Source organism: Christiangramia portivictoriae DSM 23547 (assembly GCF_000423045.1).
GTDB classification, from domain to species: Bacteria; Bacteroidota; Bacteroidia; order Flavobacteriales; family Flavobacteriaceae; genus Christiangramia; species Christiangramia portivictoriae.
Genome location: NZ_KE383971.1, coordinates 586,440 through 644,110 on the forward strand (window position 1 = coordinate 586,440; position 57,671 = coordinate 644,110).

45 protein-coding genes (1 of these 45 only partly in view) are annotated in these 57,671 nt (G+C 41.6%); 36 read left to right on the forward strand and 9 right to left on the reverse strand.

All coding sequences use genetic code 11. From position 1 onward, the window contains the following. Positions 1-693 carry the 3' portion of a hydroxypyruvate isomerase family protein gene (locus G529_RS0111170; protein ID WP_026915609.1) on the forward strand. The gene continues 195 nt to the left of window position 1, outside the view, so only the last 693 of its 888 coding nucleotides appear in the window; the start codon falls outside the window, past its left edge; the stop codon is at positions 691-693. An 11-nt stretch (positions 694-704) separates the two neighbouring features. Continuing rightward, positions 705-3,272, forward strand: coding sequence for a glycoside hydrolase 5 family protein (locus tag G529_RS15770; protein ID WP_035695952.1), 2,568 nt, complete (start codon positions 705-707; stop codon positions 3,270-3,272). Between the two features lie 70 nt (positions 3,273-3,342). Here G529_RS15770 and G529_RS0111180 read toward each other — a convergent pair whose 3' ends face one another. The 5 genes from G529_RS0111180 to G529_RS0111200 all read right to left on the reverse strand — a co-directional run bounded on the left by G529_RS0111180 (position 3,343) and on the right by G529_RS0111200 (position 13,523). Beyond that, complete coding sequence (locus G529_RS0111180; RefSeq protein WP_026915610.1) at positions 3,343-5,898, reverse strand: adenosylcobalamin-dependent ribonucleoside-diphosphate reductase; 2,556 nt, start codon at positions 5,896-5,898, stop codon at positions 3,343-3,345. 365 nt (positions 5,899-6,263) lie between these two features. Beyond that, on the reverse strand, positions 6,264-7,718 hold the full coding sequence (locus G529_RS0111185; protein ID WP_084509786.1) for an alpha-amylase: 1,455 nt from the start codon (positions 7,716-7,718) through the stop codon (positions 6,264-6,266). Between the two features lie 64 nt (positions 7,719-7,782). Continuing rightward, positions 7,783-8,910, reverse strand: a complete 1,128-nt coding sequence (locus G529_RS0111190) for a SusE domain-containing protein (protein ID WP_245566913.1) — start codon at positions 8,908-8,910, stop codon at positions 7,783-7,785. 48 nt (positions 8,911-8,958) lie between these two features. Next, positions 8,959-10,569, reverse strand: coding sequence for a RagB/SusD family nutrient uptake outer membrane protein (locus G529_RS0111195; protein WP_026915613.1), 1,611 nt, complete (start codon positions 10,567-10,569; stop codon positions 8,959-8,961). 26 nt (positions 10,570-10,595) lie between these two features. After that, on the reverse strand, positions 10,596-13,523 hold the full coding sequence (locus G529_RS0111200; protein ID WP_026915614.1) for a SusC/RagA family TonB-linked outer membrane protein: 2,928 nt from the start codon (positions 13,521-13,523) through the stop codon (positions 10,596-10,598). Positions 13,524-13,745: 222 nt separating this feature from the next. On the opposite strand from G529_RS0111200, the gene G529_RS0111205 reads away from it, so the two are divergent. From G529_RS0111205 to argH, 34 genes are all read left to right on the forward strand, one after another. Beyond that, positions 13,746-14,774: a LacI family DNA-binding transcriptional regulator gene (locus tag G529_RS0111205; RefSeq protein ID WP_026915615.1), complete on the forward strand. Its 1,029-nt coding sequence runs from the start codon at positions 13,746-13,748 to the stop codon at positions 14,772-14,774. A 128-nt stretch (positions 14,775-14,902) separates the two neighbouring features. Further along, positions 14,903-16,336 carry an MFS transporter gene (locus G529_RS0111210; protein WP_026915616.1) on the forward strand — a complete coding sequence of 478 codons (1,434 nt, stop codon included), beginning with the start codon at positions 14,903-14,905 and terminating at the stop codon, positions 16,334-16,336. Next, complete coding sequence (pgmB, locus tag G529_RS0111215; RefSeq protein ID WP_026915617.1) at positions 16,323-17,000, forward strand: beta-phosphoglucomutase; 678 nt, start codon at positions 16,323-16,325, stop codon at positions 16,998-17,000. The genes G529_RS0111210 and pgmB overlap by 14 nt, the downstream gene beginning before the upstream one ends. Before the next feature lie 2 nt (positions 17,001-17,002). Next, positions 17,003-19,309, forward strand: a complete 2,307-nt coding sequence (locus G529_RS0111220; RefSeq protein WP_026915618.1) for a glycoside hydrolase family 65 protein — start codon at positions 17,003-17,005, stop codon at positions 19,307-19,309. Between the two features lie 48 nt (positions 19,310-19,357). Next, entirely contained in the window at positions 19,358-21,226 is a 1,869-nt protein-coding gene (locus G529_RS0111225) for a glycoside hydrolase family 13 protein (RefSeq protein ID WP_026915619.1), read from the forward strand. 4 nt (positions 21,227-21,230) lie between these two features. After that, the gene (locus G529_RS0111230; RefSeq protein ID WP_026915620.1) at positions 21,231-22,676 is read left to right on the forward strand and encodes an alpha-amylase family glycosyl hydrolase; all 1,446 of its coding nucleotides are present in this window, start codon (positions 21,231-21,233) and stop codon (positions 22,674-22,676) included. Between the two features lie 125 nt (positions 22,677-22,801). Further along, the gene (gene pfkA, locus G529_RS0111235; protein ID WP_026915621.1) at positions 22,802-23,788 is read left to right on the forward strand and encodes a 6-phosphofructokinase; all 987 of its coding nucleotides are present in this window, start codon (positions 22,802-22,804) and stop codon (positions 23,786-23,788) included. Positions 23,789-23,804: 16 nt separating this feature from the next. Further along, positions 23,805-24,803 carry a type I glyceraldehyde-3-phosphate dehydrogenase gene (gene gap / locus G529_RS0111240; protein WP_026915622.1) on the forward strand — a complete coding sequence of 333 codons (999 nt, stop codon included), beginning with the start codon at positions 23,805-23,807 and terminating at the stop codon, positions 24,801-24,803. A 78-nt stretch (positions 24,804-24,881) separates the two neighbouring features. Then, complete coding sequence (locus G529_RS0111245) at positions 24,882-25,739, forward strand: BadF/BadG/BcrA/BcrD ATPase family protein (RefSeq protein ID WP_026915623.1); 858 nt, start codon at positions 24,882-24,884, stop codon at positions 25,737-25,739. Positions 25,740-25,891: 152 nt separating this feature from the next. Beyond that, a complete protein-coding gene (locus G529_RS0111250; RefSeq protein ID WP_026915624.1) occupies positions 25,892-27,430 on the forward strand; it encodes a YifB family Mg chelatase-like AAA ATPase in 1,539 nt (512 codons plus the stop codon). Positions 27,431-27,543: 113 nt separating this feature from the next. Continuing rightward, on the forward strand, positions 27,544-28,704 hold the full coding sequence (locus G529_RS0111255; protein ID WP_026915625.1) for a DUF2891 domain-containing protein: 1,161 nt from the start codon (positions 27,544-27,546) through the stop codon (positions 28,702-28,704). Further along, positions 28,701-29,921 carry an Nramp family divalent metal transporter gene (locus tag G529_RS0111260; protein WP_026915626.1) on the forward strand — a complete coding sequence of 407 codons (1,221 nt, stop codon included), beginning with the start codon at positions 28,701-28,703 and terminating at the stop codon, positions 29,919-29,921. The genes G529_RS0111255 and G529_RS0111260 overlap by 4 nt, the downstream gene beginning before the upstream one ends. Further along, positions 29,918-30,658 carry a 5-oxoprolinase subunit PxpA gene (gene pxpA / locus G529_RS0111265; RefSeq protein WP_026915627.1) on the forward strand — a complete coding sequence of 247 codons (741 nt, stop codon included), beginning with the start codon at positions 29,918-29,920 and terminating at the stop codon, positions 30,656-30,658. Before G529_RS0111260 ends, pxpA begins: the two co-directional genes overlap by 4 nt. Positions 30,659-30,660: 2 nt before the next feature. Further along, on the forward strand, positions 30,661-31,392 hold the full coding sequence (gene pxpB, locus G529_RS0111270) for a 5-oxoprolinase subunit PxpB (protein WP_026915628.1): 732 nt from the start codon (positions 30,661-30,663) through the stop codon (positions 31,390-31,392). Further along, on the forward strand, positions 31,385-32,239 hold the full coding sequence (locus G529_RS0111275) for a 5-oxoprolinase subunit C family protein (protein ID WP_026915629.1): 855 nt from the start codon (positions 31,385-31,387) through the stop codon (positions 32,237-32,239). The genes pxpB and G529_RS0111275 overlap by 8 nt, the downstream gene beginning before the upstream one ends. Before the next feature lie 249 nt (positions 32,240-32,488). Further along, positions 32,489-32,881 carry a hypothetical protein gene (locus G529_RS0111280; RefSeq protein ID WP_026915630.1) on the forward strand — a complete coding sequence of 131 codons (393 nt, stop codon included), beginning with the start codon at positions 32,489-32,491 and terminating at the stop codon, positions 32,879-32,881. An 8-nt stretch (positions 32,882-32,889) separates the two neighbouring features. Further along, positions 32,890-33,627, forward strand: coding sequence for a hypothetical protein (locus G529_RS0111285; protein ID WP_026915631.1), 738 nt, complete (start codon positions 32,890-32,892; stop codon positions 33,625-33,627). Positions 33,628-33,687: 60 nt separating this feature from the next. Beyond that, on the forward strand, positions 33,688-34,476 hold the full coding sequence (locus G529_RS0111290) for a sensor histidine kinase (protein WP_026915632.1): 789 nt from the start codon (positions 33,688-33,690) through the stop codon (positions 34,474-34,476). Beyond that, on the forward strand, positions 34,469-35,101 hold the full coding sequence (locus G529_RS0111295) for a response regulator transcription factor (protein ID WP_035696050.1): 633 nt from the start codon (positions 34,469-34,471) through the stop codon (positions 35,099-35,101). Before G529_RS0111290 ends, G529_RS0111295 begins: the two co-directional genes overlap by 8 nt. A 90-nt stretch (positions 35,102-35,191) precedes the next feature. Further along, the gene (locus tag G529_RS0111300; RefSeq protein WP_026915634.1) at positions 35,192-36,715 is read left to right on the forward strand and encodes a bifunctional GNAT family N-acetyltransferase/carbon-nitrogen hydrolase family protein; all 1,524 of its coding nucleotides are present in this window, start codon (positions 35,192-35,194) and stop codon (positions 36,713-36,715) included. A gap of 358 nt (positions 36,716-37,073) precedes the next feature. Beyond that, complete coding sequence (gene ilvD, locus G529_RS0111305; RefSeq protein ID WP_026915635.1) at positions 37,074-38,747, forward strand: dihydroxy-acid dehydratase; 1,674 nt, start codon at positions 37,074-37,076, stop codon at positions 38,745-38,747. Positions 38,748-38,758: 11 nt separating this feature from the next. Continuing rightward, positions 38,759-40,492: a biosynthetic-type acetolactate synthase large subunit gene (gene ilvB / locus G529_RS0111310; protein ID WP_026915636.1), complete on the forward strand. Its 1,734-nt coding sequence runs from the start codon at positions 38,759-38,761 to the stop codon at positions 40,490-40,492. Continuing rightward, the gene (gene ilvN, locus G529_RS0111315; RefSeq protein ID WP_026915637.1) at positions 40,492-41,031 is read left to right on the forward strand and encodes an acetolactate synthase small subunit; all 540 of its coding nucleotides are present in this window, start codon (positions 40,492-40,494) and stop codon (positions 41,029-41,031) included. Before ilvB ends, ilvN begins: the two co-directional genes overlap by 1 nt. Next, positions 41,028-42,497, forward strand: a complete 1,470-nt coding sequence (gene ilvC, locus G529_RS0111320) for a ketol-acid reductoisomerase (protein WP_026915638.1) — start codon at positions 41,028-41,030, stop codon at positions 42,495-42,497. The genes ilvN and ilvC overlap by 4 nt, the downstream gene beginning before the upstream one ends. Continuing rightward, on the forward strand, positions 42,497-43,771 hold the full coding sequence (gene ilvA, locus G529_RS0111325; protein ID WP_026915639.1) for a threonine ammonia-lyase IlvA: 1,275 nt from the start codon (positions 42,497-42,499) through the stop codon (positions 43,769-43,771). The genes ilvC and ilvA overlap by 1 nt, the downstream gene beginning before the upstream one ends. A 335-nt stretch (positions 43,772-44,106) precedes the next feature. Next, positions 44,107-44,739 (forward strand): GNAT family N-acetyltransferase, encoded by a 633-nt coding sequence (locus G529_RS0111330; protein WP_026915640.1) that lies wholly within the window; start codon positions 44,107-44,109, stop codon positions 44,737-44,739. A gap of 63 nt (positions 44,740-44,802) precedes the next feature. Further along, positions 44,803-45,990 (forward strand): argininosuccinate synthase, encoded by a 1,188-nt coding sequence (gene argG, locus G529_RS0111335; protein ID WP_026915641.1) that lies wholly within the window; start codon positions 44,803-44,805, stop codon positions 45,988-45,990. After that, the gene (gene argC / locus G529_RS0111340; RefSeq protein ID WP_026915642.1) at positions 45,987-46,952 is read left to right on the forward strand and encodes an N-acetyl-gamma-glutamyl-phosphate reductase; all 966 of its coding nucleotides are present in this window, start codon (positions 45,987-45,989) and stop codon (positions 46,950-46,952) included. The genes argG and argC overlap by 4 nt, the downstream gene beginning before the upstream one ends. Positions 46,953-47,007: 55 nt before the next feature. Further along, positions 47,008-47,799 carry a pyrroline-5-carboxylate reductase gene (gene proC, locus G529_RS0111345; RefSeq protein ID WP_026915643.1) on the forward strand — a complete coding sequence of 264 codons (792 nt, stop codon included), beginning with the start codon at positions 47,008-47,010 and terminating at the stop codon, positions 47,797-47,799. A gap of 4 nt (positions 47,800-47,803) precedes the next feature. Next, positions 47,804-48,958 carry an aspartate aminotransferase family protein gene (locus G529_RS0111350; protein WP_026915644.1) on the forward strand — a complete coding sequence of 385 codons (1,155 nt, stop codon included), beginning with the start codon at positions 47,804-47,806 and terminating at the stop codon, positions 48,956-48,958. Between the two features lie 57 nt (positions 48,959-49,015). After that, positions 49,016-49,963 carry an N-acetylornithine carbamoyltransferase gene (locus G529_RS0111355; RefSeq protein WP_026915645.1) on the forward strand — a complete coding sequence of 316 codons (948 nt, stop codon included), beginning with the start codon at positions 49,016-49,018 and terminating at the stop codon, positions 49,961-49,963. Next, complete coding sequence (gene argB / locus G529_RS0111360; protein ID WP_026915646.1) at positions 49,951-50,751, forward strand: acetylglutamate kinase; 801 nt, start codon at positions 49,951-49,953, stop codon at positions 50,749-50,751. The genes G529_RS0111355 and argB overlap by 13 nt, the downstream gene beginning before the upstream one ends. Next, on the forward strand, positions 50,751-51,821 hold the full coding sequence (locus G529_RS0111365) for a M20 family metallo-hydrolase (protein WP_026915647.1): 1,071 nt from the start codon (positions 50,751-50,753) through the stop codon (positions 51,819-51,821). Before argB ends, G529_RS0111365 begins: the two co-directional genes overlap by 1 nt. 162 nt (positions 51,822-51,983) lie before the next feature. Then, positions 51,984-53,261 carry an argininosuccinate lyase gene (gene argH, locus G529_RS0111370; protein WP_026915648.1) on the forward strand — a complete coding sequence of 426 codons (1,278 nt, stop codon included), beginning with the start codon at positions 51,984-51,986 and terminating at the stop codon, positions 53,259-53,261. A gap of 64 nt (positions 53,262-53,325) precedes the next feature. Here the strand turns inward: argH and leuB are convergent, their stop codons facing one another. Genes leuB through G529_RS15775 form a run of 4 tightly spaced genes read right to left on the reverse strand, consistent with a single transcriptional unit; the run spans position 53,326 to position 57,629 of the window. Next, positions 53,326-54,441, reverse strand: a complete 1,116-nt coding sequence (gene leuB / locus G529_RS0111375; RefSeq protein ID WP_026915649.1) for a 3-isopropylmalate dehydrogenase — start codon at positions 54,439-54,441, stop codon at positions 53,326-53,328. A 9-nt stretch (positions 54,442-54,450) separates the two neighbouring features. Then, positions 54,451-55,068, reverse strand: a complete 618-nt coding sequence (gene leuD, locus G529_RS0111380) for a 3-isopropylmalate dehydratase small subunit (protein ID WP_026915650.1) — start codon at positions 55,066-55,068, stop codon at positions 54,451-54,453. Continuing rightward, positions 55,068-56,450 carry a 3-isopropylmalate dehydratase large subunit gene (gene leuC / locus G529_RS0111385; RefSeq protein ID WP_026915651.1) on the reverse strand — a complete coding sequence of 461 codons (1,383 nt, stop codon included), beginning with the start codon at positions 56,448-56,450 and terminating at the stop codon, positions 55,068-55,070. The genes leuD and leuC overlap by 1 nt, the downstream gene beginning before the upstream one ends. Positions 56,451-56,456: 6 nt before the next feature. Then, on the reverse strand, positions 56,457-57,629 hold the full coding sequence (locus G529_RS15775) for a 2-isopropylmalate synthase (RefSeq protein ID WP_051201418.1): 1,173 nt from the start codon (positions 57,627-57,629) through the stop codon (positions 56,457-56,459). Positions 57,630-57,671: the final 42 nt, after the last annotated feature.

Genomic DNA, 57,671 nt, shown 5'->3' on the forward strand with positions numbered 1-57,671 from the left:
GCCTGCAAAAAATTAGGCATTACTGCCATCGATCTTTTAAAGCCTTCAGAATGGAAAATTGTTCAGGCAGAAGGACTGGCATGCTCCATGGCTACAGATGATTTTATAAGCTTAACCAATGGTTTCAACGATCTGGCAAACCATAAAACTTTACAATCGTCTTATATAGATCTTATCAATAAAGCTGCGGAACATTATATTGAGAATGTCATCTGTTTTTCTGGGAGTCGGCGTGGGATGGATGATGAAACAGGCTGGAACAACTGTGTGAAAGGGCTGCAACCTTTACTGGAACATGCTGAAAGTCGTAATGTTACGTTGGTCATGGAATTGCTGAATAGCAAGGTGGATCATCCCGATTATATGGCCGATCATACAGCCTGGGGAGCTGAACTTGCCAGAAGATTAGACCGTCCTAATTTTAAATTGCTCTTTGATATCTATCATATGCAAATCATGGAAGGTGATATTATTCGAAACATACAGGAATTTCATCCCTATATCAATCATTACCATACAGCCGGAAATCCAGGGAGGAACGAGATCAATAATTCTCAGGAATTAAATTATCCCGCGATTATCCAGGCCATTCAGGACACTAGTTTTAATGGTTTTATTGCTCAGGAGTTTATTCCAACTTATGACGATAAGCTTGCTGCCCTGGAAGAGGCCATCGGGATCTGTAGCATTTAAAACATTTTTTGATGAAACGACTCTGCAAGTTTGCCATAGTTCTAATGCTACTTATTGCTCCTGTGTTTTCAGTTTCTTCCCAGGATAACACCTATGTGGATGATGAGGGAATCATTCGCTGGGAACCTTCCGGAGAAGAAGTTACCGGTTTTGGCGTTAATTACTCAGCTCCATTTGCTCATGCTTACCGATCTGCTGAAAAGCTTGGTCTTGATATAAAAGCTGAAATCGATAAGGATCTTTACCATTTTTCAAGGCTAAATTTCGACCTGTACCGTCTTCACGTATGGGATACAGAAATTAGCGATACAGAAGGCAATTTACTGGAAAATATACATCTGGATGCGTTTGATTATTTATTGGGCGAACTTAAGAAGCGCGAGATCAATTTTGTGATCACTCCCATCGCTTACTGGGGCAACGGCTGGCCAGAACCTGACGAAGAGACGCCAGGATTTTCCAGAAAGTATGGTAAAGAAGGCAGTCTAACTCATCCAGAGGCGATCGCTGCGCAGGAAAATTATCTCACGCAATTCATGAACCACGTAAATCCTTATACAGGGATTGCCTATAAAAATGATCCAAACCTTATCGCGGTGGAGATCAGCAATGAGCCCCATCATCGAGGCAGTCCTGAGCAGGTAAAAGATTTTATCAATAAGCTCGCAAAAGCGATTCAGGATTCGGGTTCTAAGAAACCTATATTTTACAATGTAACGCATAGCGTTCATCTCGCAGACACCTATTTTGGATCTGAAATACAGGGTGGTACTTTTCAATGGTATCCAACCGGGCTTGGCTTTCAGAAAGAGATCCCGGGAAATCTGCTTCCTAATGTGAACGATTATAACATTCCTTTCGAAAATATCATTGAAGATAATCATGCAGCTAAACTGGTGTACGAGTTTGATGCGGCAGATGTAGACAAGTCATACATCTACCCGGCTATGGCTCGCAGTTTTCGCGAGGCAGGTATACAAATTGGGACGCATTTTGCTTATGATCCATCATTTCTGGCCTATGCGAATACCGAGTACAACACGCATTACATGAACCTCAATTATACTCCGCATAAAGCGCTGGGGCTAATGATCGCCGGGGAAATATTTCATCATACCAAACTGGGAGAAGACCAGGGCAACTATCCCGATAACCTGAAATTCGGGGACTTTTTGATTCAGTATGAAAATGATCTCGCGGTTTATAATGCTTCGGAAACGTTTATTTACACGAATTCCAATGCTGAAAAGCCCAAAGCTATTTCAGAATTAAAGGAAATCGCAGGTCACGGTTCTTCTGAAGTGATCGATTATGAAGGAAAAGGAGCTTACTTTTTGGATAAACTGGAAGAAGGAGTCTGGCGTCTGGAAGTAATGCCCGACCCATTTATTATCCAGGATCCCTTCGGAAATAACAGTCTTGAGAGAACACTTGCCGTGATCAAATACCAATCTAACCGAATGAAGATTGATCTTCCAGACCTGGCTGAAAATTTCGAGTTTCGCATGATCAATGTTGCAAAAGCTGAAGTCCAGGAGGCTGAAGCTGGTACGATTTCAGTTTCTCCTGGCACCTATCTACTAAATCAGAAAGGGCAGAATTACGATATCAGAAATTATAAAGGAGACTTTCGTCTGGACCTAGCTGCGTTTGAAGCAGTGGGGGAGTCGGTTGACCGCAGCTATATCCTGCATGAAGCGGCGAACGCCGCCGAGGAGAACCAGCGCCTGACGATTCGTGCAGAGATCGTTTCCAAAGAACCTGTCACCAATGCTGAAATCTGGTTCCAAAACGGAAACATCTATGAGGTCACACAATTGCAGGCAGAAAGTCAATACCATTATTCTGCAGAAGTACCGCAAAATTTGATAGTTCCAGGAATACTGAATTACCGTATTATTTTGGAAACAGCGCGGGGAAAACGAACATTTCCAGGCAATGTATCGGGTAGTCCGGAGAATTGGGACTTCTATTCAGAAGATGTTTATTCTACCCGCATATATAATCAAGATTCCGCTATCTCACTTTTTGATGCTTCTGAAGATAGTGAGATGGTCGTTCATGCATGGAAACCTGGGAATCAGATGGTTCCTCTAAATTCAGTTGAAGATGAATTTCAGGTAAGACTGGATCAGTTATTTTCAGAAGATATAGAGAACAAAAATGCTGCTCCCATTTACGATTATTCATTTCGCTTTAATTTTCAGAAGAAATTGGGAGCAAGGCTTCCAGGAGCTGAGAAAGAACTTATTGTAACCGCGCGCAATTTGCGTTCAGGTAAGGAGAAACTTCAGGTTGCGCTGTTAATGAAGAATGGTGCAGCTTTCGGGAAAATCATAGATCTGGACCAGGATCTCAGGGAGATACGTATCAGGCTTGACGAACTTAAGCCCGTAAGAACAGTAACCTTACCCCGGCCTTATCCCAGTTTTCTGCCATACTATTTTGATCATAAGAATCCTGCTGTATTCGATCTTAGAGAAGTCGAAGCACTGCAGTTCTCCATTGGTCCCGGAATTGATTCTTCAAAGCTTCAGCAGCCCCACGAAATTGGGATTGTAAAGGTTAGACTTCAGTAGTGCATGTATCAAAAAAAAAAGGTCTCATAAAAATGAGACCTTTTTTCAGTTTAACACTTGTAACCAACCATTATCCACATTTAGAGGAGCCGCAATCTTTACAGGTAAGGCAACCTTCCTGGTAAATAAGATTTGAGGAATTACAGTTATTACATTTTTCCTTCTTGGCGACCGTCCCATCTGCGATAAAACGTTTAAGAGCACGTACCACCCCATTTTTCCATGTGTTGATGGATTCACTGTCCAGCTGCAGACTGTTAATCAGGTCTACAACCTTGTCGATAGACATTCCATGACGCAGCGTACTGGAGATCAATTTCGCGTAATTCCAGAATTCGGGATTAAATTTATGCGAAAGTCCTTCAATGGTCGTTTTGTACCCTCGTTTGTTTTCGTATTGGAAATCATAACGTGAAGAGCCGTCTTCGTTTCTCGCTTTGATAATGTAACCTTCGGTTACCCAGCGAGGAATTAAAATTCCTTCTTCATCATCTGCAAACCCGGTAAAGATCTCATAAGGTCTGTCATCCACAAGCCCGATGAACGCGATCCACTTATCCTTATTGTTCTGGAAACGAACCACATCGGCTGTTAGAACTTCTGGTCGTTTTAGCGGGAAGGATCCGGAAGTTTGCTCCTCGGCCTCCTCTTTTTTCTCATCGTTGGAGATCAATACCCCAGATCTGGAACCATCACGATACACAGTAACTCCTTTACAACCAGCTTCCCAGGCTTCCAGGTACAGTTTTCCAACCAGTTCCTCGGTAGCGTCATTAGGAAGATTAATGGTCACACTAATAGAGTGATCGATCCATTTTTGAACGGCTCCCTGCATTCTCACTTTGCTAAGCCAGTCTACATCATTCGAAGTCGCCTGGTAGTATGGGGAAAGTTTCACCAGTTTATCCAGTTCTTCATTGGAGTAATTTTTATCGGTATCATATCCTTTCGCCTTCATCCATTGCTTGAAACGATGGTGGAAAACAACGTATTCTTCCCAGGAATCGCCAACTTCGTCTACAAAATCAACGCGAGCTTCCTTATCGTTTGGATTTACTTTTCTTCTTCTCTTATAAACCGGTAAGAAGACCGGTTCAATTCCGGAGGTTGTTTGAGTCATCAAACTGGTTGTTCCGGTTGGGGCGATGGTTAGAAGCGCAATGTTTCTACGGCCATACTCCAGCATGTCGTAATACAGTTTTTCATCGGCTTCCTTCAATCGTAGAATAAACGGATTGTTTTTCTCTCTTTCTGAATCAAAAATTCCGAAGGCACCTCTTTCTTTCGCTGTATCTACGGAAGCTCTGTATGCTGCCACAGCAATAGTTTTGTGAATTTCTACAGAGAAATCGATTCCTTCCTTGCTACCGTATTTAATTCCTAATCCGGCAAGCATATCACCTTCCGCAGTGATTCCAATACCAGTTCTTCTACCTTCGTGTGCTTTTTTACGAATATTAAGCCATAGATTTTTTTCTACTGCTTTTACCTCGTCATTTTCCGGGTCTGCGTCGATCTTACCTATGATATTGTCGATCTTTTCCAGTTCAAGATCAATGATATCATCCATGATTCTTTGTGCCGCAGAGATATGTTTTTTGAATAGCTCGTAGTTAAAGTGCGCTTTATCTGTAAATGGCTCTTCTACATAAGAGAAAAGATTGATCGCCAGTAAACGACAGGAATCATAAGGACAAAGCGGAATCTCTCCACATGGATTTGTGGAAACTGTTTTATATCCTAGGTCTGCATAACAATCTGGCACAGATTCGTTGATCACTGTATCCCAGAAAAGAATTCCTGGTTCTGCCGACTTCCATGCGTTGTGTACGATCTTTTTCCATAGTCTGTCTGCCTCGATCTCTTTGGAAACCTTTGGTTCTGCGGAAAAGATTGGGTATTTCTGAGTATAATTGGTGTTGTTCTTTACAGCCTTCATAAACTGGTCATCGATTCTAACCGAAACATTGGCACCTGTAACTTTGCCCTGTTCCATTTTAGCGTCGATAAAATCTTCAGAATCTGGATGGTTTACTGAAACCGAAAGCATCAAAGCTCCACGTCTTCCATCCTGTGCTACTTCTCTGGTTGAGTTGGAGTAACGTTCCATAAAAGGAACGATCCCGGTTGAGGTAAGGGCCGAGTTCTTGACAGCCGATCCTTTGGGACGTATATGGGAGAGGTCATGTCCTACACCTCCGCGTCTTTTCATAAGCTGCACCTGCTCCTGGTCGATCTTCATGATCCCGCCGTAGGAATCTGAATTGCCATCATTCCCTATAACGAAACAGTTCGATAAAGAACCAACCTGGTAAGGATTCCCAATTCCAGCCATAGGACTTCCCTGTGGAACGATATATTTAAAATCCTTGATAAGATCGAAAACTTCGTCCTCGGTCATTGGATTTGGATACTTTTTCTCTACTCTGGCGATTTCGCTAGCGATACGTCTGTGCATATCGTTTGGAGTGAGTTCATAAATATTCCCGTCAGAATCTTTAAGGGCGTACTTATTTACCCAAACTCTGGCGGCAAGATCGTCGCCTTTGAAGTATTTTAATGAAGCTTCGAAGGCCTGTTCCTGAGTATATGTCTTCGGAACAACTGGATTTTCCTGTACAGGCATAAAAATGAGATTTTTAGGTTAGAAATGTTCTAATCGACTGGTATAAAACTAGGCATAATTTCCGGACAATTAACAAAGCATTTAGAAAAAGTTTTCAAACAAAAACAGTTAACCAGCTGATTATTAACAAACTAAAAATTTACTAACAATAAAAAGTTGACAAATAATGAAAACATTCAATTTTAAATTTTGAATATTAATACCACTGAGAATCAGTACAAAAAATAGCGGAGTGGCCATGAAAATAAGCCTGAGAGAGCTCATTTAAGATGCAATTTCGAACGAAACTGAGTAAAAAAAGAGGCCTCACAAAACTGTGAGGCCTTCTTTGAATTAACACCTATGAAAATTCAAAATAAAATTGTTTATTCTGTAATAGACCAGATTGAATATCCATTTGCAGGAGCTTCAATGGTCACCGCTCCATTTTCATCGGAGGTAGGGAAATATGATGAATTCGAACTATAATCCTGTAACCTAACATTACTCCAGTTCGAACTTACTGTTCTTCGTTTAGTGCCATTATTGATGCTAATATAGAGAATTAATCCAGGATTTGTACCAGACCCATTTCTTTTCATCACATATTCATCCTGGTCTGCATACAAGATCTCTGTATCACCGGTTGCAAGACTATTATGGATGGCAATTAACCTTTTTAGTTCATCTTTAAATTCTTCATTTTCGTAATCTGAATAGAAGATGGTAGGATAACCAGGGTGCGTTAAAATATAAGCATAAGCTTTCATTTTGTTCGAGCTCATGATATAATTGTCCTCGTTGGAATCTTTTTCAGTATCATGATTCGCGGTAAAAGTAACCGCATCTTCCGGGTTCGTCTTCCAAAGCATATCACTTTCAAGAATACTTAGGTTTTCAAACCTGTCCAGACTTTCCTCCAGTTTGTAGAAGGTAGAAAAATCGAATGCCGGAGATCCTGAAGTTTCGATCCAGTCACGGAGCACATCTGGATTACCATCAAAATTTTCTCCTACAGAGAATCCTCCAACCGCTTCATTCCATTCTTTAACCACCCAAGGTTCGAAACCTTTAACGTAGTCAAATCGCCAGCCGTCAAATCCCATAACGTTTTTGTAATATTTCGCTACTGAATTTTCATCTTTCCATAACCAGTCCTGTACTCTTTCCCTATGGTGATCAAGATTGGTCTCTTCATAGAACAAACTTCCCGGATCGTACTGGCTTACGCTATTTGGATAAAAATCTTCGTACGTTCTATTGAACATCCCTGAAGCATTTCCATTTTCTTCATTAAATAGCGTATACGTATCATAGTCTCTGTAAGGATTGTATTGTAATCCTCCGCCAGAATTGTGATTTAGTACTATATCTGCAATGACTTCAATATCGTTGCTATGGGCTGTAGCGATTAAATTCTCCAATTCTGTTCTTGAACCAAATCTTGTTTCTACCGTTCCATGCTGATCATAATCACCAAAATCGAAATAATCTGAAACGTCATATCCCATTGAATAACCACCAGACTGGCCTTTGGCTGGTGACGGTATCCAGATTCTGTCCACACCGGCTTCAGACCATTCCGGTACTTTTTCTGAAAGATTGTCCCACCATGCAAATCGTGGTTCTACATCCCAGTAGAATGCCTGCATCATCACTCTGTTGCCATTGTCCAGAGAGGCCAGGTCCAGTGCCTGAGGCTCAGATGGAGCAGGAATTTCTGGGTTTCCGGTAATATCATCTGTCGCATCCACGACGTCATCTGAATCGTCACTGGAACATGCACCCATAAAGAGGGCACTCCCAAGCAGCAGGCTGCATAAAAATTTATTCGTATTCATCATTAGTTCAGTTTAAAGAAACAAAAGGGGCTAATTGAATTAGCCCCGATATCATATTGTTTGATTATTCTCCTGCAGGAATAAGAATATATCTTGCAGTAAGGTCATTAAACCAGATGTCATAAACACCTGCAGAAACAGGGATGTTTGGATCATTTGCATTTGCTCCCTGACCGCTTATAGGCGTACTTGCACCCCAGCTTACGTCCCAGGCATTATTTGCTCTGAACTTCAATTCACCGTCGAACAGCTCCACATCATTCATGTACCAGATGTGAGAATCAAAGTCTGATTGAGTCATGTCCATATCGTCGTTCCAGCCTTCATCTGTACCTGTAGTGGCAGTACCAATAATTCCCACCATATCATACATGGTCGCTGCGGAAGCATCCATAGCTTCAAAAGTATAGGTCATATCCTCTGTATTCAGGGACAGCGTGTAATAAGCATCGTCGTCTACTCCAAATGCCGCGGGATCTGATGCATCTCCAGGATTAACTCCTAAAGTTCCATCTGTACCACCCCATTGTGGTTGCCATGCACCAAGCATTTCAAGTAATTTAAAACCTTCCACACCATCTCCACCAGCAAATCTTCCAGTAAAGTTGAAAATGTTGTCATTTTCTGGATCTCTGAACATAGGTGTGTTGTTATTGTTGTTGTTCCATCCGGCAGCTGTAGCGTCTCCTACAAAGAAAAGATTCATTTTTGAAGGATTTTCCTCTTCCTCGATCACAGCTTCAGGAAGTACAACTCTAAGAGACATTACTTCAGAAGTTTCGTTAAGTCCGTTGCTTCCATCGGTTCCGGCATAAGCGCGAACTCTGAAGTAGATATCTCCTGAATTTGGCATCTCGGTCTCAGGATCGTTATCCAAACCTGCTTCCGTAGCCAAAGACATTAACTGGCTAACAGTAACTCCAAGGTTGTTTTCTCCGGTTGTTCCAATGATATTGAAAGAAGAAAAGTCTGCGTCAGATGAACCCTGAAGTTCATAGGTTACAGTTGTTGGAGCATCAAAATCAACTTCACTCCATACAAATCGCTCTGCGATATTATTGGCAGTTTCAGAAGTGAGGGTATAAGATTCAGCAGTTGAACTCAGGAACACGATCCCTTCTGGATCAGGTTGAGCTGTAAAAACCACATCATCATCGTGTTCACAGGAGGTGAATCCTACGAATGCGATCATTATTAATAAGAAAATTGAAAACTTTTTCATTGTTGTAATAGTATTTTATTAGTATCCTGGATTTTGTGTCAAATTCGTGTTTACTCCCAGATCTGAAGCCGGGATTGGCATTAGGTCTCTGAAAGCTTCGGTAGTTGTTCCCTGTGGGACACCACCTTTAAACGGCCATACTCCTGCATCAGAGAATTGTCCAAATCTTATAAGATCTGTTCTTCTGTGTGCTTCCCAGTAAAGCTCTCTCGCTCTTTCTTCCAATAAGAAATTCAGGCTAAGGTCTGATGTTGAGATATTGTTGCTGTCATCATTAAAAGCTCTTTCTCTCAATTCATTGATATAACCCACGGCCGTAGATTCGCTTCCTCCACCGCCTCTAACTACAGCTTCAGCATACATAAGGTAAGCATCGGCAAGACGGAACATTGGGAAATCTGTATCTGGAAAATCTCCTGTAGGATCTGATCCTGCATTTCCATCTACGTCTACGTTCTTGTATTTCGCAACCGCATATCCATCTGTAAAGTTTGAAATATTGGTGATCTCTTTTGATTGACCTTCAGTATAGAAAATAGCTCTTTCATCTGCAATGTTCTCAATATCATCATCTTCATTCTCAAGGAAATCGTTGATAAGGGCAGAAGTGGTTCTTAGTCCGGCCCATCCACCATTGATTCCAAAGTTATCAGGATCCATAGACCCGCCAACTGCTGCATGTATGATAAAGGTCATCCCACCGTAAGCCTGAGTGTTGATTCCGTCGAAAGTGATTGGAAAAATGATCTCATTCTGCGCTCCATTCATGTTGTTATCTGCAAGAAAAAGCTTCTGATAATCATCAACTAAGGTAAATCCTGAGTTGATCACCTTTTCAGTATAGGTAATAACGTCTGAAGATCTGTCTGATCCAGTGTACTTTTCAGCATTCTGGTACAGTTTAGCCAGCAACATCCAGGCTGCAGCCTGATCTGCACGACCGTATTCATTAGCACCTGCAGCTGTTAGTTCGCTCTCTATCGCTAAAAGTTCACTTTCGATATAAGTGAAAAGCTCTGCTGAGTTTGTTTGCTGCGGAAGAAAGGCTCCAACAGGATCTTCTTCAGTTACAAATGGTGGATTACCATATAGATCAAGTGCATGCCAGTAGCTTAATGCTCTCAGGAATCTTGCTTCAGCACGATACACCTGGATATCAGCCTGAATTGCAGCATCCACACCGCGACCTTCGATGACTGAAGTTTCCGTTTGTCTCAAGAACTCATTGGACTGTGCGATCTGGTACATAATTCTGGAATACATTGTACGAATAAATTCGTTTCCAGAGGTCCAGTTCTGGTTATGAAGGTCTTTAATAGTCCCATCATTCCATCCAATCACGGCTTCATCTGTAGTTAGTTCCTGCATCATCCAGTATAAACGCATATACTGAGAGAAACCTTCATCCAGACCTGAAAGATCGGCATCACCGGCAGGTCCATCCTGGCCACTAATCGCAAATCCTGCATATAGTTTAGCCAGAAACTGTTTGTAAGCTGCGGGATCTTCAAAAGCTGAAGCTGCAGTTTCCCTGTTATCCTCAGGAGTAAGTTCCAGATCGCTTTCGCATGACCATAGAACCGCCATTCCGAAGAGAATAAGGAAAGTAGATTTTAATTTATTAAACATAATTCTAGTAATTTTTCTATTATTCATTAAAAAGCAAAGTTCAGTCCAAGTACGAATCTTCTTGATCTTGGGTAGAAGTTATTATCAATTCCACCAAAAACTTCTGGATCAAGGCCGTCATAATCTGTGATCGTAAGTACATTTGTCGCCGTTAAAGAAGCTCTGAAATCAACTTTTTCACCCGGGATCGTGTATCCAATACTTACGTTATCAAGTTTTACGAAATCTGCTGCCTGCAGGTAGTAATCTGAGAAGAACTGACTGTTTATAAAACCAGACTCCAGTACGTTCGAATTAAAGTTCGAGTAATAATCTGAAGGTGTGTTTGTTCCTGCTTCTACAAATCCATTTGCAGACTGCGTGTTGTTATAAATATAGTTTCCAAAACTTCCTCTAAAAGTAAAGCTGAAGTCAAAGTCTTTGTAGTTCATGGTATTGGTAAGACCCATATAATAATCTGGGGTTGCCTTTTTGTAAGGCTGTCTATCTGCTTCTGTGATCTGGTTATCACCATTCACATCAACATAAGCACCTTCAATTGGCTGCCCGGCATCATTATAAACCTGTCTGAATACAAAGAAGGTAGTAGGATCAAATCCTTCTTTCCAAAGCTGGATGTTGTTTCCAGTTCCACCACTAATTCCTCCCTGTGGGATAAAGAAGTTTGGATCGTCCCCTAAAGAAAGCTCTGTAATTTCCAGTTCCTGGAAGGAAATGTTGTAACCCAAAGTCCAGTTAAAATCTTCAGACCTGGCGATGTCTCCGCTAATTCCAACCTCAATACCTTTACTTACAGTTGTACCAACATTGGTTAACAGTTGATCTGAAAGGTTTGCTCCTGCAGGTACTGGCACGGTCGCAATAAGGTCTTTAGTTTCTCTGTAGTAACCATCCACAGAACCACTCAGTCTATTATCGAATAAACCAAAATCGATACCTGCGTTATAGTTGATCAGGCTTTCCCACTTAAGATCCTCATCATACTCTTCTGGACGGATCGTACCAACAAACTGATTTCCAAACTGGTAACTGGCACCACCCTGGCTAGGCGTATACAATCCTAAATATCCATAGTTTCGGCCAATTTCATAGTTTCCTGTTTCACCGTATCCACCACGCAGTTTCAACTCGTTAAGTACTCTTGAATCCTGAAGAAATTCTTCGTTATGGATCTTCCAGCCAATAGAAGCTGCCGGGAAGTAACCCCAACGATTGTCTGGAGAAACTCTTGACGAACCATCGGCACGAATACTACCAGAGATCAGGTATTTGTTATTAATGTCAAAACTAGCTCTCGCGAAGTAAGACTCTAAAGAGTTCCTGTTAATATCTCTTGGAAGCGCTCTGATCTGATCCTGCTCCGTTCCAAAAACATTGCTGGTAGAATAGAATTCCTGATAAGAATGACCGGCAGTCACATCGACATCGGTTTCAAAGAAACCAAGTTCAGTCTTGTAATTTAAATAAGTATCAAGAAGCAGGTTACGGTTTATATTGCTGTAATCTTCGAATTGATCGATGTTAGACGTGTTCGATGCTGCAAATACCGGAGTGAATTTATCACCATCAGCTTCAGCGTAATCGAAACCAGCACTTACTACTGCTTTAAGACCTGTTAAGAAAGGAACTTTATATTCAGCATTCAGATTCGTAATAGAACGTCTGGTCTGGTTTCTGTCTGTATTTTGCTCTAGAAGAGCGATAGGGTTTCTGGTCGCAAGATTCTGTTGCGTGATCTCTCCACCTGAAAGTCGGTTAAATTCAAAGAAACCTCCAAATGGAAGGCTCTCATCGTAAATAGGCTGAGTAGGATCGAAAGCTACAGCAGAACCAATGGCACCGCCGTTCGAAAACTTATTCTTATCCAAAGAGTTCTTTGATGTAAGAGTCAGTTTCAACGAGTTGTCAAAAAGGTCCTGGTTTAAAGAGATATTAAAAGCATTACGCTCATAATAATCTTTTCTGATAACACCAGTTTCAGCAGTATGGTTAAAGTTCAAACGATAGTAGAAATTCCCGATACCCTGAGTAGCTGTAAAGTTATGAATAGCTCCAACTGAAGTTTCGTAGATCTCATCCTGCCAGTCTGTATTGGCATTTCCTAATAAAGAAGGATCTGTACCCGGAGTATTGTTGATCAGGTTTCTAAATTCATCTGCATTTAGTACGTCTACTTTGTCCATAACATTCCCGATGGAAGTTTTCAGATCATAGGTAAACTGAAATGGAGAGTCCTTCTTACCTTTCTTTGTAGTAATAAGAATTACCCCGTTAGAAGCTCTCGAACCATAAATAGACGTAGCCGCAGCATCCTTAAGTATAGTGAAATCCTCAATTTCATTTGGGTTAATAGAGTTAAGCGCGTTTCTTGAACCGGCAACTCCACGTTGATCCAAAGGTACACCATCAACTACGATCAAAGGATCGTTAGAAGCCGAGAGTGAAGAACCACCACGTATTCTGATCGTTCCTCCCTGTCCTGGAGCTCCACCACCCGGGGTGATCTGTACTCCGGCAGATTTACCGGCAATTAGTTGTTCTGGTGCAACGACAGCACCCTGGTTAAAAGATTCAGTAGAAATCTTTTCTACAGCCCCGGTCGCATCCTGCTCTGAGGTAGCTCCGTAACCAATTAAAACAACTTCATCCAGCGACGCCGCATCTTCATCCAGCGTGATATCTATGGTAGACTGTCCCTCGTAAGGTACCTGTTGCGTGACGAAACCTAAAAATGAAAAAACAAGTATATCTTCGTCTGATATGTTTGAGATGGTATAATTACCATCAAAATCGGTCGTAGTACCATTAGTGGTACCCTGAACAATGACGTTCACACCGGGAACCGGAAGGCCTGTGGCAGTCTCTGTCACATTTCCGCTAACGGTGTTTTGTGCAAAAAAGCTCATTGGCAGCATGAACAGCAGAAACAATGTGCTTTTAATTAAATTCCTCATAAAATTATTATTGGTTTTTGATAAAAATTAACCTTATACTTTTACTTCCTGAGGTTAAATGTATGTAAATTCAACTCCAATTCAGGATGAATCTCCGCTATTACTGGGACGAAAACGTTTTCGTGTTGAAAACTTTTTCTTCTTAAGAGATTCATAATCAAATAATGCTAATTTTGCGAGATCAAAAATTTATCCTGCCAAAATCAAGAATATCCTAATAGAATGAAGCCAAAACTTACCCTGAAGAAAATTGCGAAAGAGCTTGACGTATCTATCTCTACCGTTTCAAAAGCACTTCGAGACAGCTCCGAAATTGGTGAGGAAACCCGTGCCAAGATCAAGGCTTTTGCCAAACATTACAATTATAAGCCAAACAATATCGCTCTGAGTCTTAAAAACCGCAAAACCAAGACGATAGGGATTATTATTCCCGAAATTGTGCACCATTTTTTTACCACAGTGATTAGCGGAGTGGAAAAAGTGGCCAATGAAATGGGTTATAACGTTCTGGTATGCCTTTCAGACAATTCGTTCGACAAGGAGGTGCTGAATATGGAAATGCTGGCCAATGGAAGTACCGATGGTTTTATTCTTTCCCTGGCAAAAGAAACCATGCAAAAAGGCGATTATCATCACCTCGCGGAAGTGATCAACCAGGGAATGCCTTGTGTGCTATTCGACCGTGTTGCGGAAGATATTTCCTGTGATAAGGTGATCATTGATGATGTTACGGGAGGGAAAAAAGCAGTGCAACACCTTATAGATATAGGCTGCAGAAAAATTGCTCTTATTTCTACGGTGGATTATGTTAGTGTGGGAAAACTTCGTACGCATGGTTATAAGCAGGCTTTAGCTGAAAATGGAATAAGCATTAATGAAGATCTTATTCTGAAGATAGAGGAGATGGAAGATAGCGAAAAGGAAATTGAAGCATTTCTGAAAGAACGCGAGGTGGACGGAGTCTTCGCTGTAAATGAGCATTTCGCGATTTCTGCTGTAAAAACCATTCAGGATCAGGGAAAAAATGTGCCCGAGGATGTTTCGGTGATAGGTTTTACAGATGGTGAATTATCTAAAAGATTTATTCCAAGTTTAACGACGGTAAGTCAGCACGGGATGCGAATGGGCGAGGAGTCTGCCCGGCTTTTAATAGAAAAACTGGAGCGCACCCCTTCCGAAGAAGATTACTATAAAACTATTATTGTGGAAACTGGCCTGGTGGTAAGAGATTCAACAAAATCCCGGAAATAGTATATTCATTTTAAAAAAAACATATCTTTGCCATAATTGAAATTTATCAGAACTTATATTTTTACTTCCTATCTTTTATAAGTTGTGATAAGTCTTTGTGCTTATCGTAGAACAGTTAAAATCACGATATGCAAAAACCCCGTTTAAAGTTTTGGGATATCTGGAACATGAGTTTCGGATTTCTGGGTATACAATTTGGTTTCGCGCTGCAAGGCTCGACCATGTCCCGTATATTCGAAACATTAGGTGCTGAGAAGGACAATATTCCACTATTATGGATCGCTGCGCCACTGGCAGGTCTCATCGTGCAACCAATCATAGGTTATTTAAGCGATAACACCTGGCATAAGAGCCTTGGTAGAAGAAGACCATTTTTCCTACTTGGAGCCATACTCAGCTCTATCGCGCTCCTGCTCATGCCTTACTCTTCTGCAGTATGGATGGCCGCAGGTTTATTGCTCGTACTGGACGCTTCCATCAATATTTCCATGGAACCATTTCGCGCTCTGGTGGCAGACAAATTGCCAGATTCACAAAGAAGTTATGGATTTGTTATCCAGACTCTTATCATTGGAATTGGAACCTGGGTGGCCAGTAACCTCCCAAAGTTCATGAATAACGTGCTGGATATTAGCAACGAAGCCGCTCCTGGAGTAGTACCAGAATCGGTTCGGGTAGCATTTATCGTTGGAGCTGTGGTATTTATAGGATCTATCCTGGTGACCATCTTTACCACCAAAGAATATACGCCTGAACAAATGCAGAAATTTGAAGACGGCGATGTACCTGAAAAGGATCAGGGAATGTTGAAAACCATTCTGGGAACCTATGCTTTAATGCCGAAGATCATGAAGAAACTGGGTGTAGTTCAGTTTTTTTCCTGGTTTGCATTTTTTGCCATGTGGACCCTCGCAAATCCTGCGCTTACCAGTCATATCTATAACGCTCCAAAACCTCAGATAGAAGAATTCGCTCAGTTAAATAGTGAAGGAGAACTTCAATATGATGCAGAAAGAGTGATCTTATTTCAGGATGACCAGGCGAGACTGGAGTATTCAGAACAGGATAAGAACTATAATGAAGCCAGTGATGATGTAGGATCCAAAATGGGAATCTACGGACTCTCTTCCATGGCTTTTGCCTTACTGCTTACGTTCTATACTTCGAGATTTGCCATCAACCGTAAATTCGTACATATGGGAAGTTTAATTCTTGGAGGAGTTGGTTTTTTATGGATGTACTTTATTCCCGGGGAACCAGAAATGCTTTATGTATGTTTTGTTCTTATTGGCTTTGCCTGGGGAAGTATACTTTCCATGCCTTACGCCATGTTATCCAGTTCAGTCGCTTCTTCCAAAATGGGTCTCATGATGGGTGTTTTCAATATGTTCATTGTAGTACCACAAATTATCGCAGCACTGGGAGGTGTTGTATTTCTACAAAAACTTATTGGGGAAGAATCGATCCACGCCATGACTGTGGCAGGAGTATTCCTACTGTTAGCGGCATTTTCAAATTTATTAATCACAGATAGAAAAGCTATTAAATATGACCCAGCATAGAAACAGTACAAAGGCTGCTGTTATTTTCGATCTCGACGGAGTGATCGTGGATACGGCAAAATTTCATTTTCAGGCCTGGAAAAAACTTGCTAATGATCTTGGCTTTGATTTCACTGAAGAACAGAATGAGCAATTAAAAGGAGTAAGCAGGGTGGAATCATTGAAAAAGATCCTGCAATGGGGAAACATGGAACTTTCTGAAGAAGAATTCAACAGACAGATGGCCCTGAAAAATGAAAATTATCTGGGTTATGTTGAAAAAATGGATGAATCTGAAATTCTTCCAGGAGTTCCTAAGATATTAAAGTATCTGAAAGAGAATAATATTCCTTTTGCTTTAGGCTCGGCCAGTAAAAATGCACGAAGAATACTGAAGCAAATCAACTTATACGAAGAATTTGATGCGATCGTAGATGGAACCGATGTTTCCAAGGCAAAGCCAGATCCGGAAGTGTTCCTGATCGCCGCAGTGAAACTAGGTACGCAGGCACATCATTGTGTGGTATTTGAAGATTCTCTGGCCGGAGTTCAGGCGGCCAATGCCAGCAATATGACCAGTATTGGTATTGGTTCTGCCAGTGTGCTTGGCGAGGCAGATCACGTCTTTAATGACTTCACCGAGATCGACATAGAATTTATTGAAAAATTATTGAACAACGAGTAGTAATGAATCAGGATTATATAAAACCGGACGAATGGTCCATCATTGAAGAAGAATTTGACGCAGGTAGGGTGAAATCCTCAGAAAGCCTTTTCAGCATTGGAAACGGAGCCATGGGACAGCGTGCAAATTTCGAAGAACAATATTCCGGACCAAGTTTCCAGGGAAGTTACATTGGTGGGGTCTATTATCCAGACAAAACCAAAGTGGGCTGGTGGAAGAATGGATATCCGGAATATTTTGCAAAAGTGCTTAACGCACCAAACTGGATAGGAATCAACGTTTTTGTAAACGAGGAACCTTTGGATCTTTTCCATTGCAAGCAGGTAAAAAACTTTCGTCGTGAACTCAATATGAAGGAAGGAACGCTTTCCAGGAGTTTTGAAGCTGAGCTTCCAAACGGAGTTGAGGTAGAAGTAAAAGCCTTGCGTTTTGTTTCTATTGTAGAGGATGAACTTGGAGCGATCAAATTCGAAGTAACACCGCTTAATCAGGATGCTGAGATCAGGTTCGATCCTTATCTTGATGGTAGTATTACAAATACCGATGCGAACTGGGAAGAAAGATTCTGGGAAACCCAGGAAGTGAAAGAAGACTCTGAGCGTGGTTATATTGTTAGCAAAACTCTCAAAACAGGTTTCCACGTTGGTACCTTTATGCAGTCTGAAATTCTACTGAATAATGAGAAAGTTTTAACTGAAGCAACTTCTTCAGTTGGAGAAGATCGTATTTCGTTTGCTTACAGCATCAAAGCCAGAAAACAGGAAACAGCTGCGATCATCAAATATGCAGGCTATGTTTCCGATATGAATCATAAGAAGGAGCAATTGATCGATGCGGCAGGGAAAGTCCTGGATTCGGCTACTTCAAAGGGATTCGAAACTTTAAAAAAAGATCAGAAGGAAGCCTGGGCTTCGATTTGGGAAATGGCAGACATTACCATTGCTGGAGATGTAAAAGCTCAGCAGGGGATTCGATTTAATATTTTCCAACTTAATCAAACCTATTTAGGAGAAGATGACCGGTTAAATATTGGTCCGAAAGGATTTACTGGTGAAAAGTATGGAGGTAGTACCTATTGGGATACAGAAGCTTATTGTATTCCTTTTTATATGGCGACCAAAGACCAAAAGGTAGCCCGAAAATTGCTTACCTATCGCTATAATCATCTTCAAAAAGCCAAGGAGAATGCGGAAAAACTAGGATTTTCCAACGGTGCCGCTCTATATCCCATGGTGACCATGAATGGAGAAGAATCTCATAATGAATGGGAGATCACTTTTGAGGAAATTCATAGAAATGGTGCCATGATCTTTGCGATCTATAATTATGTACGTTACACCGGAGACTTCAGCTATATTCCGGAGAAAGGACTGGAAGTAATGATCGCCATTGCTAGGTTCTGGCATCAAAGATCAAACTTCAGCAAGGATAAAAACAAGTATGTGATCCTTGGGGTTACCGGTCCTAATGAATATGAGAATAACGTAAACAACAACTGGTACACGAACTATCTTGCTAAATGGTGTATCGAATACTGCCTGGAAACCATTGAAAAGGTAAAAGACGGTCACCAGGAAGATTATGCAAGAGTAATGGGGTTAACAAACCTTAATGAAGGTGAACTGTCCAAATGGAGAGAAGTGGCGGAAAACATGTATTTCCCGTATTCCGATGAGCACGGAGTGTATCTGCAACAGGATGGTTTTCTGGATAAGGAGATCATTCCGGTACAGGAACTGGAGAAAAAGCATAGGCCTATCAACCAGAAGTGGAGTTGGGACAGAATCTTACGTTCCTGTTATATCAAGCAGGCAGATGTGTTACAGGGATTTTATTTCTTTGAAGATCACTTTACCAAAGAGCAACTGGAGAAGCATTTTGACTATTATGAGCCGCTTACCGTTCATGAATCGTCGCTTTCTCCATGTGTACACAGCATACAGGCAGCCACGCTTGGCAGAATGGATCAGGCTTACCAGTTCTATGTAAGAACATCAAGGCTTGATCTGGATGATTATAACAAAGAGGTGGAAGAAGGTTGCCATATTACCAGTATGGCCGGTACCTGGATGAGTATTGTAGAAGGTTTTGGAGGCATGCGAGTGGAAAATGATCAGTTATCATTTAAACCTCAAATTCCTGAAAACTGGAATGCTTATTCTTTCAAAGTAAACTTTAGAGACCGCATTGTCAAGGTTTCAGTTTCCTCCAAAGGAACCGAGTTCTTTTTAGAAGGATCAGAATCACTGGATATTTTGGTTAATCAAAAGGAACTTACCCTGGTGCCCAACGAAAAAATTACAGCTTAAACAACGGGCTCTCTTTGCATAAAGGGAGCCTTTTTTTAATTAGATAAAATGAGAAAAATTTTAATGCTTTGCGGTCTGTTCATCGGCCTGCAGGGATTTGCGCAAATCGAGCGTGTGGAACCACCTAACTGGTGGATCGGTTTTGAGCAGGATTGCTTGCAGCTCATGCTCTACGCAAGCAATATTGGCACTGCGGAAGTGTCTTCAAATTACCAGGGAGTTGAAGTACTGGGAACCGAAACGGCAGATAGTCCAAATTATTTATTTATAAACCTGGTGATTACGGAAGCGGCCCGGCCGGGTAACATGCAACTGAATTTCAAATTTGAAGATGGTTCTTCAGAAGTCATAGATTATGAACTAAAGAAGCGGGAACAGGCTGCGGAAGATTTTGTTGGATTCGACAATTCTGATGCGATTTACCTCATTACACCAGATCGTTTTGCCAATGGCGATTATAGCAATGATGTAGACGAAAGCCTGAACGAGAAAACAATCGATCTTAAAGATGATTACGCCCGGCATGGTGGCGATATTCAAGGGATCATAGAACATCTTGATTATATTGATGAAATGGGTTTTACTGCGATCTGGTCTTCTCCATTGCTGATCAATGACATGAAATCTGGCTCTTATCACGGTTATGCCATGACCGACTTCTATAAAGTAGATCCTCGTTTTGGAACTCTGGAAGAATATAAAGAACTGGCACAAAAGGCAGACGAAAGAGGTATCAAATTGATTATGGATATGGTGGCAAATCATAGCGGGGCAGAGCACTGGTGGATGGATGATCTTCCCTTCAGTGACTGGATCAACTACAAGGAGAAATTTGAAAACAAGGAAGACCTGGTGTATTCCAATCACCGTAGAACTGTGAACCAGGATCTATATGCTTCCGAAGCAGATAAAAAAGTGATGAGCAACGGCTGGTTTGTGGAAACCATGCCAGATTTGAACCAAAAGAATCCTTACCTGGCCAAATATATCATTCAGAACAACATCTGGTGGGTGGAAACTTTAAAGCTGGGAGGCATCAGGCAGGATACCTATCCTTATCCAGACATGGAATTCATGAGTGAATGGGCCGGAGCGATCATGAAGGAATACCCGAACTTCAATATAGTAGGGGAAGAGTGGTCCAGCAATCCGTTGCTAATTCGTTTCTGGCAGGATGGAATTGAAAATGGATATGATTCTAACCTGAAGTCTACGATGGATTTTGCCATGCAAAGCAATATCGTAAAAGGATTGAATGAAGATTCTGGCTGGGACACAGGATTACAGCGTTTATATGATGGCCTGGCGAACGATTTCGCTTATGCTTCTCCTGAAAATATTATGATCTTTCCAGACAATCATGATGTGAGCAGGATTTATACTCAGCTTCATGAAGATGTGGAAAATACAAAGATGGCGCTCAGTTATATTCTCAGCCTTCCGCGTATTGCGCAGGTTTACTACGGAACTGAAATTCTTATGAACGATACTGCAAAACCAGGTGATCATGGTTTGATTAGAACCGATTTTCCTGGGGGCTGGAAAGAAAGCGACAAGAACGCTTTTACCGGGGAGGGACTTTCCGAAAAAGAAAAGGATATGCAGAAATTCCTCAAAAAGATACTCAATTACAGAAAGTCAAGTAAAGCCATTCAGGAAGGAAATCTGGTGCATTTTACACCCGAAAACAACACTTACCTGCTCTCAAGAACTGCTGGAGATGAGACCATAGTGCTTATTCTTAATAAAAATGAAGAATCCATGAACCTAGATCTTTCCAGGTTCGCAGAACTTGAACTGGAAGGAAAGCAGTTTCAGAACCTAATAACCAGTGAAAAAATGACCTGGGATAAAAGCCTGGAGCTTCCATCACGTGGGGCCTATTTTTTTACAACTAAAATGAACCATTTAAACTAATCAAATGAAGAAAATAACTTTTATACTGGCCTTAATGATTCTTTTCGTTTCGTGTAAGAACGAAACAAATCAGCCAGAGAAGACAGAAAATGAAACTGCAAAAGACTCCCTCGCACCGGTGAGTGATGATATATTGGAGTCGGCGATTATTTATGAGGCGAACATTAGACAATATTCCCCGGAAGGTACTTTTAATGCTTTTACTCAAGATATTCCGCAGCTTAAAGAATTGGGTGTAAAAGTGATCTGGCTAATGCCCATGTATCCCATTTCCATGAAAAAGAGAAAAGCGACTGATGATAAATCCATAGAGGATATCGAAGATCCTGAAGAGCGTAAGAAATATTTGGGAAGCTATTATGCGATTTCAGATTATAAAGCTGTGAATCCAAATTTTGGAACCATGGAGGATTTTGATAAGCTGGTTCAAACTGCCCACGAAAATGGCATGTACGTTATTCTGGACTGGGTGGCCAATCATACCGGCTGGGATCATGCCTGGATAGAAGAACATCCTGAATATTATACTAAAAATGATAAGGGTGAAATTACAGATCCTATCAATGATGCTACCGGAGAGCCATGGGGCTGGACAGATGTTGCCGATCTGAATTTCCATAACGAAGGTCTGAGAGCAGCGATGAAAAAGGACATGCTTTTCTGGATCGAGGAGCACGATGTTGATGGGTATCGTGCAGATGCGGCCCACTCGGTTCCTACAGATTTCTGGGAAGATATTGCTGCTGAATTGCGTGAAGTGAAGCCGGTTTTTATGCTGGCTGAAGCAGAAAGTCCCAAAGAATTATTTCACAATGCTTTTGAAATGGGCTATAACTGGGAAGGACACCATATTATGAATAGCATTGCACAGGGAGATAAAACTGCCAGCGACTGGGATGATTATATGAAAAAGGTTGATTCTACATTTCAGGAAGATGATTACCTGATGAATTTTGTAACCAATCATGATGAAAATTCGTGGGCGGGAACCGTAGAGGAGAGAATGGGGGATGCTTCTGAAGCGATGCTGGCCATGACCTATACGTTACCGGGAATGCCTTTGATCTATAGCGGACAGGAATATGACATGAACAAAAGACTGGAATTCTTCGTAAAGGATACAATTCCGAAGAAAAAAGGCAAGGTCTATCCATTACTTGAAAAACTGGGTGCGCTTAAAACTTCAAGTGTTGCATTGCACGGAGGGAAGTCGGCTGCCTCATATAATGATGTTACAACTTCTGAAGATGAAAAAGTGCTTGCGTTCAGAAGAGAAAAGAATGGAGAAACACTTTACTATGTCGCAAATATGACTGCGGAACCATTAGAGTTTTCCGCAGAAATCGAGGGTGATTTTATAGATTATATGAATGACTCAGAAATGAACATTGAGTCAGATCAAACTCTGAAGTTTAATGCCTGGGAGTACAAAATTTTGATAAATAAGTAATTAATCTCCTAATAATTTGCAAAAAGCCACAAAATTGTGGCTTTTTTTATTAGTTATCAACCGAAAACGTTTTAGTTTTTTCCGAAATTAGGTAATTGGTTTGAAAGAAGTTAGCTTTGAGGGTAATGGTTGAAAAAATTAGAAACATCGCTGTTCTAACTTCCGGAGGAGATGCTCCGGGAATGAACGCTGCTATAAGAGCAGTGGTTCGTGCCTGTTCATTTCATGATCTCGATTGTACAGGAATATTTCGTGGTTACCAGGGTCTAATCGAAGCAGACTTCGAGCCTTTGGACGCACGATCAGTTAGAAACATAATCAATAGAGGTGGAACTTTTTTGAAGTCTACCCGTTCCAGGGAATTTCAGACGAAAGAAGGTCGTCAAAAAGCTTACGACAATCTAATAGCTAACAATGTCGATGCACTTATTGTAATTGGCGGAGACGGTACCTTTACCGGTGGACAGCTATTTAGTAAAGAATTTGGATTCCCGGTAGTGGGAATTCCTGCGACCATCGATAATGACATCAATGGAACAGATTTTACCCTGGGTTACGACACTGCGTTAAATACTGTGGTAGAAGCGATCGATAAGATTCGTGATACGGCAAGCTCGCACAACAGGTTGTTCCTCGTAGAGGTTATGGGTCGTGACGCTGGCGATATCGCTTTGAATAGTGGTATTGGTGCTGGTGCCGAAGAGATTTTGATCCCCGAGGAAAACCTGGGAGTTGAAAGATTACTCGATTCACTTAGAAAAAGTAAAAAAACTGGAAAAACTTCCAGTATCATCGTGGTTGCTGAAGGTGATAAGAGCGGGAAGAATATCTTCGAACTGGCTTCCTTTATAGAAGAAAACCTTGATGAATACGAAGTAAGAGTTTCAGTGCTGGGTCATATTCAAAGAGGAGGTTCTCCAAGTTGTTTCGATCGTGTTCTGGCGAGTAAGTTGGGAGTGGGAGCCGTTGAAGCTTTGATGAATGGAAAGACCGAGATCATGGTAGGAATTCATCACCAGAAGGTTGTTCATATAGATTTATTGACGGCTATCAAAGGTGAAGCAAAAATAGATAAAGAATTACGAAGGGTGGCAGACATCACTTCGGTATAATTAAAAACCAAAGAAAATGAGTACTAAAATTGGAATTAATGGATTTGGTCGTATAGGAAGAATTGCCTTCAGAATTGCGGCACAGAGCGAAAAAGTAGAAGTTGTTGCTATTAACGATCTTCTTGATGTAGATCATTTAGCATATTTACTAAAGTACGATTCAGTTCACGGTAAATTTAATGGTACTGTTGAAGTAAAGGACGGAAGTCTTATCGTTGACGGAAATAAAATCAGAGTAACTTCAGAAAAGAATCCGGCAGACCTTAAATGGGGAGATGCAGGCGTTGACGTGGTAATGGATTGTACTGGAATCTTCACAGATCTTGATAATGCACAGGCTCACCTTGATGCTGGTGCAAGAAAAGTTGTGATCTCAGCTCCTTCTAAAACTGCTCCAATGTTCGTGATGGGTGTGAACCACCAGGAGGTAAAAGCAGATCAGAACATAGTTTCCAATGCTTCATGTACTACCAACTGTCTTGCGCCACTTGCAAAAGTGATCGATGATGAGTTTGGATTGGTAGAAGGATTAATGACTACGGTTCATGCAACTACATCTACTCAGTTTACAGTAGATTCTCCATCTAAGAAAAACTTCAGACTAGGAAGAAGTGCGATGGCAAATATCATCCCAAGTTCAACCGGAGCTGCCGTAGCAGTAACTAAAGTAATTCCTTCTCTTAAAGGAAAGCTTACCGGGATGGCTTTTAGAGTTCCAACTACAGATGTATCTGTTGTGGATCTTACCGTGAAGACAGAAAAATCTACCAGTTACGAAGAAATCAAAGCCGCTTTCAAAAAGGCTGCGGAAGGAGATTACAAAGGAGTAATCGCTTATACTGAAGAAGAAGTGGTAAGCCAGGATTACGTTTCAGATCCACATACCTGTAACTTCGATGCCGGTGCTGGTATTGAACTTAATGACAAGTTCTTTAAGCTAATCGCCTGGTATGATAACGAGTATGGATATTCTTCCAAGCTTGTAGATCTTGCAGCTCACGTAGCTTCACTATAAATTATTCTGAATAAAATCAAATAGCAGTTCGGTGGTACAGCTGGACTGCTTTCTTTTCAATTTAATCCATCTCAGAACATGATATTGATTGCCGACGGCGGGTCCACAAAATGTGACTGGATCTTACTGAACAATGAGGGCGAGCAGCTATTTAAGACCAGAAGTAAAGGTTTGAATCCTGCTGTTTTTAAAGAAGCTGTTCTTGAAGAGCGTCTTGCTGAAAACCCTGAACTTGCAGAAGTAAGAGATACGATCGAAAAAGTACATTTTTATGGTGCCGGTTGTGGTACACCAACTCCTACTGAACTGCTTAGAAGCATCATCGCGAACTATTTTACAAATGCAGATGAGGTAAAGGTGATGGAAGATACGGTTGCGGCGGTTTATGCTGCGACTACAGAGCCTGGGATCGTTTGTATTCTGGGGACTGGATCCAACAGCTGTTATTTTGATGGAGAAAATATAAGTCAGGCCGTGGCTTCTCTCGGTTATATCTTAATGGATGAAGCCAGTGGTAATTACTTCGGAAAAAGACTCATCAGGGATTATTACTATAAAAGAATGCCTCCTGAAATTGCTGAAAAATTTGAGCAGAAGTTCGACCTTAATTCAGATACCATTAAGATGAACCTTTATCGCAAGGATAATCCTAATACGTACCTGGCGCATTTCGCTGAATTTATCTTTACTAATGAACGTAATGGCTACTTCTATAAATTGCTCCACGAAGGTCTTTCAGATTTTGTTCATTCAAGAGTCATGAGCTATCCGCAGGTGACCTCTGTGCCAGTTCACTTCATAGGCTCCATAGCTTACTTCAGTCAGGATATTATCAAGGCAGTTTTACAGCCTTACGGTATCGAAGTTGGGAACATTGTGAGAAGACCTATTGATGCATTAATTGAATATTACCGCCAGAATGTATTCGGTAAATAGTACAACTCATTTTCAAAAACTAAAGAGACCCGCAAATCGCGGGTCTTTTTTTTATGAAAAATTTGGCGATACAACTTGTTGGAGATGTATCACTTATAAGTTTAAAATGTACATTTAGCGGCGTTTAACAACCCTACATTATATGTAATTTTATGCTTGTAAAAGTTTATGGAAGTGCTGTTTTTGGTGTGGATGCTACTACAATAACCATTGAGGTGAACGTAGCTTCAGGCATTGGTTATCATCTTGTAGGTTTACCAGATAATGCCGTCAAGGAATCCAGCTACCGGATCACAGCGGCCCTCCAAAATAACGGTTACAAATTACCTGGGAAAAAGATCATTGTAAACATGGCACCTGCAGACCTTAGAAAAGAAGGTTCAGCCTATGATCTGAGTTTTGCCATGGGTATCCTGGCCGCTTCTGAACAAATCAAAGCCAGTAATATTTCGGAGTATATCATCATGGGTGAGTTATCGCTGGACGGCAGTCTGCAACCCATTAAAGGAGCACTACCTATTGCTATTCAGGCCAAGAAAGAAGGTTTTAAAGGCTTTATTCTGCCTGAACAAAATGCCCGGGAAGCAGCGATCGTTTCAGGTCTGGATGTGTTCGGGGTAACGAATATCAAAGAAGTGATCGATTTTTTTCATTCAGGAAAGTTACTGGAACCAACCATAATAAATACCAGAGAAACATTTTTTCAGGATCTGGATCATCTGGAGCATGACTTCGCCGATGTAAAAGGACAGGAATCCATCAAGAGATGTATGGAGATCGCTGCCGCGGGTGGACACAACATCATTCTTATTGGGCCTCCAGGGGCAGGAAAAACGATGCTAGCCAAAAGATTACCCAGCATCCTACCACCAATGACTTTGCAGGAAGCACTGGAAACTACTAAAATTCATAGTGTAGCCGGACGCATAAAGGATAATGTAGGTTTGCTGGCCCAGAGGCCTTTCCGGAGTCCGCATCATACCATATCCGATGTAGCGCTCGTTGGCGGGGGTGGATATCCTCAGCCGGGAGAAATTTCGCTATCACACAATGGAGTTTTATTTCTGGATGAGCTTCCCGAATTTAAAAGAAGTGTTTTAGAGGTAATGCGACAACCTCTGGAAGACCGGGAGGTAACCATCTCCAGGGCAAGATTTACCGTAACTTATCCATCCAGTTTTATGCTGGTAGCCAGTATGAACCCCAGCCCGGGTGGATATTTTAACGATCCCGATGCGCCGGTGTCGTCATCTGCCTTTGAAATGCAAAGATACCTTGGCAAGATTAGCGGACCTCTTCTCGACAGGATCGATATCCATATTGAGGTGACACCAGTTCCTTTCGACAAATTAAGCGAAGAACGGAAGGGAGAATCCAGCAAATCGATACGGGAGAGAGTAACCAGGGCTAGAAGTGTTCAATCTATCAGGTTTCAGGATCTTGAACACGTGCATTACAATGCTCAGATAGGTCCAAGGCAAATCAGGGAATACTGCCAATTGGATGATGCGTCGAAAAATTTATTGAAAACTGCCATGGAAAAACTAAATCTCTCTGCCCGCGCTTATGACCGGATTTTAAAAGTATCCAGAACGATCGCAGATCTTGCCGGAAGTACGAATATCGAGGGAGAGCATATAAGTGAGGCCATTCAATACAGAAGTCTGGATCGGGAAGGATGGCTGGGCTAATATCTTGAGCTTTAATTAACGAAAGCTTTGACTGTTTTTTATATTTTTGGATAAAACCTACTAATTCAACAAGTGAATTTCGAAATATCTCGAAAAAGACGTAATTACAACCAATGAAAAAACTCCTTTTAGCTTCCGTTTGTTTGCTTATTTTCTCCTGCAAAGGAAATTCAGAAGACCCAGGCAAAAACCCGGGAAGTACCGATACTCTTATTACTGAAGATATTTTGCCAAATGTGCTCAAATCAACAGACAGGATTACGCTAAGCATTGCTGAAGCTAATAACCTGGCAGCGCTACCTCTCGGATGCTTAAATACAGAATATCCAAATAAACTTGGCCAAACGCTGGAAAACGCGGAAGCCATGGATGAGCCGCACGTGCTACATCCGGCCTTTTATGGCTGTTTTGACTGGCATTCTTCGGTGCATGCGCACTGGTCCTTGGTAAGCTTGCTCAAGCAGTTTCCAAATCTCGATAAGAATGAGGAAATCCGAGAAAAGTTAAAAACTTCCCTGTCCCAGGAGAATATTCAAGGTGAGGTAGAATATTTTAAAAGGAAAGAAAGCATGGCTTACGAGCGCACGTATGGCTGGGCATGGTTACTAAAGTTGTCTCAGGAGCTAAATTCCTGGGAAGATCCTCTCGGGCAGGAACTTGCAGCAAACCTTCAGCCATTAACAGATTTGATAACTACGCGATATATTGAATTTCTTCCGAAGTTAAATTACCCGGTAAGAGTAGGGGAGCACACCAATACTGCATTCGGACTTTCATTTGCTTATGATTACGCAGAAGCAGTGGGGAACCAGGAATTGATGGAGGCGGTCAAAAAAAGTGCTCAGAATTTTTTCCTGAATGACGATGACTGCCCGGTAGGCTGGGAGCCAGGAGGTTATGATTTTATTTCTCCCTGCCTGGCTGAAATAGATATCATGAGAAGAGTTCTGCCAAAGAGTGCATTCAATCTATGGATCGAAGATTTTATGCCTCAGCTAAAAAACGAGGATTTTGAAATGGAAGTTGGAGAGGTCTCAGACAGAACAGATGGGAAACTGGTTCATCTGGATGGTTTGAACTTTAGCAGAGCCTGGATATTCTCTGGTCTGGCAAATCAATACCCTGATAAATTTGGTCACTTAAGAAATCTCGCAAACGAGCATATTGCCTATTCTTTTCCAAATGTCTCCGGGGATGATTATGAAGGTGGTCACTGGTTGGGCACTTTCGCGATCTATGCCTTACAGAAGTCTGGAAAGCAACCGGTAAAATGAGAAACTTTTTCAGAAATCTAGGTCCCGGGATCCTTGTTTCTGCTGCCTTCATTGGACCTGGAACCGTTACAGTTTGCAGTCTTGCGGGTGTAAAGTTCGGGTACAGTTTATTATGGGCTTTGTTCATTTCCATTATTGCCTGTATTGTTTTGCAGGAAATGTCGGCAAGGCTTGGCCTGGTTACCGGCAAAGGCCTTAGTGAATCATTAAGGCAGTCTATTAGTTCTCCGGTGCTACGAATGGTAGCCTTGATCCTGATCTTTTCTGCCATTGTAATTGGAAATGCGGCCTATGAGGCCGGAAATATTTCTGGCGCAGTCATGGGAATCCAGAGCATCATGCCTATTGAAGAAGTAGCGATTTCAGGTAATACTTTCAATCTTTGGAGTTTTATAATTGGAGGCTCCGCATTTCTTCTTCTATACCTGGGGAGTTATAGAAAACTGGAAAAGGTTTTTATCGCCTTAGTCACTCTTATGAGTCTAGCTTTTATTTTGACTGCAATTCTCACCAGGCCAGATTGGCGGGCAGTATTTGGAGGCTTTGTACCAGTGTCGATAAACGATGAAATTTTAACGATCATCGCTTTGGTGGGAACTACCGTGGTTCCTTACAATCTTTTTCTGCACGCCTCTTTGGTAAGTGAGAAGTGGACTGGTAGCAATCACCTGAAAACAGTACAGAAGGAACTTGTGTTCTCAATATTTATGGGTGGCCTGGTGTCTATGGCGATTTTAATTTGTGCGGCAGCATCGGGAATTAGTTCGATCCAGGATGTTGGCGACCTGGCAGCAGGTTTAGAGCCGCTTTTTGGTAATATGGCTACCACATTTCTCGCCATTGGACTACTGGCAGCGGGAATAACATCCTCCATTACGGCACCTCTGGCAGCTGCTTATGTCGTAAAAGGTTTACTCGGCTGGGAAGGTGGAATGTCTAACTGGAAGTTTAAAGGGGTATGGATGAGTATTATTATACTTGGTATTCTATTCAGTTCACTTGGGATCAAACCAGTTGAGATCATTCAGTTCGCACAGATAGCGAACGGAGTTGTGTTGCCGGTGATCGCGATATTTCTTTTCTGGATCGTCAATCAAAAGTCGATACTGGGAAAATATAGAAATTCAGTCATTCAGAATATTGTCGGGATCCTGGTCATTGGCCTGGCCATTTTTCTTGGCATCAAATCGATTTATACAGTAATCCAAAATTTATGAAAAGAGAAACCATCCATATTAATTGCGATCTTGGTGAAGGCGGGGAAAATGACGAGCAGTTAATGCCGCTTATTTCTGCCTGTAATATCGCTTGTGGCGGTCATGCGGGTAACCTGGAAACCATGCAGAGAACAGTACGACTGGCTCTTGAAAATAACGTGGAAATTGGAGCTCATCCATCGTATCCAGACCGGGCCAACTTCGGAAGAAATCATATGGAAATGACTGCTGAAGAATTGAAACTTTCCATAGAAGGACAGGTGCTTAGCTTGAAGCAGATCGTGGAATCTGAAGGTGGAAAATTAAGTCATGTAAAACTACACGGGGCTCTTTATAATGATGCTGCACGCGATAGGAATATTTCCAAAACTGTGTTGCGAAGTCTGGAAGGTCTGGGAGGTGATTTAAGGCTATATGTGCCTCTTCACTCTCAACTCGGAGAACTGGCTTTGGGTAAATTTGAACTCTATCAGGAAGCTTTTGCAGATCGCAATTATGAAAAAAATTACGCACTTGTTTCCCGGTCAAAATCGCATGCCATCATTACAGATGAGGAACTGGTTTTTGATCATGTCTGGCGAATCTATAAGATGAATGAGATAAAATTGGAGAATGGTGAATTTTTGAAAGCTTATGCAGATACATTTTGCGTACATTCAGATACTCCCTCATCTGTGGAAATTCTGCAAAGTTTACATCGTAGATTCGCCCGTAAAAATGTATTTATAAAGGCTTGAAGATGATAAAAGGCAAGACTGTTTCGAGACTGGGGGACCGCGGAATTTTGATAGAATTTTCTCAGGATATTTCAGAAAATACCCTTAAAACTATACTCAATTTCAGAAATAGATTATTAGAATCAGAGTTTGAACAAAAGGTTGAGATAACAAATACATATAACTCGTTATTAATTAGTTATCCATTTACTATAAGAAACTTCTATAGTGAATTTTCAAAGGTTTCCAGTATTCTTGAACTGACTAATATATCAAAATCTTTTAAGAAGCGAGTTTTCAAAATCCCTGTTTGTTATGAAGCTAAATTTGCTCCAGATCTTGAAACAGTCGCCAGGCTCAGAAAGCTGAAAAAAGAGGAAATCATCGAGCTTCATAGCGGTTCACAATATCTCGTTTACTTCACCGGTTTTTTGCCAGGATTTTTATATCTGGGTGGTATGAATAAAAAAATTGCCACGGCCCGAAAAGAGACTCCGCGTAAGATGGTTGAAAGAGGCAGCGTGGGAATTGCAGAAGATCAAACAGGGATCTATCCACAGGAGAGTCCGGGTGGATGGCAGATCATTGGTAGAACACCCCTGGAACTTTTTGATATAAAACTAGAAACACCTACTCCATTCGTAGCTGGAAATTACGTGCAATTCTTTCCGGTTAGTGAATTGGAATATTTCCAAATAAAGGAAGAGGTGGAGCATGGTAAGTATGAATTTCAAATGATCGAAATGAATGGGTGAGCTACTAGTAAAACAGGCAGGATTATTTACCACGATCCAGGATCTTGGAAGATTTGGATCCAGAAAATATGGCGTCCCAGAAAGTGGTGTTGTGGACAGATATGCCTTCAGGATCTGCAATCTAATTCTTGGTAATTCGAGCAACGCCGCAGTTATGGAAATGACCTTTATGGGACCAGTTCTCAAATTCAACTCAGCGACCAATATTTGTATTGGAGGAGCAGATCTTACTCCCAAAATAAATGATCTGGAAGTAGAACTGCATACACCATTTCAGATCCAGGCTGGGGATATATTATCCTTCGGAAAAAGAAAATTTGGTCTTCGATCCTATCTTGCGATCAAGGATGGTTTTCAATCTCCGGAAGTTCTCGGGAGCCGTAGTTGGCTACATTCAATTACGGGTAAAACAAGACTTCAGAAGGGGCAGGTTTTAGGTTACCAGGCTTCAGAAGCTATGATCAATAGTTCTCATGCTGCGATTCAGGTAGATACCGATTACCTTGAGTCAAAAGAGATAGAGGCTTACGAAGGCCCGGAATTTGTCAAACTGCCAAAGCACTTGCAAGAGCTCATCTTTCAGCAAAAATTCACACTGCATGGTGATAGTAACCGTATGGCCATTCAGTTTGAGGAAACTTTTCAAAATAACCTGGAAAGCATTCATACATCACCAGTTATGCCCGGAACTGTACAGCTCACGCCTTCAGGAAAACTGATTGCGCTTATGAGAGACTGCCAGACTACAGGTGGATATCCCCGGGTTCTACAGTTATCGGAATTTGGGATACAGGTTCTAGCTCAAAAGACCCCTGGTGAGATCGTTCAGTTTCGAAAGAAGCTGTAGCTATCGAAAATGCAAAAAGTGCCAGAAAAGTTTATGATTGCTATAGAAAAGACCCTACTCAGAACTACAACTAAACTATGACCGACACTTTTTTTGTCCCCAAAACATTTTAGATAAACCAAAATGACTCTACAAATATAGGTGCCGAAGTAAGCGCAGGCTAGGGGAATTTTCCCCTTTCTCACAGCAAATGGCGTTTTTAAAGCTAGAAATTATAATTTTGAGTCAGAAAATCAAACCTTTATCACTGTGAATCCACCGAATAAATGCATCACTATTCAGAAGGCAAAAGAACTTCAGAAGGAATGGCGTGAGACCAGAGCAACCGTGACCACTAATGGAACAACGCATAAAGACACCTGTGAGTTCCACTTCGATCTTGAAGAATTACAAGAATATATTAATTATGTTCGCGAGCAATCCAGAAAAAATGATGCTGAAAGGCCGGGAATCAATGTCTGGCTTGGAGCATACCCTGCAGAAGACGATCGACCTTCCCTTAACACGATCTTCTTTTCGGCGACCCGAAAAATGAAGCCAGAAGAGGAAGATGACTCTGGAAGAGATTACCTGGAAAGTGATGAGATCGAACCCATGAATACGGTTGGAGGATTATGGCCGCCGTTACCATATAAAGGCTAGGTTTTTCTGTGATAGAATTCATTATTGAAAATAAGCTGTACGTGGGATATCTTATGGAATTCCTTGCAGCCTGCGCCGGTACTATACATCTGCTCAAAGTCCGCAATCCAAGGAATGGGATAAAACTTTTCGTTGGATTCCTGTGGTTCAATTTCTTTTATGATCTATTTGGGATGTATCCCATCTGGGCTTTTTACGATAATTACCAGAGCGCTCCTTTTATAAAAGACACTGCCTTTGCGAGAAATTTCTGGTACTATAATAACTTTTACGTCATCAAATATCTCCTGCTTAGCCATCTATTCATATTGCAACTGACTCATGCTGAAAGTCAGGGTTTACGGAAGATCCTGGACAGGTTGAAATGGGTATTTCTTATTTACAGTATTGTTTGTTTCGCCAGCTTTGGAAATTATCTGTATCAATATGATTATACGGTGATCATTTTTGGAACATTCTTCCTGGTGGGATGTATCATGGGCTATCTGCTACAAATGCTGCGTACAGATCAAGTCCTGCATTTTAGGTCTGACCTGGTTTTTTACATTGCGATAGCGTTGATCCTTTATGAATTATGTATTGCACCCATCAATATTTATGCAGCCTACTTTAATGAAGGTAATATGGAATTCGTCCAGTTCTACGCACGTATTCTCAGGTATGGGAATATCTATTTATACGGAATGTTTATAATAGGTTTCCTGGTAACTTTGAGAAATGCCAGAAAAACTGATACCTTAGCTTAGACTTATTTATTTTATCTGTTAAACTGAATCAGGCTTGCCAGAAGTTAAATTTCATATGTAATGCTTCGGAAAGAAGAGATTATTCTAATACTTTACTTCATACTGGTGATCATTTTTCTCACCATCTTCACCGTATTTTTTGTCATTACATATCAGAAGCGAAAAAATAAGATCCTTCAGGAGAAATTCGAGGCAGAACAACAATTTTTAATAGAACTCAACAATACCAAGATTGAGATACAGGAGGCTACACTAAAAAATGTAAGCTGGGAACTGCACGACAATATCGGGCAATTACTATCGGTTGCAAGTATTCAACTTAACATCCTGCTTAAAGCATCCCAGGAAGATGCCAGTCCTGCGGTCATAGAAATCAAAGACCTGGTCACTAATTCTCTTAACGAAGTTCGTTCCTTGTCAAGAACTCTAAACAACGAAGTCATTTACGCTGCGGGCTTACATAAATCTGTTCGCGATGAATTGAATCGTTATAACCGTATGGACATTTTGCAGGCAGACCTTCAAATTAAGGGGGAGCCTCGCGAACTAAAACCTGAAAGTGAGATCATCATCTTCCGGATCATGCAGGAGTTTTTCAATAATGTGATCAAGTATGCTGAGGCCAGTTCGCTTCAGGTTCAGCTAGACTACCTGGAAGACGCGCTTCATATCCAGGCGATAGACGATGGGAAAGGTTTTGACGATCGCGTTGTGGAAAAAGGTTCCGGCATTATCAATATGTATAGCCGGGCCAGGCTTATCAATGCGGAAATTGACCTACAGAGCAAGATTGGTGAAGGAACTTCTCTAAGCTTAATCTACCCAATTCAAATAGATGAAAATGCCTAAAAAGATTAGTATTGTCGATGACCATAAGCTATTTGCGAGTTCACTGCGGGTTCTGGTGAATTCTTTTGATGGTTTTGAAGTTCTGAATTATCATAAGAATGGTCAGGAACTTGTTGAGCATATCGAGAAAGGCCTGGAACTCCCCGATGTGTTGCTTCTGGACATGAGTATGCCGGTGATGGGTGGGATGGAGACGATGACTTGGTTGAAGCAAAACCAGCCTGATCTAAAAGTGCTGGCCCTTACCGTAGATCAGGAAGATGAGACGATCATAAAAATGCTGAAACTGGGTGCCCGTGGATATCTTCTGAAAGACATAGATCCAGACGAGTTTGAACTCGCCCTGAACAAAATTGTGGAAACAGGTTATTATACCAATCGGTTAATTTCTGAAGCATACAGGAATGAAGGGAAGGCTGAAAATCAGGAGCTACTCACCGGTCGTGAACTTGAATTTTTACAACTCGCCTGTAGTGAACTTACTTATAAAGCGATTGCTGCAGAGATGAACCTGAGCCCGAAAACGGTAGAGAATTACCGGGAAAGCCTGTTTAGTAAGTTACAGGTAAAGAGCAGGGTAGGTTTGGTAATGCTCGCTATCAAAGAAGGATACTTCCGCATATAAAAATTTAAGAATACTTTATAGCAAAAGCCGCTTTGTCCTGTCACTAAATTCGCGAACTGCAGTATCTTCGTAGTTTCAAATTAAATAAACGTGATAGATTCAGCAAAAATAGAACTCCGGAATTTACAGGTTAAGGATTACGAGGAATTAAAAATTTCCATGGTTAAAAGTTACCAGGCCATGCCAGATGAATACTGGAGCAAGTCTGAGATCAAAACCCTGATTAGTAAATTTCCAGAAGGACAGTTATGTATCATCATAGATAATCGTATTGCGGGTTGCGCGCTCTCAATTATCGTAAACTACGATAAGTTCGACGACAATCATACCTACGATGAAATTATAGGTGGAGAAAATTTTTCTACACACACTAAGAATGGAAATGTTCTTTATGGAATTGATGTATTCATTCATCCGGAGTTTCGAGGAATGCGACTGGGGCGAAGACTTTACGAAGCTCGAAAGGAACTATGTGAACATTTGAATCTAAAAGCGATCGTTTTTGGAGGCAGAATCCCGAATTACGCCAAATATGCAGATGAACTCACTCCAAAGCGTTATATCGAGAAGGTAAAACTTCAGGAGATTCACGATCCAGTTCTTTCCTTTCAGCTAAATAATGATTTTCACGTAAAAAAAGTGATCAAAGGCTATTTATCTGGTGATCATGAATCACGTGAATTCGCTACTTTGATGGAATGGAACAATATCTACTATTCCAAGCCTCAAAAACTGGTGAATACTACCAAAACAGTGGTTCGACTTGGCTTGGTACAGTGGCAGATGCGGTTGTTCAAGGATTATGATGCGCTGGTTTCGCAGATAGAATTCTTTGTGGATGCGGTAAGTAACTATCAAAGCGATTTTATTCTTTTTCCAGAGCTATTCAATGCTCCGCTCATGGCTCAGTTCAATCATCTTTCTGAACCGGAAGCCATTCGTGCGCTCTCAGACTATACCGAAAAATTACTGGAAACCTTCCGGGAGTTTGCCATCAATTACAACATTAATATCATTACCGGAAGTATGCCTTTGCCGGTAGGGGAACACATGTATAATGTGGGATATCTGTGCAGAAGGGATGGAAGTTATGAGCGTTACGAAAAACTGCATATCACCCCGGCTGAAGAGACGGCCTGGGGAATGAAAGGCGGAAATAAACTGGAAACTTTTGATACAGACTGTGGTAAAATAGGTGTGCTTATCTGCTACGATGTAGAGTTTCCTGAAGCTTCCAGGTTGCTTGCCGAAGAAGGAATGAACATTTTATTCGTGCCCTTCATGACCGATACCCAGAATGGTTATTCCCGGGTAAAGATCTGCGCCCAGGCCCGTGCTGTGGAGAATGAATGTTATGTGGCCATCGCAGGCTCTGTAGGAAATCTTCCAAAAGTGGATAATATGGACATACAGTACGCTCAAAGTGCAGTATTAACACCATCAGATTTTGCGTTTCCGGTAAACGGCATCAAGGCAGAAGCTACGCCAAACACTGAGAGTACTTTGCTGGTCGATGTCGATCTGGATCTTCTCAAAGAGTTGCATAACTTCGGAAGTGTTCGAAACATGAAAGACAGAAGAAAGGACCTATATTCCTTAAGAAGAAAAAAATAGAATAGTTTGCTGAAAATGAGGAGGTTTCAGAACTTTTTACTAGTTTTAGACCATGATCAGTATCGTTGAAAAATTCGTTGTGGCAGTGTTGGAAATCTTTTTCTAAGAATCTCAACATTCCATTTTAATATATGCTCAGGAAGCCACCACAACTGGTGGCTTTTTTTTTGTCCTGACCCATTTTAGTTTTATCCTGCACTTTTCCAGAGATCGTAAACAACACATTCGTAACTATCTTGTAGACAGTTTAATAGATGTTTTTCACTTCAATTAGCATTCAGCCAGTCTTCTAATCTCAGCATCCTAGGTATTCGATTCCCAGTATTTTTAATTCTTATCAGACCAGAATTGAAATTTCATGAATACCAAATATAGCAGTACCATTACCCAAAGTGATTCTCAGCCAGCTTCCCAGGCCATGCTGCACGCCATAGGTTTAAGCCGGGAAGATCTGAAAAAACCTTTTGTAGGCATAGGAAGTACAGGCTACGAAGGCAATCCCTGCAACATGCATTTGAACGATCTCGCAAAAGAGGTCAAACAAGGAACTCAGAAGGCAGGGATCAACGGACTTATTTTTAATACGATTGGGGTAAGTGATGGCATTTCCATGGGAACTCCGGGAATGCGGTTTTCACTTCCTTCTCGTGACCTCATTGCAGATTCCATGGAAACCGTGGTAAGCGGAATGTCTTACGATGGTCTTGTCACTGTGGTTGGATGCGATAAGAATATGCCCGGGGCTTTAATGGCGATGCTTCGATTGAATCGACCATCCATATTGGTTTACGGAGGAACGATATCATCTGGCTGTCATAAAGGTAAAAAACTGGATGTGGTATCAGCTTTTGAAGCCTGGGGTTCTAAGGTTTCCGGCGACATGCAGGAAGAGGAGTATCAACAGGTAATTGAAAAAGCCTGTCCTGGTGCCGGAGCATGTGGTGGTATGTATACTGCAAATACTATGGCTTCAGCAATTGAAGCTCTGGGAATGAGTCTGCCTTTTAATAGCTCTAATCCCGCAACCGGTCCTGAAAAGGTCAAGGAAAGTGTGAAAGCTGGAGAAGCTATGCAACTGCTACTTGAAAAAGATCTCAAACCTAAAGATATCGTATCAGCCAAATCTCTGGAGAATGCCATAAGATTATTGACCGTACTTGGTGGTTCTACCAATGCGGTACTTCACTTCCTAGCGATCGCTAAAGCTGCGGAAATCAATTTCGGATTAAAGGATTTTGAAAGAATTTGTGAAGAAACACCGTTTCTGGCAGATCTCAAGCCTAGTGGTAAATATCTAATGGAAGATATTCACAGGATTGGAGGGATCCCAGTCGTCATGAAATACATGCTGGAGAGAGGATTACTTCATGGGGATTGTATGACCGTAACCGGCAAAACTATAGCAGAAAATCTTGAAGAGGTAGAACCTATGCCATTTGATCAGGATGTGATACACCCCGTGGAAAAACCAATCAAAGCCACCGGACATATTAGAATACTATACGGGAATCTTGCTTCGGAAGGTTCAGTAGCAAAAATAACCGGGAAAGAAGGTTTGAAATTCCACGGTACCGCAAAGGTCTTCGATGGCGAATATGCCGCTAATGAAGGTATTTCATCTGGAAAGGTACAAAAGGGTGATGTGGTGGTCATTAGGTACGAAGGTCCCAAAGGTGGTCCCGGAATGCCAGAAATGTTAAAGCCAACTTCAGCAATTATGGGAGCTGGACTGGGAAAAGATGTAGCCCTGATCACCGATGGAAGATTTTCTGGAGGGACCCATGGTTTCGTAGTAGGGCATATCACTCCGGAAGCACAACAGGGTGGCCTGATTGGTTTACTACAGGATGGCGATGAAATAAGTATCAATGCCGAAACAAATAAGATCGAAGCTCATTTGAGTGATGAAGAAATAAGTAAGAGAAGAGCATTATGGAAAGCACCCGCTTTTAAAGCAAAAGGAGGTGTGCTTTATAAATACGCAAAAACAGTAGCATCAGCATCAGAAGGATGCGTGACAGATGAATTTTAATTAGGTGAAATATGGAGGTTAAAACAGCAAGTTTCGAAAAGCAAAGCAAGAAAAAAAGCCTGACCGTTTCAGGAGCAGAGGCGGTGATCAAATGTTTGCTCGAAGAAGGTGTGGATACTATTTACGGGTATCCGGGAGGAGCGATCATGCCGGTCTACGATGAACTCTACAAATATCAGAAAGAAATTCACCATGTGCTCACCAGGCACGAACAGGGAGCAACGCATGCTGCCCAGGGTTATGCCAGAGTTTCAGGAAAAGTAGGTGTCGCAGTGGCAACTTCTGGTCCTGGCGCCACAAATCTTGTGACAGGTATTGCCGATGCTCAGATAGATTCTACTCCCATGGTATGTATAACCGGCCAGGTTGGATCACATCTTCTGGGATCTGATGCTTTCCAGGAAACCGATATTGTAGGTATTTCCACTCCGGTAACCAAATGGAACTACCAGATCACCAATGCTGAAGAAATTCCTGAAGTGATGGCGAAGGCATTTTATATCGCAAGATCGGGAAGACCGGGACCTGTGCTAATCGATATTACCAAGGATGCCCAGTTCGCCTCACTGGAATTCAGTTATAAAAAATGTTCAGGAATAAGAAGTTACCAGCCAATTCCGGAATTAAATCTCTTGGAAGTACAACGCGCCGCAGAAGTGATCAATAATGCGAGAAAGCCAATGATCGTTTGGGGACAGGGAGTCATCCTTGGCGGAGCAGAGGATCTGTTCAAACAGGTGGTGGAAAAATCTGGTATTCCGGCCGCCTGGACCATTCTGGGACTTTCAGCTTTGCCAACAGATCATCCTTTGAACGTGGGCATGGTGGGAATGCATGGAAACTACGCACCAAATATGTTGACCAATGAATGTGATGTTCTAATTGCTATCGGGATGAGGTTTGATGACCGGGTTACCGGAAATCTTGAAAAATATGCGAAACAGGCAAAAATCATTCATTTTGAGATCGATCCGGCAGAAATTAATAAGAATGTCCATGCAGATTACCCGGTCCTTGGTAATGTAAAAGAAAGTCTGAAGGCTTTGCTGGAATTACTGGAGCCAAATTCACATAAAGAATGGCATCAGCAATTCAAAGAAATGTATAAAACCGAATATGAGAAAGTGATCAAGGGAAATCTGGACGTTCACAAGAAAGATCTGGGAATGGCTGAGGTGATTCAGGAAGTAAATATACAGTCTAAAGGCGATGCGATCATTGTTTCAGATGTTGGGCAGCATCAAATGGCTGCCTGCCGCTATGCTAAATTCAATCAGTCAAGAAGTAATGTGACTTCAGGTGGACTGGGAACTATGGGATTTGCTCTACCAGCGGCCATTGGTGCAAAAATGGCAAAACCAGACAGGGATGTGGTTGCAGTGATAGGTGATGGAGGTTACCAGATGACCATTCAGGAACTGGGAACTATTTTCCAGACCAGGGTACCTGTAAAAATCGTGCTATTAAATAATGGCTTTCTGGGCATGGTAAGACAATGGCAGCAGATGTTCTTCGATCGACGTTATGCATCTACCAACATGGTGAATCCAGATTTTATCACAATCGCCAAAGGTTACCATATTCAGGCAAACCAGGTGACCGAAAGAAGCCAGCTGGAATCGGCAATTAAAGAAATGATGCAGAGTGATGAGGCTTATTTTCTTGAAGTAAAAGTTGAACAGGAAGAAAACGTGTTCCCCATGATCCCAACCGGAGCGGCAGTTTCAGAAATATTACTAGAATAATGGAAAAACAGAACTATACAGTTTCGATCTATACCGAAAACAATCTTGGTCTTCTTTCCAGGATCGCGGCAATTTTTTTAAAAAGGCATATCAATATTGAGAGTATTACGGCTTCACCCAGTGAGGTGACCGAAGTGATGCGCTTTATCATTATTGTGAAGGTCTCTGAAGAGCAGATAAAAAAGATCGTGGGACAAATTGAAAAGCAGATCGAAGTGATCAAGGCTTTTTATCATACCGATGCTGAAACGATCTACCAGGAAACAGCTTTATATAAGATCAGGTCTGAGGATTTTCTGGATGACCATACTATTCAGGATTTTATCAAAGAGACCAATGCTCGAATTGTGACGGTGACCAGGCAGTTCTTTGTAATTGAAAAGACCGGAAAACGCATCGAGGTCGATCAACTTTATGAAAAACTAAAACCTTACGGTCTCATGCAGTTCGTAAGATCTGGAACTATCGCGGTTACCAAAAATGAAATGCCGATATCGGGAATATTAGAAAAATTTAATACCACAAACTCATTGTCATGACCAACTATTTTAACAGCCTGTCCAGCGCTGAAAAACTCGACCAATTAGGGACCTGTAGATTTATGGAGCAGGATGAATTCAGTAACGAAGCAGCTGCTTTAAAAGATAAAAAAATAGTCATTGTAGGCTGCGGTGCGCAGGGTTTAAATCAGGGACTCAATATGCGCGACAGTGGTCTGGATATTTCATATGCACTTCGAGAAAGCGCGATCAGGGAAAAACGTCAATCCTGGAAAAATGCTTCAGAAAATGATTTTACCGTAGGAACTTATGAAGAATTGATCCCGGATGCAGACCTGGTGATCAACCTTACACCAGACAAGCAGCATACCCCAGTCATCAAGGCCATCCAACCGCACCTAAAAGAAGGCGCTGTTCTTTCTTATTCTCATGGTTTCAATATAGTGGAAGAAGGAATGAAGATTCGCGAAGACGTGACCGTGATCATGGTCGCTCCAAAATGCCCAGGGTCTGAAGTTCGAGAGGAATACAAGCGTGGTTTTGGTGTTCCTACCTTAATCGCAGTTCATCCTGAAAATGATCCTAAAGGAATTGGTTTGGAATGGGCGAAAGCTTATGCGTATGCTACGGGAGGTCATCGCGCAGGAGTACTGGAATCTTCTTTTGTTGCTGAAGTAAAATCTGATCTTATGGGTGAGCAAACCATTCTTTGTGGTGTCTTGCAAACCGGATCGATTCTGACTTTTGACAAGATGGTTTTGGAAGGAGTGGATAAGAACTATGCTGCAAAACTAATCCAGTATGGCTGGGAAACAATCACTGAAGCTTTGAAGCATGGCGGAATCACGCAGATGATGGACAGACTTTCTGATCCTGCAAAAATGAGAGCCTATGAAATTTCAGAAGAACTGAAGGGTAAAATGCGTCCTCTATTTCAGAAGCACATGGATGATATCATTTCCGGTGAATTTAGTAGCCGAATGATGGAAGACTGGGCGAATGATGATACTGAACTGCATACCTGGAGAGCTGAGACTGAGAATACCGCTTTCGAGAAAACAGAGGCAACTTCAGAAGAAATCACAGAACAGGAATATTTTGATAAAGGAGTTCTGCTGGTGGCATTTGTAAAATCTGGCGTCGAACTGGCTTTCGAGACGATGGTAGACGCGGGCATCATCGAAGAATCGGCTTATTACGAGTCTTTGCACGAAACACCATTGATCGCCAATACCATTGCCAGGAAAAAGCTTTATGAAATGAACCGAGTAATTTCAGATACTGCAGAATATGGTTGCTATTTGTTCGATCACGCTGCGAAACCTTTGATCAAGGATTATGTAAATTCTCTAGAGCCAGAAGTGGCAGGAAGAACGTTTGATGGGATAGAACCAGACTATCAAAAACTGGAAGAAATTAATGTGGCGGTAAGAAATCATCCTGTAGAAGAGGTTGGCGCAAAATTACGATCTGCGATGACTGCGATGAAGAAAATCTATGCTTAATGGAAACCTTGCTGAAAAAAGATAAATTTTATATTCCCACGCTGGATGCGGTGAAAGAGGCTTCGGAAAGGATCTCTAAGGTAGTGCTGCAAACTCCTTTGGCAGAATCTTTTACTTATAGCCAGCGCTTTGAAGCAAAGGTAATGCTGAAGCGTGAGGATCTGCAACAGGTTAGATCTTACAAAATTCGTGGGGCTTATAATAAGATTTCGAGCTTGCCACCGGAACAACTTGAAAAAGGAGTGATTTGTGCCAGCGCCGGAAATCATGCCCAGGGTGTTGCCTTCGCCTGTAATAAGCTAAAGGTCCGGGGAGTGATCTACATGCCCGGTACCACGCCACCACAAAAGGTAGAACAAACTGAAATGTTTGGCGGTGAGTGGGTGAAAGTTGTGCTTAAGGGTGATACCTATGACGATTCCTTTAAAAGTGCCATGAAGCATATGACTGAGGAAGGTCTCATTTTTATACATCCTTTTGATGATGAAAAAGTGATTGAAGGCCAGGCTACCATTGCCCTGGAGATCCTTAAACAATCGGATGAGCCTATCGACTATGTTTTTGCACCGCTGGGCGGGGGCGGACTCCTCGCAGGGATCTCATCCATGTTCAAGAAATTATCCCCAGGTACGAAGATCATTGGCATTGAACCGGAAGGTGCTCCCTCAATGCAGACATCTTTAAAGGAAGGTAAGGTGGTTGAACTGGATCATATCGAGCGATTCGTAGATGGCGCATCGGTGCAGAAAGTTGGCGCAAGAAATTTTGCGATCTGTAAGGAAAATCTTGATGAAATGATCACGGTGCCTGAAGGAAAGATCTGCCAGACCATTCTTGATTTGTATAACCAGGATGCGATGGTAGTGGAACCTGCTGGCGCCATGGCGATTTCGGCTCTTGACCTGTATGCTGAAAAGATTAAAGGCAAAAATGTAGTTTGTATCGTAAGTGGTAGCAATAACGACATTATCAGGATGGCTGAAATCAAAGAACGCGCCCTGTTATATTCGGGTTTAAAACATTATTTCGTGGTTGTATTTCCGCAGAGGGCAGGGGCGCTGAAGGAGTTCGTGGCAAAAGTTCTTGGGCCAAACGATGATATCACTCATTTTGAATATTCGAAAAAGCATAACAGGTCTAATGGGCCGGCAGTTGTAGGGATCGAATTAAAAGACCCGGCAGACTTTGAACCACTGGTGGAGAGGATGAAAAAGAGGAATTTCTATGGGGAGTATTTAAACAACAATCCCAATTTATTTCAATTTTTAATCTAGAACTGCCTATACATCAAAAATTTATATACATTTGTAATATGATTTCTATCGCAAAGATAATACTAGTCCGCTTTAATTCGAGGCCCCGCCGCCGCTTCTAGGCAGCACCCTCGAAACGACTTTTAATCATATTATCTTACTTTTCCACATTGAATTATTTAAACGGCATAGAATACAAATTGAATATCAGAACTTTTTCTGATATTTCTCCTATGCGCCGCCGTTTTCCCCGTCGCACGTAAGTGCGTCTATATATCCATGGAACCCAGGTGAGTCCGGTTCTGCCCTCGAAAACCCAGATCAAAATTTAATTTCCAACATAAATCTTTTAGCAGATGAAAATTCTCATTGCTAATAAATCTCATGCATCTTATGCTGAGATCATTTGTAATACTATCGAAGAATCGGCGAAGGTTCGCGGTACCGGTATTGCGCGCAGAACTCCTGAATACATCATCAACAAAATGGAGAAGGGAAACGCTGTGATCGCACTCGAAGAGGAAAATTTTGCCGGTTTCTGTTATATAGAAACCTGGAGCCATGACAAGTATGTGGCCAATTCCGGACTTATTGTCCATCCCGATTATAGAAACCAGGGACTGGCGAAAGACATCAAAAATGTCATTTTTGATCATTCCAGAAAAAAATATCCGGAAGCTAAAATTTTCGGGATTACTACCGGACTGGCGGTCATGAAGATCAATTATGATCTGGGCTATCAACCAGTCACTTTTTCTGAACTTACCGATGATGAGACATTCTGGAAAGGATGCCAGACCTGTAAGAATTACGACATTCTAACACGTACCGATCATAAAATGTGTTTGTGTACCGGCATGCTCTACGACCCCGCAAAGAAGAAAGACCTAAAGCTGAAGGAGAAGCCAAAGACCAATTTCAATGAAAAAGCATTTCAAAGATTGAAAAGTATCAAGCAGACGCTTTTTTATAAAAAAGAGAAGAAATAATATCACTAATGAAAATAAATCCTTCGGTTTTAATTTCTGAAGGAAATACGAATACCATTAATTATGAAAAAAGTAGTTATAGCATATAGCGGAGGTTTGGACACGTCCTACTGCGCAAAATATTTATCTGAAGAGAAAGGATTTGAAGTGCATGCTGTAAGTGTGAATACCGGAGGATTTTCAGAAGAAGAAATACAGCAAATAGGAGAAAACGCTAGGAAAATAGGTGCAAGTAGTTATAAGAATATCGATGCGATCCATTCGTTCTACCAGAAAGTAATTAAATATCTCATCTTCGGAAATGTGCTTAAGAATGACACGTATCCTTTATCTGTAAGTGCTGAAAGGATCATCCAGGCTATCGAGATCGTTGAATATGCGAAAAAAATTGGAGCTGAATATATTGCCCATGGAAGCACAGGGGCAGGCAATGACCAGGTAAGATTTGATATGATCTTCCAGATCATCGCTCCGGAGATCCAGATTATAACGCCAATAAGAGACCAACAGTTAACCAGACAGCAGGAGATCGAATATCTTAAAAGTAAAGGGGTCGAGATGAACTGGGAGAAAGCGAAATATTCGGTGAATAAAGGTCTTTGGGGCACCAGTGTAGGTGGAGCAGAAACGCTGACGTCAGAAAAACCGCTGCCAGAAACCGCATATCCCTCACACTTAAAAGAAAGGGAACCAAAACAAGTTCAATTAAGTTTTACCAAAGGAGAGCTTACCGCGATTGACGGAAAGCAGGATGCACCAGAAAAAAATATTGAATTACTGGAATCTATCGCTTCAAAATATGCGATTGGGCGAGACATTCACGTGGGCGATACTATAATTGGGATCAAAGGACGGGTTGGTTTTGAAGCTGCAGCAGCATTGATCACGATTAAAGCGCATCACCTGCTGGAAAAACACACACTGAGCAAATGGCAATTGCAGCATAAGGATTACACTTCCAACTGGTATGGGATGCACCTGCACGAAGGATTGTACCTCGACCCGGTAATGCGTGATTTTGAAGCACAGTTACAGAGTTCTCAATCCAAGGTCACCGGTGACGTTTTTGTAAGCCTGAAACCATACCATTTTACACTGGATGGAATCAGCTCGCCGAATGATCTTATGAACAGCAGCTTTGGAAACTATGGTGAAGAGAATAAAGCCTGGACCGCGAATGACGCCAAGGGATTCATTAAGATCCTGTCTAATTCTGGGAAAATATATCAACATGTAAACCAGGGTTTATGATACAGGCAGGAATTATAGGAGGAGCAGGTTATACTGCAGGAGAATTGATTAGAGTTTTACTGAATCATCCGGAAGTAAACCTCAACTTCGTTTACAGTACTTCCCAACACGGAAAGCCTGTACACAGTATTCACCAGGATCTTATAGGTGACACAGATCTTGAATTTTCTCAGAACCTTAATAAGAAGGTTGATGTAGTTTTTCTTTGTCTGGGGCACGGGAATTCTAAGAAGTTCCTTTCAGAAAATGAATTTTCTGCTGGAACGAAAATAATCGATCTAAGCACAGACTTCAGAATAAGATCCAGTGATCATGAGTTTGTTTATGGTCTTCCGGAATTGAATAAAGTAGAGATACAATCTGCAAACTTTATAGCGAATCCGGGGTGTTTTGCCACTGCGATCAGCCTGGCCATTCTGCCCTTAGCGAAAGCAGGTCAAATAACAGATGAGGTTCATGTGAATGCCGTAACAGGCGCAACGGGTGCGGGTACGTCGTTATCCGGTACTACCCATTTCACATGGAGAGATAATAACTTTTCAGCATATAAAAGTTTCGAGCATCAGCATCTGCAAGAAATTAGGCAAAGTTTAAAGCAGCTGCAGCAAACTCCTAATACCGCGATCAACTTTATTCCGAATAGAGGGAATTTTTCCCGAGGTATTCATGCGACTGCCTATACAAAATTTGAAGGCTCCCTGGAAGAGGCAAAACAGGTGTATGCTGAATTCTATAAAGCGGCTGCGTTCACCTTTATTACAGAAGAGGAATTACACCTGAAACAAGTGGTGAACTCCAATAAATGTTTATTGAGATTGCAGAAATTCGGAGATAAATTACTGGTTACAAGTGTGATCGATAATTTACTGAAGGGCGCTTCAGGACAGGCTGTACAAAACATGAATCTTATGTTCGGTTTTAAAGAGAACACAGGTTTGACCCTGAAGGCAAATTATTTTTAAACTGCAAGATTCAAATCTAAATGGAACAAAAGAAAGAATCAAAATTCGAAAAAGTATGAAAATAGCAATTATAGGAGCGGGAAATCTGGGTGTTTCCGTAGCGAAAGGGCTTATTTTTAGTAATGCATTTACCACGCTTTACTTAAGTAAAAGAAACGTTCAGGATATCCAGGATTTTGAAGAATACGCCAAGGTTCATGTTACTTCAGATAACCTCGAAGCCGTAAGAAATTCAGACATCCTGATCTTTGCGGTGCAGCCTACTCAATTCGAACGAATTCTAGAAGAGATCAGGGATGAACTAACAGATAAACATGTTTTGATCTCTACGGTTACCGGATTTAAGATCCCCAGGATTGAAGCGATCATTGGAAAGCATCACTACATCATCAGGTCCATGCCCAACACCGCGATTGCTGTGGGTAAATCCATGACCTGTTTGTGTAGTAATGAAGCCGGGGAGAAAAGGATCAGGATCGCTGAAGCTATTTTTAACAGACTGGGAACAAGTATCATTATTCCGGAAAATAAAATGCAGGCAGCAACGGTGATTTGTGCCAGTGGTGTTGCCTTCTGGATGCGATTGATAAGGGCGACCACGCAGGGAGCTGTTCAGCTTGGGTTTGATGCGAAAGACGCACAGGAGCTATCTATGCAAACCTGCCTTGGTGCCGCCAGTTTATTGATAGAATCTGGAAAGCACCCGGAGGAAGAGATTGATAAGGTCACCACGCCAAGAGGCTGTACCATTGAAGGTTTAAATGAAATGGAACATAACGGACTCAGTTCTTCGCTAATTAAAGGGATCCAGGCTTCTTTCAAAAAAATTAATACAATTTCAGACTAGGCTTATGGAGTTATTCGATGTTTATCCGTTATACGACATTACCCCGGTAAAGGGCGATGGTTGCTATGTTTATGATGAAAACGGGAAGGAATACCTGGATCTTTATGGAGGTCATGCCGTGATCTCCATAGGTCATGCACATCCAAATTTCGTGAAGGCCATACAAACTCAGGTGGCTCAACTTGGATTTTATTCCAATTCCATCAAAAATCCTTTGCAAAATGAACTTGCAGGGAAACTGGAGGAAATTTCTGGAATCAGGGATTATGCACTGTTTCTATGCAGTTCTGGTGCTGAGGCGAACGAAAATGCACTGAAAGTCGCTTCTTTCCATACGGGCCAGGACAGGATCATTTACTTTGAAAATGCATTTCACGGGAGAACTTCAGGAGTTGTTGCAGTGACAGATAATGATGCGATCAAAGCGCCTTACAATCAAAGACATCAGTCTACTCGTCTGGCATTTAATAATATAGAGGCTTTGGAAACCGAATTTAAAAAGGGGGATGTTGCGGCCATTATTTTCGAGGTGATCCAGGGTGTTGGCGGCCTGGATGAAGCTGAATCCGGCTTTTACAGGGCTGCTGCAGATCTTTGTAGAGAGTACAATGTCATGCTTATCGCAGATGAAGTACAGTCTGGATATGGTAGAACCGGTGAGTTTTTTGCCTACCAGAAACATGGAATCAGGCCTGATATCATAAGCATGGCCAAAGGAATGGGCAATGGCTTTCCCGTGGGCGGAATTTTGATTGATCGCAGGATCACTCCTCGCTACGGAATGCTGGGTACAACTTTCGGTGGAAATCATCTTGCCTGTGCTGCGGCTATTTCGGTTTTGGATACTATCAAAGAAGAACATCTGATACAGAATGCTGCGGAAGTTTCACAATATATCCGGGCGGAAGCTGCGAAAATTTCAGAAATAAAAAAGGTCAAAGGTCGGGGCTTGATGATAGGACTGGAATTCGATTTCGAGATTGCAGCACTGCGGAAGGAGTTACTTTTTGACTTTCAAATATTTACCGGGGCGTCATCTAATAAAAAGCTGCTAAGAATCCTTCCGCCACTAACGATTGAGAAGCAGCATTTTCAGATCTTTTTTGAAGCTTTAAAGCAAGCATTAAAAAATCAAAAAATAAGCTCTGAAGCTTCTTAGTACGCTTCAGAAAAAAATTACAAAGTCCATAAACTTCGGTTTTATCAACATAAAAAAATGAAAAACTACATCAACTTAACAGATATTGAGAATTTAAAAGCTTTGATCCAGGAAGCAAAAGTCATGAAATCGAAGCCTTCAGAAGAGAAGCCGGGAAAAGGAAAGACTCTGGGAATGCTATTCTTCAATCCTAGTCTTCGTACCCGCCTTAGCACTGAAAAAGCTGCGAAATTCCTGGGTATGGACGTAATGGTCATGAATGCCGATAAAGATGGCTGGGCTTTGGAATTTGAAGATGCTGCGATCATGAATTCAGATAAAGCGGAGCATATTAAAGAGGCAGCTGCGGTGCTTTCTCAATATTGCGATATCATTGCGGTTCGTGCATTTCCAGGCTTAAAAGACAGGGACCAGGATGAGACTGAACTGGTTATGAACAGTTTTAAAAAGTATGCTTCTGTTCCTATCGTGAACCTGGAAAGCGCCACTGCTCACCCGTTACAGGCTTTGACAGACGCCATCACCATCCAGGAGCTAAGTGAGAAAACCCGTGCAAAAGTAGTTTTGAGCTGGGCTCCACACCCAAAGGCCTTACCACAATCTGTAGCGAATTCTTTTACAGAAATGATGCAGCAGATGGATGTAGATTTCGTGATCACCAATCCGGAAGGATATGATCTTGATCCAAAAGTAATAAAGGAGGTGCGGGTCGAACATGATCAGGAAAAAGCATTTGAGGATGCCGACTTTGTGTATGTTAAAAACTGGAGTAGTTATGAACAATATGGCCAGGTACTTGAAGTTCAGGAAAACTGGACCGTAGATCAGGCAAAATTGAAGAAGACCAACAATGCGAAAGTGATGCATTGTCTTCCCGTGAGAAGAAATGTTGTGATTGCCGATGATATCCTGGATAGTGAAAATTCCATCGTAATACAGCAGGCGAATAACAGAACCTATGCTGCACAAGCGGTATTAAAAAAGTTACTGGAATGCTCGAAATAGTTCATCAACCTACCAAAAAGGTTTTAAAAGTCGTCAAAATAGGAGGGAAGCTTATTGAAAATAAATCACTGCTTGATTCTTTTCTGGATGATTTTGTTAAGCTTGAAGGGCCTAAGATCCTCGTGCACGGAGGCGGAAATAAAGCTACTGAAGTTGCTGGAAAACTAGGTTATAAAACTCATATGGTAGATGGCAGGAGAATCACAGATGAGGAATCAATGGAAGTGATCACCATGGTTTATGGCGGACTTTTAAATAAAAATATCGTTGCGAAATTACAGGCTAAAGATCTAAATGCAATTGGACTTTGCGGGGCAGATGCGAAGGTCTTGATATCCAGGAAACGGGAGGTGAAGCAAATTGACTACGGACTGGTGGGAGATATCATGCAGGTGAATACAGATTTTATCGATGTGTTGTTAACGCAAAAAATCGTACCTGTGTTCTCCGCGATTTCATCTACGGAGGGAGGAGTATTGCTGAACACCAACGGCGATTCGGTAGCTTCAGAAATAGCGATTGCTATGAGCCCATATTATACGGCACAGCTTTATTACTGTTCAGAAAAGAAAGGCGTTCTAAAAAATATCCAAGACGAAAACTCGGTAATTCCTGTATTGAATTCAGATACCTATCAGAATTTAAAAGATTCCAAAGTAATTACAGATGGCATGTTGCCCAAACTTCATAATTGTTTCGAAGCTATCAACAGAGGAGTTTCCAGCGTTTTTCTTGGAGATGCAGAACTTTTGAAAAAAGATGCTAAACATACAAAAATCGTACACTAATGCAGATCATAGAACTTCAGAAGAAAGCATTGCAACTATTGCAGAACCTTATCGGGACACCATCATTTTCAGGAGAAGAAGATCAAACAGCCAGTTTGCTGGAAAAATGGTTTGAAGATCACAAGATTCTGCATAAGCGTAGTCTAAACAACGTATGGGCGAGGAGTAAGTTTTTTGATGCTTCAAAACCAACGCTGTTATTAAATTCTCATCACGATACCGTAAGACCAAATTCAGCCTATATACGAGATCCTTTTGAGGCCAGGATTGAAAATGGTAAATTATACGGTCTTGGCAGTAATGATGCGGGAGGTTGCCTTGTCTCGCTCCTGGCTGCTTTCACCCATTTCTATGCTGAAAAGAATTTAAAATACAATCTAATTTTTGCCGGTACTGCGGAAGAAGAGATCAATGGGAAAAATGGTATTGCAGAACTATTACCTAAATTACCGGGAATAGATGTGGCGATTGTTGGGGAACCAACCCTGATGAATCTCGCGGTAGCCGAAAAAGGTTTGATCGTTTTCGATGCTGTGGTCAAGGGAACTCCTTCGCATGCGGCTCATCCAAATACAGATAATTCCATTTATAAAACGGCGAGAGTTCTGGACTGGTTCGAGAATTTTAAATTAGACAAAGTTTCGGATAGTCTTGGTGAAGTAAAAGTGACAGTCACGCAGATCAATGCTGGAAGTCAGCATAATGTGGTGCCCGCTAAGACGCATCTGGTAATTGATGTGAGGGTGAATGATAAATACAGCAATGCAGAGATCGAGCGTATACTGAAAGAACAGGCTCCGGTAGATGAGATCACCGCGAGAAGTTTACGATTGAATTCTTCTTCGATCCCGTTGGATCATGACCTGGTGAAAGCAGGAATAGAAATTGGGATGGAAACTTATGGTTCCCCCACACTCTCAGACCAGGCGATGTTAAATTGTCCATCGCTTAAACTGGGTCCAGGAGACTCTGTTAGGTCACATTCGGCAGATGAATTTATTTACGTAAAAGAGATTGAAGAAGGAATCGAAAAATATATCGAGCTGCTTGAGAGAGCACTTAAGAAATAATATCACTGAAATTGCTGCATTGAACTTGTCGCACTTCGACAAGCTCAGTGCAGCAATGGTAATAATGTTAGGCTGAAATTATTCAACTTCTCATAAGATCTTGAATTCAGAAATTCGGCGAGGTCAAACCATTCATGATAACTGATAATAATAATAAAAACTATGAAACTTTGGGATAAGGGTATTTCAATAGATAAGAAGATCGAGCGATTTACCGTAGGGAATGATCGTGATCTCGATATGCATCTGGCAAATTATGATATACAGGCTTCAGCAGCTCACGCTAAAATGTTGGGAAAGGTGGGAATTCTGGACGGGCAGGAGGTGACTTCATTAGTTTCAGAATTGGAGCTTTTGAACCAGCAACTGGAAAACGGTGAATTTAGGATCGAAGAAGCATTTGAAGATGTACATTCAAAGATAGAATATGAGCTTACTTCCAAACTTGGGGATACCGGGAAAAAGATCCATACCGCAAGATCCCGGAATGACCAGGTTCTTGTAGCGCAGCAATTATACTTCAAGGAAAATCTCCTGGAAATCTCCGGAAAAACGCGGAATCTAATCGACGTACTTTTAAAACTGGCAGAGGAACACAAGGAAAAATTACTTCCTGGCTATACGCATTTACAGGTAGCAATGCCTTCATCTTTTGGTTTGTGGTTTTCGGCTTATGCAGAATTGTTAATAGATGATCTGTACTTACTCGATGCAGGCTTGAAGATCGTGGATCAAAATCCGCTGGGATCTGCTGCCGGATATGGATCTTCATTTCCTATCGACAGAGAATTTACTACCAGGGAACTTGGTTTCTCAACTCAAAAATATAATGTTGTAGCAGCCCAGATGAGTAGGGGGAAATGTGAGCGAACGGTCACTTCCAATATCTCTTCTCTTGCTAACACACTTTCCAGGTTTGCGATGGATATTTGTTTGTATATGAGTCAGAATTTTGATTTTATCACTTTTCCGGATGAACTGACAACAGGATCCAGCATCATGCCGCACAAGAAAAATCCGGATGTTTTCGAACTGGTACGAGGAAAGTGTAACAAACTGCAGGCTATCGCCAATGAAATGATCCTAATCACCAATAATCTCCCCAGTGGTTATCACCGGGATTTTCAGCTCATCAAGGAAAACAGTATCTATGCTGTTGAAAATATTAAGGAGATTCTCGATGTTTTCACTTATTCCATCAGCAAGATTATTGTGAAAAATATAAATATTGAGGACGAGAAGTATAAGTATCTATTTACCGTGGACAGTATCAATGAACTTGTGATAGGAGGAAAATCGTTTCGGGATGCTTACAGAATTATTGGAGAAAAGGTGCAGAGCAACACCTATGAAGCTACTGAAGGTATGCGGCATACTCACTCCGGTAGTAAGGATAATCTGAGTTTAAATTTGATCAGGACAAAACTACAACAGTTATAAAAACGACAGGCCTCCTGAAAAACCAATTTCCAGGAGGCTACTGTCTACAAACATGAACTAAAATTTAAATAATGGTCGTTTGACCTAAACTCAGATTTTCCTTGTTTACAATATGATTTTCAGTATCACTTATAACGCTTTCCAGAAAATCTCCAACCCTTTCGGTCGAGTAGTGATTATCTTTATTAATGTCTATCGTGCAGACGTTCAGTTTTAAGCTGAGGTCTACCGCCATTCGAACCGTTTCCGCTTCAGTTTTAAGTCCTAAATGATCCAGTAGCATCGCAGCAGAAAGTACAGATGCCAGAGGATTTGCAATTCCCTGCCCGGCAGCCTGAGGATAGGATCCATGAATAGGCTCAAAGAGTGCACTGCTATTCCCTACGGAAGCAGATTCCAGAAGCCCGATACTTCCACCAATTACACTTGCCTCATCTGAAATGATATCACCAAACATATTTTCAGTAAGAATAACATCGAATTGTCTGGGATTCAGGATCATTTGCATAGCAGCATTGTCCACGAACAGGTAGTCTACTTTTACTTTAGGATACTGCCTGGCAATCTCAGTCACTGTTTTTCTCCACAAACGGGATGTTTCCAGCACATTGGCTTTGTCTATAAGCGTTAGCTTGTTCCTCCTTGTTTCCGCAGCCTTGAAAGCGAGATGAGCAACGCGTTCAATTTCTTCTACGGAATATGCGCAGAGATCTGAAGCGCTTTGACCATCCACAGAAGTGCTTTTTTCACCAAAATAGATACCGCCGGTAAGTTCCCTGTAAATGATCATATCTGCTCCTTCGATATGCTCTCTTTTAAGGGGAGACTGATGTATAAGACTTTCGTAAGCTTTAACAGGTCTAATATTAGCAAAAAGACCCAGTTCTTTTCTTAGACGCAGCAATCCCTGCTCCGGTCTTACTTTCGCAGAAGGATCAAGATCATATTTAGGATCACCAATAGCTCCAAAGAGTACGGCATGAGAACCTTTACAGAGTTCCAGAGTTGATTCAGGCAGTGGTTCCCCGTACTTATCGATGGCAATGGCGCCAACATCGGCCTCCTCAAAATGAAATTCATGATCAAACCTATCAGCAACAGCCTTCAGCACTTTTATGGACTGCTGCGTTATTTCGGGACCAATCCCGTCGCCGGGGAGTACAGCTATATTATATTTCATATATTAATTTTATAATGTTTCCTGTGCTACAGGTTCTTTGTCTTTACGTTTCTGCTCAAATTTTTTTATAGCTTCCAGCTTACTGGTTAGAAAATCTATATCATCATAACCATTGATAAGGCAGGTCTTCTTGTAGGGATCTATGTCAAAATGTTCTTTTTCAGCAGTGCCTTCAATTTTGATAAATTGATTTTCCAGATCTATACTGAATTTTTCCTGCGCATCTTTTTCTACGGAAGTAAAAAGTTGATGAAGAAAATCCGGACTCACCTGAACGGGCAGTAGTCCGTTATTCAAGGCATTACCTTTAAAAATATCTGCAAAGTAGCTGGAAACAACAGCTTTGAAACCATAAGCTTTTATCGCCCAGGCGGCATGTTCCCGACTTGATCCACATCCAAAATTATTTCCTGCGATCAAAATGGAACCAGAAAACCGGGTTTGATTCAATACAAATCCGCTGTTTGGATCTCCATTTTTATCGTATCGCCAATCTCTGAAAAGATTTTCACCAAAACCAGCTTTGTCTGTCGCTTTAAGAAATCGCGCAGGAATGATCTGGTCTGTATCCACATTTTCGGTATCCAGAGGAACGGCCGTATCTGTAAAAGTTATAAATTTTTCCATTAGTTGAATGTTAGCGTATAATCTGAAATTTTACCAGAAATAGCGGTCGCAGCGGCAGTTAGCGGACTTGCCAGGATAGTTCTGGAACCGGGTCCCTGTCTTCCTTCAAAATTTCTGTTGCTCGTAGACACGCAATATTCACCTTCTGGGATCTTGTCATCATTCATCGCCAGACATGCCGAGCATCCAGGCTGTCGCAAAGTGAAACCAGCCTCTTCAAAAATCCTGTCAAGCCCTTCTTCTTTGATCTGTAAGGCAACCTGCTGGCTTCCCGGCACGATCAGAGCGTTCACATTGTCGGCTTTTTTCTTACCCTTGATATAAGAAGCCGCAACTCTGAAATCTTCGATGCGAGAGTTGGTACAACTACCTATAAAAATATAATTGATAGGTTTTTCCAGTAATCTTTCACCGGGTGAAAAGTTCATATAGGCCAAAGCCTTGGCATCGCTTTTATTTCCTTCCACAGGTATACTTCCGGTAAGCTTGATTCCCATTCCCGGGTTAGTACCATAGGTGATCATGGGTTCGATATCTTCCGCTTCAAACGAATATTCCTGGTCAAATTCGGCGCCTGCATCAGTTTTTAGGGTTTTCCAATAAGTGGTCATTTTATCAAATTCATCGCCCTTAGGAGCAAACTCTCTGCCTTCCACGTAATCTATCGTGGTTTGATCTGGAGCAATAAGGCCACCACGAGCTCCCATTTCTATGCTCATGTTACATACCGTCATTCGACCTTCCATAGACATTTCTTCGAATACATCTCCAGCGTATTCACAAAAATATCCTGTGCCTGAATTGGTGCCCAGCTTACTAATGATATACAGGATCACATCTTTAGGTAAAACTCCCTTTTTCAGTTTTCCATTTACATTCACCCGCAATTTTTTTGGCTTTTGTACCAGCAGGCACTGGCTTGCAAACACCTGGGTTACCTGGCTGGTTCCAATTCCGAAGGCGATCGTACCAAAAGCGCCATGTGTAGAGGTATGACTGTCACCGCAAACGATGGTCATGCCCGGTTGAGTGATTCCCAGCTCCGGAGCCATGACGTGAACGATCCCGTTAAATGGATGCCCCAATCCGTACAAAGCGATGTCATTTTCTGCACAATTCTGGCTAAGCTCTTTCAACTGCTTTCTGGATAGCAGATCTCTAACCGGTAAATGTTGATCCAGGGTTGGCGTATTATGATCTGCCGTAGCAACGATCTGTGCGGGCCGAAACACAGGGATGTTTCTTTCTTTTAATTCATTGAAAGCCTGTGGACTGGTCACTTCATGTATCAGGTGTTTGTCGATATACAAAATGTCCGGTCCATCCGGGATGCTTTCCACCACATGGGCATCCCATATTTTATCGAATAAAGTTTTCTTCATGACTAATCAGGCAATTGCACGTGAATTCTTTCTGAAGATATCCATGATCGTATGTATATCGGTATCTGCCACCTGTTTCTTCGCATCTGCAAAGCTCAGGAACTCCAGGTATACATGATCCAGTTCAATTTTAGTAAGATCATAACCCATTTTTTTAGCTTTGTAGGCCAGTGCTGCCCTCCCGCTACGGGCGGTCAAAACAATAGCCGACTCGGTTACCCCGACATCGGCTGGATTAATGATTTCATAGGTTTCTCTGTTCTTGATGACGCCATCCTGGTGGATTCCAGAACTATGCGCAAATGCATTGGCTCCCACAATGGCTTTATTCGGCTGGACGAACATGCCCATTTCTCTAGAGACCATATTGCTGGTGTCGTATAACAATTGCGGATTAATAGCTGTATTCAAATCAAGATATGGGTGTTGCCTAAGGATCATGACGACCTCTTCCAGTGCAGTATTCCCGGCACGTTCCCCAATTCCATTGATGGTGCATTCTATTTGCCTGGCTCCGTTCGTTATCCCGGCAATTGCGTTGGCAGTAGCCAGTCCAAGGTCATTATGACAATGACAGGAGATGATCACGTTTTCGATCCCGGCTACATGTTCTTTTAAATACTTTATTTTTTTACCGTATTCTTCAGGCAGGCAGTATCCTGTAGTATCAGGAATGTTTAGAACGGTAGCGCCATTCTTCACTGCTTCAGTACAAACTTCTGCCAGGAATTCGTTCTCGGTTCTACCGGCATCTTCCGCATAGAATTCTACATCATCTACGAAGCTCTTGGCGTAAGCCACAGCCTCACCAGCTCTTTCAATGATTTCGGGACGACTGGATTTGAACTTATATTTTATATGGGAGTCTGATGTTCCAATTCCTGTATGAATACGTGGCTTTCTGGCAAATTTAAGCGCATCTGCCGCTACCTTAATGTCATTTTTCACAGCACGGGTTAAACCACAAACACTTGCATTTTTTACAAGTTTTGAAATTTCAGTTACAGATTGAAAGTCGCCGGGACTTGAGACCGGGAAACCAGCTTCGATCACATCAACACCAAGTTCATCGAGTCGGGCAGCGATCTTCTTCTTCTGTTCCGTATTCAGTTTGCAGCCGGGGACTTGTTCTCCGTCCCTCAATGTAGTGTCAAAAATTTCTACCTTTTCAGTACGCATGTGAGATTTATTTTACTTTATCTTTAACTAATGTATCAGTCT

Excerpts from the sequence above, each read along its gene's own strand:
- argB (WP_026915646.1), top strand. The coding sequence starts at position 49,951 with ATGCTCGAAATAGTTCATCAACCTACCAAAAAGGTTTTAAAAGTCGTC.
- G529_RS15775 (WP_051201418.1), bottom strand. The coding sequence starts at position 57,629 with ATGCGTACTGAAAAGGTAGAAATTTTTGACACTACATTGAGGGACGGA.
- G529_RS0111355 (WP_026915645.1), top strand. The coding sequence starts at position 49,016 with ATGAAAAACTACATCAACTTAACAGATATTGAGAATTTAAAAGCTTTG.
- G529_RS0111205 (WP_026915615.1), top strand. The coding sequence starts at position 13,746 with ATGAAGCCAAAACTTACCCTGAAGAAAATTGCGAAAGAGCTTGACGTA.
- ilvC (WP_026915638.1), top strand. The coding sequence starts at position 41,028 with ATGACCAACTATTTTAACAGCCTGTCCAGCGCTGAAAAACTCGACCAA.
- pgmB (WP_026915617.1), top strand. The coding sequence starts at position 16,323 with ATGACCCAGCATAGAAACAGTACAAAGGCTGCTGTTATTTTCGATCTC.
- pxpA (WP_026915627.1), top strand. The coding sequence starts at position 29,918 with ATGAAAAGAGAAACCATCCATATTAATTGCGATCTTGGTGAAGGCGGG.
- pxpB (WP_026915628.1), top strand. The coding sequence starts at position 30,661 with ATGATAAAAGGCAAGACTGTTTCGAGACTGGGGGACCGCGGAATTTTG.
- ilvD (WP_026915635.1), top strand. The coding sequence starts at position 37,074 with ATGAATACCAAATATAGCAGTACCATTACCCAAAGTGATTCTCAGCCA.
- ilvA (WP_026915639.1), top strand. The coding sequence starts at position 42,497 with ATGGAAACCTTGCTGAAAAAAGATAAATTTTATATTCCCACGCTGGAT.
- ilvB (WP_026915636.1), top strand. The coding sequence starts at position 38,759 with ATGGAGGTTAAAACAGCAAGTTTCGAAAAGCAAAGCAAGAAAAAAAGC.
- G529_RS0111210 (WP_026915616.1), top strand. The coding sequence starts at position 14,903 with ATGCAAAAACCCCGTTTAAAGTTTTGGGATATCTGGAACATGAGTTTC.
- G529_RS0111365 (WP_026915647.1), top strand. The coding sequence starts at position 50,751 with ATGCAGATCATAGAACTTCAGAAGAAAGCATTGCAACTATTGCAGAAC.
- G529_RS15770 (WP_035695952.1), top strand. The coding sequence starts at position 705 with ATGAAACGACTCTGCAAGTTTGCCATAGTTCTAATGCTACTTATTGCT.
- G529_RS0111290 (WP_026915632.1), top strand. The coding sequence starts at position 33,688 with ATGCTTCGGAAAGAAGAGATTATTCTAATACTTTACTTCATACTGGTG.
- G529_RS0111220 (WP_026915618.1), top strand. The coding sequence starts at position 17,003 with ATGAATCAGGATTATATAAAACCGGACGAATGGTCCATCATTGAAGAA.
- leuB (WP_026915649.1), bottom strand. The coding sequence starts at position 54,441 with ATGAAATATAATATAGCTGTACTCCCCGGCGACGGGATTGGTCCCGAA.
- G529_RS0111225 (WP_026915619.1), top strand. The coding sequence starts at position 19,358 with ATGAGAAAAATTTTAATGCTTTGCGGTCTGTTCATCGGCCTGCAGGGA.
- ilvN (WP_026915637.1), top strand. The coding sequence starts at position 40,492 with ATGGAAAAACAGAACTATACAGTTTCGATCTATACCGAAAACAATCTT.
- G529_RS0111295 (WP_035696050.1), top strand. The coding sequence starts at position 34,469 with ATGCCTAAAAAGATTAGTATTGTCGATGACCATAAGCTATTTGCGAGT.
- pfkA (WP_026915621.1), top strand. The coding sequence starts at position 22,802 with ATGGTTGAAAAAATTAGAAACATCGCTGTTCTAACTTCCGGAGGAGAT.
- leuD (WP_026915650.1), bottom strand. The coding sequence starts at position 55,068 with ATGGAAAAATTTATAACTTTTACAGATACGGCCGTTCCTCTGGATACC.
- gap (WP_026915622.1), top strand. The coding sequence starts at position 23,805 with ATGAGTACTAAAATTGGAATTAATGGATTTGGTCGTATAGGAAGAATT.
- G529_RS0111260 (WP_026915626.1), top strand. The coding sequence starts at position 28,701 with ATGAGAAACTTTTTCAGAAATCTAGGTCCCGGGATCCTTGTTTCTGCT.
- argG (WP_026915641.1), top strand. The coding sequence starts at position 44,803 with ATGAAAAAAGTAGTTATAGCATATAGCGGAGGTTTGGACACGTCCTAC.
- argH (WP_026915648.1), top strand. The coding sequence starts at position 51,984 with ATGAAACTTTGGGATAAGGGTATTTCAATAGATAAGAAGATCGAGCGA.
- G529_RS0111330 (WP_026915640.1), top strand. The coding sequence starts at position 44,107 with ATGAAAATTCTCATTGCTAATAAATCTCATGCATCTTATGCTGAGATC.
- G529_RS0111255 (WP_026915625.1), top strand. The coding sequence starts at position 27,544 with ATGAAAAAACTCCTTTTAGCTTCCGTTTGTTTGCTTATTTTCTCCTGC.
- G529_RS0111350 (WP_026915644.1), top strand. The coding sequence starts at position 47,804 with ATGGAGTTATTCGATGTTTATCCGTTATACGACATTACCCCGGTAAAG.
- G529_RS0111250 (WP_026915624.1), top strand. The coding sequence starts at position 25,892 with ATGCTTGTAAAAGTTTATGGAAGTGCTGTTTTTGGTGTGGATGCTACT.
- G529_RS0111200 (WP_026915614.1), bottom strand. The coding sequence starts at position 13,523 with ATGAGGAATTTAATTAAAAGCACATTGTTTCTGCTGTTCATGCTGCCA.
- G529_RS0111230 (WP_026915620.1), top strand. The coding sequence starts at position 21,231 with ATGAAGAAAATAACTTTTATACTGGCCTTAATGATTCTTTTCGTTTCG.
- G529_RS0111190 (WP_245566913.1), bottom strand. The coding sequence starts at position 8,910 with ATGATCGCATTCGTAGGATTCACCTCCTGTGAACACGATGATGATGTG.
- G529_RS0111180 (WP_026915610.1), bottom strand. The coding sequence starts at position 5,898 with ATGCCTGTACAGGAAAATCCAGTTGTTCCGAAGACATATACTCAGGAA.
- G529_RS0111245 (WP_026915623.1), top strand. The coding sequence starts at position 24,882 with ATGATATTGATTGCCGACGGCGGGTCCACAAAATGTGACTGGATCTTA.
- proC (WP_026915643.1), top strand. The coding sequence starts at position 47,008 with ATGAAAATAGCAATTATAGGAGCGGGAAATCTGGGTGTTTCCGTAGCG.
- leuC (WP_026915651.1), bottom strand. The coding sequence starts at position 56,450 with ATGAAGAAAACTTTATTCGATAAAATATGGGATGCCCATGTGGTGGAA.
- G529_RS0111195 (WP_026915613.1), bottom strand. The coding sequence starts at position 10,569 with ATGTTTAATAAATTAAAATCTACTTTCCTTATTCTCTTCGGAATGGCG.
- argC (WP_026915642.1), top strand. The coding sequence starts at position 45,987 with ATGATACAGGCAGGAATTATAGGAGGAGCAGGTTATACTGCAGGAGAA.
- G529_RS0111185 (WP_084509786.1), bottom strand. The coding sequence starts at position 7,718 with ATGAATACGAATAAATTTTTATGCAGCCTGCTGCTTGGGAGTGCCCTC.
- G529_RS0111275 (WP_026915629.1), top strand. The coding sequence starts at position 31,385 with ATGGGTGAGCTACTAGTAAAACAGGCAGGATTATTTACCACGATCCAG.